This window comes from Abyssisolibacter fermentans (assembly GCF_001559865.1).
GTDB classification, from domain to species: domain Bacteria; phylum Bacillota; class Clostridia; order Tissierellales; family MCWD3; genus Abyssisolibacter; species Abyssisolibacter fermentans.
Genome location: NZ_LOHE01000078.1, coordinates 1 through 51,694 on the forward strand (window position 1 = coordinate 1; position 51,694 = coordinate 51,694).

Annotated in this window: 40 protein-coding genes, 5 tRNA genes and 3 other annotated features; of the genes, 5 read left to right on the forward strand and 40 right to left on the reverse strand. The window is 28.1% G+C overall.

Annotation, left to right across the window (positions count from 1 at the left end):
• Positions 1-389: 389 nt before the first annotated feature.
• The 15 genes from argS to infC form a co-directional block, all read right to left on the reverse strand.
• Positions 390-2,087, reverse strand: a complete 1,698-nt coding sequence (gene argS, locus AYC61_RS15145; RefSeq protein ID WP_338026063.1) for an arginine--tRNA ligase — start codon at positions 2,085-2,087, stop codon at positions 390-392.
• Positions 2,088-3,069: 982 nt separating this feature from the next.
• Positions 3,070-3,288: a binding site (T-box leader), on the reverse strand.
• 64 nt (positions 3,289-3,352) lie between these two features.
• A complete protein-coding gene (locus tag AYC61_RS15150) occupies positions 3,353-3,952 on the reverse strand; it encodes a GerMN domain-containing protein (RefSeq protein ID WP_066504236.1) in 600 nt (199 codons plus the stop codon).
• Positions 3,953-3,962: 10 nt separating this feature from the next.
• The gene (locus tag AYC61_RS15155; protein ID WP_066504238.1) at positions 3,963-4,406 is read right to left on the reverse strand and encodes a 2-thiouracil desulfurase family protein; all 444 of its coding nucleotides are present in this window, start codon (positions 4,404-4,406) and stop codon (positions 3,963-3,965) included.
• Between the two features lie 18 nt (positions 4,407-4,424).
• Positions 4,425-6,803: an endonuclease MutS2 gene (locus tag AYC61_RS15160; protein ID WP_066504240.1), complete on the reverse strand. Its 2,379-nt coding sequence runs from the start codon at positions 6,801-6,803 to the stop codon at positions 4,425-4,427.
• Positions 6,804-6,815: 12 nt separating this feature from the next.
• Positions 6,816-9,284 (reverse strand): U32 family peptidase, encoded by a 2,469-nt coding sequence (locus AYC61_RS15165; protein ID WP_066504241.1) that lies wholly within the window; start codon positions 9,282-9,284, stop codon positions 6,816-6,818.
• 18 nt (positions 9,285-9,302) lie between these two features.
• Positions 9,303-9,851 carry a cell division protein ZapA gene (locus AYC61_RS15170; protein ID WP_066504244.1) on the reverse strand — a complete coding sequence of 183 codons (549 nt, stop codon included), beginning with the start codon at positions 9,849-9,851 and terminating at the stop codon, positions 9,303-9,305.
• A 414-nt stretch (positions 9,852-10,265) separates the two neighbouring features.
• Positions 10,266-12,656, reverse strand: a complete 2,391-nt coding sequence (gene pheT / locus AYC61_RS15175; protein ID WP_066504246.1) for a phenylalanine--tRNA ligase subunit beta — start codon at positions 12,654-12,656, stop codon at positions 10,266-10,268.
• Positions 12,657-12,696: 40 nt separating this feature from the next.
• The gene (gene pheS, locus AYC61_RS15180) at positions 12,697-13,719 is read right to left on the reverse strand and encodes a phenylalanine--tRNA ligase subunit alpha (RefSeq protein WP_066504253.1); all 1,023 of its coding nucleotides are present in this window, start codon (positions 13,717-13,719) and stop codon (positions 12,697-12,699) included.
• A gap of 622 nt (positions 13,720-14,341) precedes the next feature.
• Positions 14,342-14,563: a binding site (T-box leader), on the reverse strand.
• A 62-nt stretch (positions 14,564-14,625) separates the two neighbouring features.
• Entirely contained in the window at positions 14,626-14,715 is a 90-nt protein-coding gene (locus AYC61_RS22305) for a YqzL family protein (RefSeq protein WP_156456481.1), read from the reverse strand.
• A gap of 75 nt (positions 14,716-14,790) precedes the next feature.
• Complete coding sequence (gene rlmB / locus AYC61_RS15185; RefSeq protein ID WP_066504256.1) at positions 14,791-15,615, reverse strand: 23S rRNA (guanosine(2251)-2'-O)-methyltransferase RlmB; 825 nt, start codon at positions 15,613-15,615, stop codon at positions 14,791-14,793.
• Between the two features lie 9 nt (positions 15,616-15,624).
• A complete protein-coding gene (locus AYC61_RS15190) occupies positions 15,625-16,275 on the reverse strand; it encodes a potassium channel family protein (protein ID WP_066504263.1) in 651 nt (216 codons plus the stop codon).
• A 12-nt stretch (positions 16,276-16,287) separates the two neighbouring features.
• Complete coding sequence (locus tag AYC61_RS15195) at positions 16,288-17,646, reverse strand: TrkH family potassium uptake protein (protein WP_066504266.1); 1,359 nt, start codon at positions 17,644-17,646, stop codon at positions 16,288-16,290.
• Positions 17,647-18,249: 603 nt separating this feature from the next.
• A complete protein-coding gene (gene rplT, locus AYC61_RS15200) occupies positions 18,250-18,603 on the reverse strand; it encodes a 50S ribosomal protein L20 (RefSeq protein ID WP_066504269.1) in 354 nt (117 codons plus the stop codon).
• A 30-nt stretch (positions 18,604-18,633) separates the two neighbouring features.
• Positions 18,634-18,828: a 50S ribosomal protein L35 gene (gene rpmI, locus AYC61_RS15205; RefSeq protein WP_066504272.1), complete on the reverse strand. Its 195-nt coding sequence runs from the start codon at positions 18,826-18,828 to the stop codon at positions 18,634-18,636.
• A 25-nt stretch (positions 18,829-18,853) separates the two neighbouring features.
• Positions 18,854-19,345, reverse strand: a complete 492-nt coding sequence (gene infC / locus AYC61_RS15210; protein WP_242866814.1) for a translation initiation factor IF-3 — start codon at positions 19,343-19,345, stop codon at positions 18,854-18,856.
• Positions 19,346-19,438: 93 nt separating this feature from the next.
• Positions 19,439-19,565 (reverse strand) — a sequence feature (ribosomal protein L20 leader region).
• Between the two features lie 559 nt (positions 19,566-20,124).
• Between infC and AYC61_RS15215 the strand changes: the two genes are divergently transcribed.
• Positions 20,125-21,684, forward strand: a complete 1,560-nt coding sequence (locus tag AYC61_RS15215; protein ID WP_066504276.1) for an ATP-dependent metallopeptidase FtsH/Yme1/Tma family protein — start codon at positions 20,125-20,127, stop codon at positions 21,682-21,684.
• A 153-nt stretch (positions 21,685-21,837) separates the two neighbouring features.
• On the opposite strand, the gene AYC61_RS15220 is transcribed toward AYC61_RS15215, so the two are convergent.
• The 12 genes from AYC61_RS15220 to AYC61_RS15275 form a co-directional block, all read right to left on the reverse strand.
• On the reverse strand, positions 21,838-23,517 hold the full coding sequence (locus AYC61_RS15220; protein ID WP_066504279.1) for a carbon starvation CstA family protein: 1,680 nt from the start codon (positions 23,515-23,517) through the stop codon (positions 21,838-21,840).
• A gap of 612 nt (positions 23,518-24,129) precedes the next feature.
• Complete coding sequence (locus tag AYC61_RS15225) at positions 24,130-24,735, reverse strand: DUF445 domain-containing protein (RefSeq protein ID WP_066504282.1); 606 nt, start codon at positions 24,733-24,735, stop codon at positions 24,130-24,132.
• 192 nt (positions 24,736-24,927) lie between these two features.
• Positions 24,928-25,833 carry a putative sporulation protein YtxC gene (gene ytxC, locus AYC61_RS15230; RefSeq protein WP_066504289.1) on the reverse strand — a complete coding sequence of 302 codons (906 nt, stop codon included), beginning with the start codon at positions 25,831-25,833 and terminating at the stop codon, positions 24,928-24,930.
• A 68-nt stretch (positions 25,834-25,901) separates the two neighbouring features.
• Positions 25,902-26,648, reverse strand: coding sequence for a DUF6873 family GME fold protein (locus AYC61_RS15235; protein ID WP_066504292.1), 747 nt, complete (start codon positions 26,646-26,648; stop codon positions 25,902-25,904).
• Between the two features lie 318 nt (positions 26,649-26,966).
• Positions 26,967-27,040 (reverse strand) — tRNA-Cys (locus AYC61_RS15240).
• Between the two features lie 15 nt (positions 27,041-27,055).
• Positions 27,056-27,130 (reverse strand) — tRNA-Gly (locus tag AYC61_RS15245).
• A 16-nt stretch (positions 27,131-27,146) separates the two neighbouring features.
• Positions 27,147-27,222, reverse strand: a tRNA-Phe gene (locus AYC61_RS15250).
• Between the two features lie 116 nt (positions 27,223-27,338).
• Positions 27,339-28,223: an Hsp33 family molecular chaperone HslO gene (gene hslO, locus AYC61_RS15255; RefSeq protein ID WP_066504295.1), complete on the reverse strand. Its 885-nt coding sequence runs from the start codon at positions 28,221-28,223 to the stop codon at positions 27,339-27,341.
• 180 nt (positions 28,224-28,403) lie between these two features.
• Entirely contained in the window at positions 28,404-28,604 is a 201-nt protein-coding gene (locus tag AYC61_RS15260; protein WP_066504297.1) for a cold-shock protein, read from the reverse strand.
• A gap of 130 nt (positions 28,605-28,734) precedes the next feature.
• Complete coding sequence (locus AYC61_RS15265) at positions 28,735-29,475, reverse strand: class I SAM-dependent DNA methyltransferase (protein WP_066504306.1); 741 nt, start codon at positions 29,473-29,475, stop codon at positions 28,735-28,737.
• A gap of 65 nt (positions 29,476-29,540) precedes the next feature.
• The gene (locus tag AYC61_RS15270) at positions 29,541-29,747 is read right to left on the reverse strand and encodes an alpha/beta-type small acid-soluble spore protein (protein ID WP_066504307.1); all 207 of its coding nucleotides are present in this window, start codon (positions 29,745-29,747) and stop codon (positions 29,541-29,543) included.
• Between the two features lie 336 nt (positions 29,748-30,083).
• Positions 30,084-31,022: a type II CAAX endopeptidase family protein gene (locus tag AYC61_RS15275; protein ID WP_066504312.1), complete on the reverse strand. Its 939-nt coding sequence runs from the start codon at positions 31,020-31,022 to the stop codon at positions 30,084-30,086.
• Positions 31,023-31,523: 501 nt separating this feature from the next.
• On the opposite strand from AYC61_RS15275, the gene dapA reads away from it, so the two are divergent.
• Both dapA and dapB read left to right on the forward strand, forming a co-directional pair.
• Entirely contained in the window at positions 31,524-32,411 is an 888-nt protein-coding gene (dapA, locus tag AYC61_RS15280) for a 4-hydroxy-tetrahydrodipicolinate synthase (RefSeq protein WP_066504314.1), read from the forward strand.
• Positions 32,412-32,416: 5 nt separating this feature from the next.
• Positions 32,417-33,181, forward strand: coding sequence for a 4-hydroxy-tetrahydrodipicolinate reductase (dapB, locus tag AYC61_RS15285; RefSeq protein ID WP_066504317.1), 765 nt, complete (start codon positions 32,417-32,419; stop codon positions 33,179-33,181).
• Positions 33,182-33,234: 53 nt separating this feature from the next.
• Here the strand turns inward: dapB and AYC61_RS15290 are convergent, their stop codons facing one another.
• A complete protein-coding gene (locus tag AYC61_RS15290) occupies positions 33,235-33,483 on the reverse strand; it encodes a CPF_0552 family protein (protein WP_066504319.1) in 249 nt (82 codons plus the stop codon).
• Positions 33,484-34,309: 826 nt separating this feature from the next.
• Between AYC61_RS15290 and AYC61_RS15295 the strand changes: the two genes are divergently transcribed.
• Positions 34,310-35,359 carry a BtrH N-terminal domain-containing protein gene (locus AYC61_RS15295; RefSeq protein ID WP_066504320.1) on the forward strand — a complete coding sequence of 350 codons (1,050 nt, stop codon included), beginning with the start codon at positions 34,310-34,312 and terminating at the stop codon, positions 35,357-35,359.
• A gap of 149 nt (positions 35,360-35,508) precedes the next feature.
• Here AYC61_RS15295 and AYC61_RS15300 read toward each other — a convergent pair.
• From AYC61_RS15300 to AYC61_RS15340, 9 genes are all read right to left on the reverse strand, one after another.
• Positions 35,509-35,594 (reverse strand) — tRNA-Leu (locus AYC61_RS15300).
• A 52-nt stretch (positions 35,595-35,646) separates the two neighbouring features.
• The gene (locus tag AYC61_RS15305) at positions 35,647-37,386 is read right to left on the reverse strand and encodes an ABC transporter substrate-binding protein (RefSeq protein WP_066504322.1); all 1,740 of its coding nucleotides are present in this window, start codon (positions 37,384-37,386) and stop codon (positions 35,647-35,649) included.
• Positions 37,387-37,621: 235 nt separating this feature from the next.
• Positions 37,622-38,176 carry a lytic transglycosylase domain-containing protein gene (locus AYC61_RS15310; RefSeq protein ID WP_082759993.1) on the reverse strand — a complete coding sequence of 185 codons (555 nt, stop codon included), beginning with the start codon at positions 38,174-38,176 and terminating at the stop codon, positions 37,622-37,624.
• 4 nt (positions 38,177-38,180) lie between these two features.
• Entirely contained in the window at positions 38,181-38,816 is a 636-nt protein-coding gene (coaE, locus tag AYC61_RS15315) for a dephospho-CoA kinase (RefSeq protein ID WP_066504324.1), read from the reverse strand.
• Complete coding sequence (gene polA, locus AYC61_RS15320; RefSeq protein ID WP_066504331.1) at positions 38,803-41,469, reverse strand: DNA polymerase I; 2,667 nt, start codon at positions 41,467-41,469, stop codon at positions 38,803-38,805. The genes coaE and polA overlap by 14 nt, the downstream gene beginning before the upstream one ends.
• A 267-nt stretch (positions 41,470-41,736) precedes the next feature.
• Positions 41,737-42,492, reverse strand: a complete 756-nt coding sequence (locus tag AYC61_RS15325; protein WP_066504334.1) for an SIMPL domain-containing protein — start codon at positions 42,490-42,492, stop codon at positions 41,737-41,739.
• Between the two features lie 414 nt (positions 42,493-42,906).
• Positions 42,907-44,100 (reverse strand): DUF4349 domain-containing protein, encoded by a 1,194-nt coding sequence (locus tag AYC61_RS15330; protein ID WP_066504340.1) that lies wholly within the window; start codon positions 44,098-44,100, stop codon positions 42,907-42,909.
• Between the two features lie 23 nt (positions 44,101-44,123).
• Positions 44,124-44,711, reverse strand: a complete 588-nt coding sequence (locus tag AYC61_RS15335) for an RNA polymerase sigma factor (RefSeq protein WP_066504342.1) — start codon at positions 44,709-44,711, stop codon at positions 44,124-44,126.
• 295 nt (positions 44,712-45,006) lie between these two features.
• The gene (locus tag AYC61_RS15340; RefSeq protein WP_066504344.1) at positions 45,007-46,455 is read right to left on the reverse strand and encodes a L,D-transpeptidase; all 1,449 of its coding nucleotides are present in this window, start codon (positions 46,453-46,455) and stop codon (positions 45,007-45,009) included.
• 459 nt (positions 46,456-46,914) lie between these two features.
• Between AYC61_RS15340 and AYC61_RS15345 the strand changes: the two genes are divergently transcribed.
• A tRNA-Leu gene (locus AYC61_RS15345) sits at positions 46,915-47,001 on the forward strand.
• A gap of 304 nt (positions 47,002-47,305) precedes the next feature.
• Here AYC61_RS15345 and AYC61_RS15350 read toward each other — a convergent pair.
• The 3 genes from AYC61_RS15350 to AYC61_RS15360 are packed head-to-tail and all read right to left on the reverse strand — an operon-like array spanning position 47,306 to position 50,614.
• Entirely contained in the window at positions 47,306-47,527 is a 222-nt protein-coding gene (locus tag AYC61_RS15350) for a KTSC domain-containing protein (protein ID WP_066504353.1), read from the reverse strand.
• Positions 47,520-49,328 (reverse strand): ATP-binding protein, encoded by a 1,809-nt coding sequence (locus AYC61_RS15355; protein ID WP_066504355.1) that lies wholly within the window; start codon positions 49,326-49,328, stop codon positions 47,520-47,522. The genes AYC61_RS15350 and AYC61_RS15355 overlap by 8 nt, the downstream gene beginning before the upstream one ends.
• The gene (locus AYC61_RS15360; protein ID WP_242866813.1) at positions 49,325-50,614 is read right to left on the reverse strand and encodes an SIR2 family protein; all 1,290 of its coding nucleotides are present in this window, start codon (positions 50,612-50,614) and stop codon (positions 49,325-49,327) included. The genes AYC61_RS15355 and AYC61_RS15360 overlap by 4 nt, the downstream gene beginning before the upstream one ends.
• Positions 50,615-51,694: the final 1,080 nt, after the last annotated feature.

The following is a 51,694-nucleotide window of genomic DNA, read 5'->3' on the forward strand; positions in this document are numbered from 1 at the left end:
CAATAATTATTTAATATTATAATGCCCAGATTATTAATAGAAAATTAAATACTCTACTGTATCCTTCTGATTATAACAAGGCGAAAGATGTCCATTAAATGGCAGGCATACTCGGTATGCCTGCGAATTCACTGAAATCTTCTAATTCAGAAACTTACAGCATATTATCGAGAGTTATACGAATAATCAGGGTAATAGTATATGAAATATGGACAAAAAAAAAGACATCATAGATGTCCAGAAAAAAATTAGGTAATTATCTAACGTTGTTAGCTTCGACAACAGTTTATTAAATTATACTATATAATGATACATTTGTAAATATTTTTTAATATATTTAAAAATCTTTATAAATTATAACATAAAAATGTCGTTTTATGTTTTTCATTCTACATTTTATCAGGTGCTTGTATTCCAAGAAGTCCTAATGCTGTTTTTATAACATTCTTAGTACAATATACTAATAATAATCTTGCTTTTTTAACTTCCTCATCCTCTACTAATATTGGACAATTATGATAAAATCTATTAAACGCTTGAGCTATATCTACTAAATGTCTTGTTATGAAAGATGGTTCATTTTTTTCCATTGCATCTAACACAACTTGTGCGAATGATTGTAACAACCTAACTAGATTTACTGCTTCTTCGTTAGTTAATAATGAAAAATCAACTTCACTGCTAACGTTTATTTTAGATTTTTCCAACACACTATTTGCCCTAGCATGTGTGTATTGAACATATGGACCTGTTTCTCCTTCAAATGTCAAAGTTCTATCCCAAGAAAACGTGTAATCTTTAATTCTGTTATTAGATAACTCTTGGAACATTATCGCTCCTATACCTACTTGTTTTGCTACGTTTTCTTTATTTTCTAAGTTTGGATTCTTGTTTGAAATAATATCTTTTGTTTTTTCAACTGCTTTTTTTAGTACATCTTCTAAGAAAACTACTCTTCCTTTTCTTGTTGACATAGTTCCTTCTTCTAAACTAACCATACCAAATGGAACATGTATACAATCTTTTGCCCAATCATATCCCATCAATTCTACTACCTTAATCCATTGTTTAAAATGTAATGCTTGTTGAGCTCCAACCACATATATATTTTTGTAAAAATCATAAGTATCTTTCCTATATTTAGCTGCTGCTATATCCCTTGTCATATATAATGTGGAACCATCACTTTTTGTTATTAATGCTGGCGGCATATTATATGACTCTAAATCAACTATCTTTGCTCCTTTTGAATCTTGTAATAATCCTTTTTCATTTAATATATTTATAATCTCAGGCATTTTGTCTGAATAGAAACTTTCTCCTGCATATGAATCATATTTAATATTTAGCATATCATATACTCTTTCAAATTCTTTTAAACTAACTTCTCTAAACCATTTCCATAAAGCATATGCTTCTTCATCTTTATCTTCTAATTTTTTAAACCAACCTCTAGCCTGATCATCAAGTTCTGGATCTTTCTCAGCTTCTTCGTGAAATTTAACATAAATTTTTAACAATTCAGGTATTGGATTTGCTTCAATTGCTTCTTTATTCCCCCATTTTTTATATGCAACTATAAGTTTACCAAATTGTGTTCCATAGTCTCCTAAGTGATTTATACTAATAGCATTAAAACCTAAAAATTTATAGATATGAAATAATGAATTACCTATTACAGTACTTCTTATATGACCTATATGGAATGGTTTCGCAATATTTACGGATGAAAATTCAACTATTACATTTTTTCCTTCTCCTACATTTGTTGATCCAAATTTTTCTTTTTTCTCAAATGCATCATTTAAAACTCCTTCGACTAAAAGCTTTTTGTTTACAAAGAAATTTACGTATCCACCTTTATTCTCTATTTTTTCAAAATACTCATTTGCTTCAAGTTTTTGAGTTAGTTCCTGAGCTATAATATTTGGTGATTTTCTAAAAACTTTAGCTAATTTAAAACAAGGAAATGCATAATCACCCATGTCATAATTTGGCGGTACCTCTACCAATTCTTCTAGCTGCTCAATACTCATTTCTTCTATTTCATCATTTAATGCTTGTGATAATTGTTTTTTAAAATCAATCATTTTTATTACCTCCTATATTAAATATAAATCCAGAATGGATTATACTCGCTCAAAATCAAAATTTTAATTTTTTGCTTTTTTAATCTTTTGCATTGTTTTTTACTATATTTTTGTATTTTTATATTTTTATATTTTTATATTTTTGTTTCTCTTTTTTAATCATTTAAGCAGAATTTCGCCATTTAAACTCTCATTTTATTTAAATGAATTAAAATGAGTGAAGTTCAAGGCATTATTATAATTTGTAACTCAGACTCATCCTTCCTCTGAGTAAGCGATTCACTCCAAATTTAAATTTGGGTTCTCTGCTTACATATATGAGCGTATTATGATGTAGCTCACTACTCGCTTCGCTCCTAGGAGTAAGTGATTCACAGGAAATCTTAGATTTCTGTTCTCTACTCATGATTAGTCGTGAAAAAACTTATGAAACTCCTACTCATTCTTCGTATGAGTAAGCGACTCACTCAAAATCAAAGATTTTGGTTCACTGCTTAACGAAGAAATTCGCCAATAAACTCTCATTTAATTTAAATGAATTAAAATGAGTGAAGTTCAAGGCATTATTATAATATGTAACTCAGACTCATACTTCCTCTGAGTAAGCGATTCACTCAAAATTAAAATTTGGGTTCACTGCTTTCTAACTCTTTATTTATATATTTTTTTTATCATACATAATTTTTTATCAAAGCTTAATGTCTGAATTACTGTAATCATCAGCTGTAACTCCTACTCACTTTGTTCCTAGGAGTAAGCGACTCACACCAAATCATAGATTTGGGTTCGCTGCTTAACGCAGAAATTCGCCATTTAACTCTCATTTAATTTAAATGAATTAAAATGAGTGAAGTTCAAGGCATTAAATTTATCACGGATATGAGCGTATTTTTATACGTAATTAGTCGTGATAAATTTAATAACGAAGAAATTCGCCATTTTAATTTATTTAAAAAACTCTCGTCTCCGCATTTATACATACAGAGACGAGAGTTCAATTTTCCCGCGTTACCACTCTTATTGATACATATATATATGTATCCACTCAACAATTTTAACGCAATTAACGGTATACTATACTTTATTTCCAGTATACTTCTCCAAGGCTCTATTCAAATACAAGTGTATATTGAGCTCACACCAACCTCAACTCGCTTAAAATTGACTTGTAATTTACTATTCTTTTCATAGAATTTATCGTGTTTTTTAAGAGTATATCATAAAATATTAACATATTCAAGAAATTTTAATCATTACCCTTTTTACTTATCTGTAAAAAAGTCCATATTATATTCAAATTCTTTTGTCATATCTATACCATTCAAATTTTTAATAGTTTCACCTTGAATTTTAAATGCTACCTTATCAATATCTTCAAAAACTGCAACTGTATTTATAACTCCTGCTAATGATAACATTGTATTGTATTCATCTTTTTTCATACCCTTAACAAATCCGTTTGATAAATCAACTATTGCTTTATTACCATCTATTTCTAAACCTAATAGTTTTGTTCCACTAGGAATTGGAGAAATCAATCCATTAAATTCACCAAAAGATATTAAATGTTCTACAGCTATTTCTTTTACTGTTTTTGTCTTTAATCTTTCATCATTGTTTTTAATAGTCATAGTTTGACTTGCAATATTAGGATATCCTTTTTCTTTTAAAAATAACACGTATTCAATATCTTCTACTTCACTAGTATCGTCTTCAACATTATTTTCTTCACCTTGATTATCTGTTTCTTCACCAATCTGGTTTTCATTATTAACTTCATCAACTGGATCATCACTTGAACATCCAACAACTAATGACATACAAAGTATTATTGCTACAATCAACACAAGTAACTTCTTCATATTTTTCCTCCTATTCATTATAAATTTCCATATAATTTTCTTCATTGTAAATTTTAATATTATTATCAGAAAGCAAATGAGCAGTTAAGCCATTTCCTGTCACTGTTGCACCATTAAAATTTCCATCATATACTAAGCCATAACCACATGATGGACTTCTCTGTTTTAATATAGCTATATCAGCTCCTATAGATTTTGCAAACTTCAAAGTCTCTTTTGCACCTATTTCGAATTGTTTAGTTACATCATTTCCTTTACAATCCTTTACTTTTATCTCGTTGTTTTCTTTTATAATTTCACTTGGATTTCGAGGTGTTGTTAATCCTCCCAATTGCTCTGGACAAACCGGTACAGCTTTGCCTTCTTTTATTAGATTTACAATATCCTCTATTACTACGCTTTCACCATTGTATCTACAATTAATTCCTGCTAAACATGCACTGACTAGTATCATTGTTGTCAACCTCCAATATTACTTTAACTCTACTACTGTAACACCTGTTCCTCCTTCACTAAATTCACCTTGTCTATAGCTTTTAACATGCTTATGTTTTTTTAATAATTGTCTTACTCCTTGTCTTAATACCCCTGTTCCTTTACCATGTATTATAGTGACTAAATTCAAATTAGATATATAAGCATCATCTAAGTACTTATCCACATCTAAAATAGCTTCTTCTACAGTTTTACCTCTTAAATCAATCTCAGTTTTAGCATAAGAAGTCTTTTTAGCAATAAATTTTCTTGTTGATTTTTGTATTTGCTCGTTTTCCTCATCCTGTGTTATTTGAAGATTTGATATATTGACATTTACTTTCATTATACCAACCTGAACTGTCAGATTTCCATTCTCATCTGGTAATGATATTACTGTACCTACCTGATTCAAGTTAACTATTCTTACAGTGTCTCCAACAGATAAATTCTTAGGTGGTTTATAGTTAGGTACATTCAATACTTCATCAGTTAATTCAGTATCTATTTTATCTATTTTAATTTTAAGTTTTTCTTTTGATTCCTGTAATCTCTTACTCTTCTCTTTTTCTATTTGTACTGATAAATCTTTTATACCTTTTATAATATTATCAGCATCTTCCTTTGCTTGAGATAATATTTTTCTAGCTTCTACTTTTGCTTTCCTTTGAGCATCTCTTTTTATTTTTTCTATTTTATCTTTTTTATCTAACAATTCTTCTCTAAGAATTTCCACTTCTTTTTTAAGAGCTTCTGATTCTTCTCTATTTTTCTCAGTAATAGTTCTATCTTTTTCAATGTCAGTTAGTATATCTTCAAATTGGATGCTTTCATTTGAGATATGTTTTTTGGCTTCCTTTATGATGAACTCTTGAAGTCCTAACTTTTTAGAGATTTCAAAAGCATTTGATTTCCCTGCAATTCCTATTAATAGTTTATATGTCGGACTTAACGTTTCAACATCAAATTCAACAGCTGCATTTTCGACATTATCATTGCTTAAAGCATATAGTTTTAACTCGCTATAATGTGTAGTCGCTACAGTTCTTATTTTATTTTTATTTAAGTATTCAAGTATTGATATAGCTAATGCTGCACCTTCTGTCGGATCAGTCCCTGCTCCCAATTCATCAAACAATACTAAACTATTGTCTCTTACTGAATTCAAAATATCTATAATATTTGTCATATGAGCTGAAAATGTACTCAAGCTTTGCTCTATACTTTGCTCATCTCCTATGTCTGCAAATACCTCTTTAAATATATTTATTATACTTCCTGAAGCAGATGGAATATGCAATCCTGCTTGAGCCATCAAGGTTAATAATCCCATAGTTTTTAAAGTTACTGTTTTACCTCCTGTGTTAGGACCTGTTATTACCAGAGAAGTGAATTCCTTCCCTACATAAATATCTATTGGTACAACAGCTTTTTTATCTATCAAAGGATGTCTTGCTTTTTTTATTGAAACATACCCTTCGTTATTTAATTTTGGTTTAATTGCATCCATATCCAATGCTAATTTGCCTTTTGCAAATATAAAATCAATTTTACCTAATAATTTTACATTTGTGCTTATTTCGTCAACTACTTCTGCTATCATTGCTGACAATTCGCTTAATATTCTCTTTATTTCTTCTTCTTCTTCTAATCTTAACTGATTTAATTCATTATTCATATTTACTATTGCCATTGGCTCTATAAAAAGCGTTGCTCCACTTGAAGATTGATCATGAATAAGACCCGGAAACTGTACTCTATATTCTTGTTTTACAGGAACAACAAATCTGTCATTTCTCATTGTGACTAAACTTTCTTGTAAATATTTTTTGTTTTGTGTTGAATTTATTATTGAAGACAATTTGCTTCTAACTGATTGTTTTTTTGTTTCTATTTTTCTTCTAATACTTCTTAATGTACTACTTGCATTATCAGATATTTCTTCTTCACTTATAATTGAATTAAATATACTATCTTCTATACTTTTGTATTCATTCAATTCTTCAATATAATTCTCAATGATGTAATAACTCGACTTTTTGTCAGCTTTATCATTTTTTATAAATGATTTTAATCTTCGTGAAACTCTTAATAAATCAGCTGTATTAAGTAGTCCTCTTGGTGATAAAACTGCTCCAATTTTAGCTCTTCTAAGTTCATTGCTTATATCTCTAATTCCACCTAATGGAGGATTACCTCTTTTAAGTAGAATATTCATAGCTTCATTAGTTTCTTCTTGCATTGACTGTACAATTTCAAACTCTGAAGAAGGTTCTAATTTGCTAACCATGTCTTTTCCTAAACTGGATTCTGCTTTTTGTTGTAATTTATCAATTATTTTATGATATTCTAATACTCTTAAAGCTCTTTTGTTCATAAAACTCTCTCCTTATAAAACACCTCTATAGTAATGTCCTTTAGTAATGTCTATACCTTTAGCTTTTAGTTTTTTTACAAATTCTTTGGCTTCATTTCTATTTATTAATCCATTGATATAATCATAATATATAGCTTGTATATCTTTAATCATATCGCCGTTTTCTATAGTAAAATCTAATCTATAATAATCAATCTTACCTTTTAATAATTCATCTAAATATTCCAACATCACTAATGGTTCACTATTATAGATAGTAGTGTAATTATATTTTCTAAATAACGGAAATACTTTGCCTTTTCTATCCTTTAATCCTAATTCACCATTATTTTTACACAAACTGCAATTATTGCTACCTTTACATTTTGTATATATTGCTATAGGGCAATATTTTGTAACCATCATTGGATAGTATCCATAAACAGTTGTTTCACAATTGTTTTCTGTTTTGGAAGCTATTTTATTTACCTGATCTAATTTTAACTCAGATGATAAAGTGAAACTATCTGCTCCATAATCTTTTAGAGCTTTTATAGAATAATTATTGAAAATATTAAATCCTGTATCACAATGAATACTATGTTTACTATTTTTTAATAATTTTAATGCTCCATAGTTTGATACACTTATCCCATTAATATTTTCTACTAAGTTTATATTTTGTTTTAGCTTTTGAAATTTATCATTAGTAATAATTCTATCAGTTTTTAGATAAACTTCTATATTTTTCTCTTTTAATTTGTTTATATATTTATCCAAACCATCAAAGTAGTTTATATATAATCTATCAACCTTTGATAAATCTAACTGTTTCAATTGGTATTCATTATTGATAGATATTGATAATCTCTTCAAACTGCTATCTATCCTAGATTTCAATTTAAACATATCTGATTTGTTAACTTCATTAATATCAATAAAATTTCGTTTGTTAAAATTAGAATATAAGACTTCCAGCTTTTCTATAGCACTTCTTCTCAAGTAATTCAATTTGCTAACAGGCATAGCTATATTATCATCCATTGTAATATCTATTGTATTTAATTTGAAAATACTATCACTTAATTTGCTAAGCTGTTTTATTACAATTTCCTTAGAAATTGGTTTATTAATAGCTTCTTCAACTAAATAATCACCTTCAATTGTAACATAATTATTGTCATCATCACAAGCTGTTAAGATTGGTTTTAAGCCTTTTTTTAATTCAATGAAGAAGCTTACAGTTTTCATTTTGTTAACTTTTTTATCTTTAAAAGTTTCTTCTGCTCTTTTATTTAATAAATAGTCTGATGTCTTCATTACTAAACAGCCATTATTTATACCTTGTATATATGGGATTTCTGCTACTTTACCTCTTGTTACAGAATCAACCTTTTTACCTTTTAAAAACAATCTATCAACTAATATACCTTTATTTTCTAACCCATTTATTATAAATTGTATCCCATCACCTTTGTGTAAATCTTGTTGCAATTTTATAGCTATATAGCTACCTTTTTTAACACTAACTATAGTACCTAAATAAACACCTTTATTATTAGATCTGTCTAATGAAATTATATCCTTAAATTCTTCATTAAAAAGAAATCCTTTTGTAAAACCTCTATTAAATATTTGTTCTATTTCTTTCATATCTTTTTTAGAAACTTGTCTATTTTTGTCTTCATATAATACCTTATCTAAAGCTTTTCTATATTTATTTACTACTATAGCAACATATTCTGGTTTTTTCATTCTACCTTCTATTTTAAGTGATGTAAGACCTGAATTCACTATATCTTCCATGTGCTCTATGGTTTGTAAATCCTTTAAGCTTAATAAATACTTATTAGATAAATTTGGATCAATAGTGTTTTTTGATTTTAAGTTAACTAATGTGTATGGCATTCTACATGGCTGTGCACATCTTCCTCTATTGCCACTCCTTTGTCCAATTAAACTACTCATAAGACATTGCCCTGAATAGCTAACACAAAGAGCTCCATGAATAAAACCTTCTAGCTCCAATTCAGTCTTACTTTTTATCTCTTTAATTTCATTCATAGATACTTCTCTTGCAAGTACTACTCTTTTAAAACCCCAATCTTCTAAAAACTGTACCCCTAGATAATTATTAATAGTCATTTGTGTACTAGCATGTAATTCTAAATTAGGTAAAACTTTTTTTATAAGACTTATTAAGCCCATGTCTTGCACAATAATAGCATCTACGTCGATATTATATAAATATACTATATAATCAATAGCATCTTTTAATTCATCATTATTAAGTAAGATATTAATAGTCACATATACTCTTACTCCATTTAAATGTGCGTAATTTACAGCTTGTTTAAGCTCTTCTTCATCAAAGTTTGATGCATATTGCCTAGCATTAAATAATTTTCCTCCTAAATATACTGCATTTGCTCCGTTTTTTATTGCTGCATATAATGATTCTATACTACCTACTGGTGCCAATATTTCAATGTCGTTCTTCATATCTTCCTCCCAAAAAATCTATTTCAAGCTGTTATCATATAGTTTTTTTAGTTCTTCTAACTCTTTTTTTGTCTGTAACATTTCTACATGATTTTCAAATAATTTATTTTGAAGTTGACTTATTATCTGATGACATTTTTCAAGTTCATCTTCTTTAAGCTTTAATGACTCCTCTTGATGCTTACATTTCTTTTCATATTTATTATTTTCATGTTTTAACAATTTATTACTCTCAGAATAATTTTTATTCTCCTCTGTTAGTCTAGTAAATTCTTTGCTATAATATTCTAGTTTCTGTTTTGTAGATTTTAGCTCATCTAGTGGTTCTTTTACTTCTACTTTTAAATTATTTAATTCTTCGTCTATTTTATGCAATTTGTCAGCAATAGTAAATGCAGTCAAAGTAGCTGCCATTGATTGACCTAACTTGGAATTTTGCGATATTATATCTCTCATAGTTTGATCTACGTATTCTGCAATCAACTGAATATATTCTTCTGGTTCATTTCCAATAACAGTATAATCTTGCCCATTTATTCTAACTATGACTTTATTTTTTTCAGTCATATAAAAACCTCTCTTTCAAATCTAGCAATAATTTCTTTATTCATATATATTTCTTGCAACATACATACTTTTCCTGCTACAAATCGTATTTATAGCTATTTTTATAACAATGGAAGCAATTACGTAGTAATTGCAACACACCGTTTCAACAAGGCAAAAGATATGCACACTACCTGTTAAATCTAATCGATACCCTCCACCTATAGAGGTGGGAGACATCTTATGCCTTGTTTTAATTATATAACATTTAGATTATTAATGTATAGTTATATAGGTCTATTATTTTTCAAAAAAGGATATTCCTACTCATTCTTTGTTAGAAGAAATATTCCACATAGTTTACTATTTATAATTAATATTTAATTCTATGCTAAAAAAAACTAGCTCATCAATTTATGAACTAGTTCTTTTTATTTATCTTAATTTTGCATCTAACTTATCTGCTAATGCATCTAATATTTTCTGATGAACACTTGTAATATCTTCATCTGTCAATGTTTTTTCATATGATCTATATTTTATTGAATAAGCAACACTTTTTTTATCCTCTTGTATTTGTGAACCTTTATATATATCGAATAATGTTACGCTTTCAACAAGCTTATTTCCGTTTTCAATAATAACTTTTTCAATTTCTTTAACCATTATATCGTCATTTACTACTAAAGCAATATCTCTAGTTATCGCTGGATATTTAGGTAACTCTTTATATTTTTTGTTCATATTACTTAATAAAGCAAGCATCTCAATATCAAGCTCAGCTATATATACTCTCTCTTTCATACCATAATTACTTAATACATTAGGATGTATTTCCCCAATTATACCTAGTACATGATTATTTTTTATAATATTACCTGTTCTTCCCGGATGGAATGATTTATGTTGTTTTTCTGGTTCATATTCATAACCTTCAATCCCAAGCCTACTTAATAATAAATCTACAACTGATTTAAGCTGATAAAAATCAACTTTTCCATACATACCTAATGTTACTGTAGATGCTTCATAAGGTAATGATACTACTTCTCCTTTAGGTATAAATAATTTACCAATTTCATAAATAGATGCTTTTTCTACTCCATATTTATAATTTCTTGATAAAACCTCCATAACATTAGGTATAAGAGTAGTTCTCATTACACTGTAGTCCTCACCTAAAGGATTAAGTAATTTGACACTGTTTCTTTTTATACTTCCTTCTGGTAAGCAAATTTTATCATAAGCTTTTGGACTAATAAATGAATATGTTGTAATTTCATTTAAGCCAACACCTGTTAAAAAGTCTTTTATAAGATCTTCAATTGTTCTAAGAGTAGGTTTTTCACCTTTTGTTAATGTACCAATTAAAGGTTTTGTCTCTATATTATGATATCCATATATCCTTCCAACCTCTTCTATTAAATCTGCTTCTATATTAATATCTTGTCTAAATGAAGGTACTATTGAATGAATAATCCCATCTTTTAGTTCTGATTTTAATTCTAAACTATTTAATATTTCAAGCATTTTGTCTGTTCTAATTTCTGAACCTAAAAGCTTATTAGCATTAGCTGGATTTAATACAACTATTTTTTCTTCAAATTTATCATCACATGCATCATAATGTCCTTTTACCACTTCACCAGCACCAAGCATTTCTATAAGCTGACATACTCTTAAACAAGCTATTTCAGATAAGCCTGCATCTAAATCTTTTTCGAATCTCGAAGAAGCTTCAGTTCTTAATCCTAATTCTTTAGCTGATAATCTAATGTTTCTACCATTAAAGTTTGCGGATTCAATAATGATTGCATTTGTATCATTAGTAATTTCACTGTTCTCTCCACCCATTATACCTGCTAAAGCTACAGCTTTTTGATTATCTGCTATTACTAACATAGAATTGTTTAATTTTCTCTTTGCACTATCTAATGTAGTAATTTCTTCATTTTCTTTTGCTCTTCTTACAATAATTTTCTTATCAGCTATCATTTTAGCATCGAAAGCATGTAAAGGTTGACCATATTCCAACATAACATAATTTGTTATATCAACTATATTATTTATAGGTCTCATTCCGCAGTCAATAAGTCTACTTTGCATCCAAGCAGGAGATGGTCCTATTTTAACATTTTTCACTACTTTAGCATAGTATCTTTTACATAAATCATTATCAATAATTTGAACACCTTCAAGATATTCTTTGATATCGCCTGCTTCTTTTTCAATATTTATTTCCCTAATATTCATTTTCTTGTTTAAAGTAGCCGCTGCCTCTCTAGCCATACCAACTATACTTAAACAATCAGGTCTATTTGGTGTTATTTCAAACTCTATAACGTGTCCTTTTAGATTTAAGACATCTTTTATATCAGTTCCTAGAGGATATTCTTTATTTAGTATATGTATACCATGCTTCTCGTCTTCAGGAATACACTGTTGATCTATACCAAGCTCACTCATGGAACACATCATACCTTCTGAAACTTCTCCTCTAAGCTTTCCCTTTTTAATTTTTATTCCACCTGGTAATCTTGCACCAACTAAAGCTACAGGTATATAATCTCCTTCTTTAATATTTTTAGCTCCAGTAACTATTTGAAGTTCTGTATCTCCTACATCTGTAGTAGTTATAACTAAATTATCAGCATTAGGATGCTTTATTATTTTTTTTATCTTTCCTACTACTACTTTTTTTATGCCCTTGTCCTTGTCTATTAAAGAATCAACATGCGAACCAGACATAGTCAATTTATTTGCAAGCTCCTTAGCATCTATATCAATATCAACATAATCTTTTAACCATGAAACAGGTACTAACATTACACACACTCCTTTTATTTGTTGTTATTATTAATTTTTATTAAAATTGATCTAAAAATCTCATGTCATTTTCAAATAACAGTCTAATATTATCAATCCCATATTTAACCATAGTAACTCTATCAATACCTAATCCAAATGCAAAACCACTGTACTCTTTTGAATCTATACCGCAATTTTCTAAAACATTTGGATGAACCATACCACATCCTAATAATTCCATACTCCATCCAGTGCCATGACAAGCTTCACAGCCCTCTCCCATACATTTATGACACGATACATCAACCTCAGCACTTGGCTCTGTAAATGGAAAATCATGTGGTCTAAATCTAGTTTTCATATTCTCTCCAAATAGCTCTTTAATAAAAAGATCTATCGTATGCTTTAAATTACCTAGAGTTACATTTTTATCGATTACTAAACATTCAAGTTGATGGAACATTGGTGAATGAGTGTCATCTACATCATCAAATCTAAATGTTCTACCAGCTGATACTATCTTAATTGGTGGCTTTAACTGTTTCATAGCTCTTATCTGCACAGGCGATGTTTGTGTCCTAAGAAGTATATTATCAGTTATATAGAATGTATCAGACATATCTCTTGATGGGTGATTTTCAGGAGCATTTAATGCATCAAAGTTATTAAAGACAGTTTCAACTTCAGGACCTTCAACTACACTGAAACCCATGTTTAAGAATATATTTTCTAATTCTTCTTTAACCTTCATAAGTGGATGTCTGTGGCCTAATTTAGCTTCTTTAGTTGGAAGTGTTATATCTATATTTTCCTTTTCAAGCTTCTTTGAAAGTTCTTTATCTTTTAATTTTTGCTTTAACTGAGTCATTTCAGTTTCTATAGTTTTTCTAACTTCATTTGCTAATTCACCTATTAATGGTCTTTCTTCTTTTGAAAGTTTACCCATACCTCTTAAAACTTGTGTTAATTCACCTTTTTTACCTAAATATTTAACTCTAATAGCATCTAAATCTGTTAATTCAGACACTTTTTCAATTTCTTGTAATGCGATACTCTTAATTTCATTAATTTTTTCTTTCATACAAACTTCTCCTTCCCTTACTCTATTAAATACTTCTGTTAATTGATTAATATTTAAACAGTTTATCTGACTGATTAAAATGTTTGAAGATTTTAGCTTTCTACTCATAACACAGAAATTCACTATTCAAAGTGATGAAATGGATTAAAATGTGTGAAGTTCAAGGCATTAAATTTTTTACGGATATGAGCGTATTATGATGTAGCTCACTACTCGCTTCGCTCCTAGGAGTAAGTGATTCACAAAAATCGAAGATTTTGTTCTCTACTCACGATTAGTCGTAAAAAACATATGAAACTCCTACTTCGTATGAGTAAGCGACAAAGTTGTAACTCCTACTCATTCTTCGTATGAGTAAGCGATTCACAAAAATCAAAGATTTTGTTCTCTGCTTAAAATCAAAGATTTTAGTTCCCTGCTCATAACGCCGAATTTCACCATTCAAAGTGATGAAATGAATGAAAATGTGTGAAATTCAAGGCATTATCATTTTCGCGGATATGAGCGTATTTCAATACGTGATTAGTCGTGAAAATGATAATAACGCCGAATTTCGCCATTTTGATTCATTTCAACCAATAAAAAACCTTCGTCCTTATATATACATATATATATACATATATATAAGGACGAAGGTTACTCCGCGGTACCACCCTAAATAACACATTACAAATAATGCATCTCTCAATAAAATAACGGCTTTTACCGACTAAGTCTACTACCATTTCAACCAAGCAGCTCAAGAGTGAACTTCAATATTATACATCTTAGAAATGCTTTCAGCCGATGACATTTCTTCTCTATAAGATTTTTAATACCTACTCTTCTCTTTCATAGCTTTTATATTTACTACTTATCCTAATATAACTTTGAACAATAGTATTTATTTTTATAAATAATCTGTATTTAACTTACTAATAATTCTTTGTAAAGTATATAGGCATTTACCGACCCTGTCAATTTAAATAAATTCCAAAACAAATTTGCATCAATCATAATGATAAACACCCCTTCAATACTATTTACATAAATTATAGCACGAGGTTATAAAAATTACAAGTAATATGTAAACTAAATTTTCAAATTTTTCAAAATATTTCGCCTTTGTCTTGAAGCTTCATACATTAGAATACCTGAAGCTATTGCTGCATTTAGTGATTCTGCCTTGCCTTGCATTGGTATATTAATTTTATAATCTGATATAGAAAATAATTCCTTAGAAACTCCTGAAGCTTCGTTTCCAATAACTATAGCAAAATCCTCTTTAAAATCAACATCATAACAACTAAGATCAGTATCCAAAGCAGTTGACATAATCTTTATGTTATTTTCTTTAAGTTTATTAAATAAATTTTGATTGTTTTCAAAATATGCTATATCTATATGAAATATTGAACCCATTGTAGACCTTATAGTTTTAGGATTAAAAATATCTACACAACCTTTAGTCAAGATAACTGTATTTGCTCCAAATGCATCAGCAGTTCTGATAATTGAGCCCATATTGCCTGGATCTTGTAATCTGTCTAAAATAACTATAAAATTATTCTTATTAGTTAAATTTACATCATTTATTATTATGTTAAAATCTACTACTGCAATAATGCCTTGTGGATTTTCAGTATCTGTTATATATTTCATAAGTTTATTTTCAATTTCATATATTTTATATTTTTTATTCTTACATAAATCTAATAATTCTATTCCATCTATTTTATCTATTAGTTGTTCTGAGTATAATATGTAATTTATTTGAGCTTCACCAGTAACAGCTTCACGAACAGATCGTAGACCTTCAACAATAAATTTTTGTTCTTTCCATCGTTCTTTTCTTTTTTTTAGTAAATTTATCTGTTTTATAAATTTGTTTGTAGGACTACTTATTATATTGCTCATTTGCAACACCTAACTATTCTTTTCCAAATTTTTTAAATCTTTATCACTACCTATTACAATTAATATATCGTCTTTTTCAATAACATCCTTTGCATATGGTCTAATATTAATGTCTTTACCATGTTTAATAGCAATTACATTTATACCATATTTCAAAGGTAGTTGAAGTTCTATTAATGTTTTGCCTTCCCAGTCTGCTATAGCACTAATTTCTACTATACTATAATCTGGAGCAAATTCAATATAATCAAGTATATTAGATGATACTAGATTTCTAGCAACTCTCATTCCCATATCTCTTTCAGGGAATACAACTCTATCAGCACCTGCTTTTTCAAGTACTCTTCCATGAAGTTCATTTTGTGCTTTAGCTATTACATTATTAACTCCTAATTCTTTAGCTATCAACGTTGCCATTATTGAAGCTTGTATATTTGAACCAATAGTTACAACTGCAACGTCAAAATTCCTAATTCCAAGTGTTCTTAATGTATTCTCATCTATTGCATCAGCTTGAACTGCATGTGTTACCTTAGCTGATATTTCTTGCACTCTTTCTTCACTCTTATCTATAGCTAAAACATCGTAACCTAAACTATATAAAGTCTCAGCTACACTTGTGCCAAATCTTCCACATCCTATAACAACAAATTGTCTCACAAAATCACACTCCTAACCAACTATTATTCTCTCTTCAGCATATCTATAAACGCCTTTATTATTATTTCTCTTCTTAGCGAATGCAAATGCCATTGTCAATGGTCCTAATCTTCCAATAAACATTGTTATAGTTATAACTAATCTTCCTATTATTGTTAGACTAGGTGTTATTCCTCTACTTAATCCAACCGTAGCAAATGCGGATACTGTCTCAAATACTATATCTAAAAAAGAAGCTCCTGATTCAGTTATCGTCAATATCATAGTTACTATTGAAACTATACAAAATGCAATTCCTGTAACTGCTAATGCTCTAAAGACTAATTCTATAGATATTCTTCTTTTTAATATTTCAACATCATTTTTACCTCTTACAACAGAAATTATAGCAAGAACTATAGCACCTATTGAAGTAGTTTTTATGCCGCCAGCTGTTGATCCAGGTGAACCACCAATAAACATTAATATTATAATTATAAAAGCACTTGTACTAGTCACTGCTCCCATATTTATACTATTAAACCCTGCTGTTCTAGGAACTATTGATTGAAATAAAGCCGCCATTAATTTTCCACCAAAAGATAAGCTGCCTAATGTATCAGGATTGTTATATTCAAGAAAAAATATTGCAAAAAAACCAATTACTAATAATATCGCTGTAACTATTAGCACTAACTTTGTATGTAAAGAATATCTTTTGTAATTCTTTTGAGTCGTTATATCTATATACACTGTATAACCAAGTCCACCTATAATAACTAGTAACCCTATTGTTATATTAACAATTGGACTATCTACAAATGGTTCCATACTGCTTCCTATTAAATCAAATCCTGCATTACAAAATGCAGATATAGCATGGAAAATTCCAAACCATATACCAGTAGAAGGACCATATATAGGGATAAATTTTAAAGATAGAAAAAAAGCACCTAGTGATTCTAACATAATAGTTGATACTATTACATATTTTGTGAGCTTTACCAATCCTGATAATGTGAACTGGTTTAGTTCTTCCTGTATTATAAGTCTATCTTTTAAAGTTATTTTTCTTCCTAAGATAAGTGCAACTAAAGTTGCCATTGTCATAAACCCTAAACCGCCAACTTGTATTAATATTAAAATTACGATTTTACCAAACATAGACCAATGTGCAGCGGTGTTTACTACAACTAAGCCAGTAACACATACAGCTGAAGCCGAAGTGAATAATGCATCTATAAAGCCTATGCTTTTCCCATTTACTGATGCAACAGGTAAATTTAAAAAAGTTGCTCCAATAAGTATTAATGCTCCAAAGCCTAAAACAAGCACCTGTGCTGGATTTAATTTTAATTGCTCTATTGTTGTATTGTTATCTATAGTAATCATCCCCTATTCTCACTATCAAAACCCTTATAGCATAATAATTATAATGTTCACATTATTTATCCCATCTAATCATGAAATTTTTGTGTTTAGTTTTAATTATTACATTATTATACCACTTAATTGCATTGTTTAAAAGTAATAACAAATAAATAATAGATAATATAGAGTAAAGAACGATTTTTATTCAATTTATCTATGTATAATGCAATTTATAACTGTAATAATTTTCTGTTTTGCTTTAAAAAGACTTTGGAAACAATATATTAAGCCCGATTATTCATAGAAAATTATGAGCAGTGAACCCAAATCACGATTTTTAGTAGGGAACTAAAATCTGTGATTTTATGTAAGTCACTTACTCCTTTGAAGGAACTAAATAGGAGATTCATTTTTTTAAACCTTCTGATTATAAAATGTCCATGAAATAACGTACATTCCAACTAAGTATACTTTAGAACTCACTGTAATCTTCTTATTCAGAATTATACAGCACATCATTAAAAGTTATATGAATAATCAAGATTTATGGAAATGAATTTTATCTCCAAAATTTAAAATTCCTTATAGATTAGAAAAAAGCCCCGATAGCGGAACTTTTTTTATTTATATATTTGCTTTTGCTAATTCAACTAACTCTTTAAATCCTTCAGCGTCAAATATCGCCATTTCTGATAACATTTTTCTGTTAATTTGTACATTTGCTTTCTTTAAACCATTTATAAATCTACTATAAGACATTCCATTAATTCTTGCAGAAGCATTTATTCTTGCTATCCAAAGTTTTCTGAAATCTCTCTTTTTTAATTTTCTTCCTGTATATGCATAGCTAAGTGACTTCATAACAGCTTGATTAGCTGGTCTATATAATTTGCTCTTAGCACCATAATATCCCTTTGCTAATTTTAAAATCTTCTTATGTTTCTTTTTAGCATTCATTGCTTTTTTTACTCTAGCCATTCAAATCTACCTCCTTCTCTTTGTTCTGCTCTAATAAGGCATTAAACTTTTAATTCTTTTAAAATCACTAGTACTAACAAGTTTAGCCTTTCTAAGATTTCTCTTTCTCTTAGATGATTTTTTTCCTAATATATGACTTTTGTAGTTGCTTCCTCTTTTTAGTTTCCCACTGCCTGTCTTTTTAAATCTCTTAGCAGCTCCTCTATGTGTTTTCATTTTTGGCATTAATTTTTCCTCCTCTCAAATATAACTAATTCTTTGATACTAGAAACATCGTCATATTTCTTCCTTCAAGCTTAGGCTTTTTCTCAATAATACCTGCTTCTGAAGTCATTTCAGCAAATTTCTCAAGTACTTCTTTACCTATTCCTGTATGTCCCATTTCTCTTCCTTTAAATCTAACAGTTACTTTTACTTTATTTCCACTTTGTAAGAATTTAATAGCTTTATTGGTTTTAACTACAATATCATGCTCGTCAATCCTTGGAGTTAATCTTATTTCTTTTATGTTAATAACTTTTTGATTTTTCTTGGATTCCTTTTCTTTCTTAGCTTGCTCATACTTATACTTCCCGTAATCCATTATCCTACAAACCGGTGGTTTTGCATTTGGAGCTACTTTTACTAAATCAAGCTTTTTCTCATCAGCCATTTCTTGAGCTCTCATAACTGGTACTATACCTAACTGATTACCTTCTGAGTCGATTAACCTAACTTCTTTTTCTCTGATCTGCTCATTAATTTGAAGATCTTTAATATTTAGACACCTCCTTGATATATTCACATAACAATCTAAACATATTACAAACTTTTGATAAAAATACATCAAACCCTTTATAAAACAAAAAAACGGATAATAAACATCATCCGCATTATAAACACATTAAGTACTATAATATAAATTATTATTACCTTATTAGCCTCGCTATAAGGTGAGAAGCGGATAACCTCTGCTTTATTTTCAATACTAGTTCATTATATTCTACAAATGCAAATATGTCAACATTTTTTTATTAATATTAGTTAAAAAGTTTATATTAACCCTGATTATTTATATAACTCCCGATAATATGCTATATAGTTTTGAATTACCCGGGTTTATTATCTATTATACACGAGTTTATAAATTATACAAATTTGAATATGCAAAATCACAGAATCCTATATTTATTTTACCCTTCACATAAAAATATATTATTTATCAACAATATTTATTTGAACATAATTTCCATTTTTTTAAATATTAATAATTTTAAATTGTATTTATTCTATTACTTATATTACTAAGTGATTTGGTTAAACTATTATTACAAAAAAGTATATAATCCATATTATCCATAAAATAAAAGTAGTTTAAATATAAAACTAAATATAAATAGTAAAACACATGTACACGATGAATAACTAACCTCAATTTTTGATTATTGTAATTGCTAAGCTATGATTATTCATAAAGCTTTGGATAATGTGGGTTTATTAAATAAAATATACTTTATATTCGACAAATAAGGTGGGAAGTAAATGAAAAAAAAAGTAATTCTAATTTTATTCATAGTCAGCTTGGTTATATCATCTTTCGTAGCATATGAAAATTTATTTATTAGCAACTTCAATTCACATTTTGATTCATTATTTAGAATTTCCGTATGGGCGTTAACTATTTTTTTGCTAGTTTATTATTTAAAACTAGATGGAAATCCTCAATTAGCACCATCATCTATATCTACAGAAAAAAATTTAGAAGAAAACACGAAGGATAAAAACAATTCTAACGTTTCTTTTGATGATGTAGCTGGACTTGATGAAATAAAGGAAGAACTCCATGAAATAATCGATTTCATCAACAATTCTGAGAAATACAAAAAAATGGGAGCAAAAATACCAAAAGGCATTCTATTTTACGGTCCTCCTGGAACCGGGAAGACATTATTAGCAAAAGCTGTAGCTGGTGAAACAAATTCATTTTTCTTATATTCTTGTGGTTCTGAATTTGTCGAAAAATATGTTGGTGTTGGAGCTAAAAGAATAAGAACCTTATATGAAAAGGCCAAAAAAAACGCTCCCAGTATAATATTCATTGATGAACTAGATGCTATAGGCTGTAAAAGAAATCTTGATAGTAATAATGAAAAAGATCAAACTTTAAATCAATTATTAGTAGAAATGGACGGATTCAATGATAACAATAATATTGTAGTTATTGGTGCAACAAATAGGTTAGATCTTTTAGATGAAGCTTTACTTAGACCCGGGAGATTTGATAGGCATATATTCGTTGGTAACCCTAATTTAAAGGCTAGAGAAGAAATTTTCAAGGTTCATATTAGAAATAAACCAATAGATTCAAGTGTTAAAATAAAAGAATTATCTAAGAAAACACATGGTTTTTCAGGCGCTCAACTAGCAAACATAGCTAATGAAGCTGCAATATTAGCAGTTAGAAACAATAAAGACAAAATAGATATCTTAGATTTCAATTCGGCTATAGAAAGAGTAGTTGCAGGTTTAGAAATAAAACATCCTTCTGTATTAGAGAAAGAAAAAAAAGTTGTTGCAATCCACGAATCTGGTCATGCAATTGTTGGAAAAATACTAAGTGTTGATATGATACAAAAAATATCAATTATTCCTAGAGGTCAGGCTTTAGGATATGTTTTAAAATTTCCTGACGAAGAAAGATATTTACACACTAGAAATGAGTTGGTTAATAAAATCAAAGTACTACTTGGTGGTAGAGCTGCTGAACAAGTAATATTTAATGAAATAACAACTGGTGCAAAAGATGACCTTGTTAAAGCTACAGAAATAGCAGATAAAATGGTATGTGATTACGGCATGAGTTTGCTTGGTAATATAGCAATAAAAGACAAATATAAGTATTATAATATAGGTAAAATTGAAAAAGAAATAAAAAAAATCATTGATTCTTCTTATGAAGAAACTGTTAACATAATAAAAGAAAATATAAAACTACTTCATGAGATTTCTTCATATTTATTAGAACATGAGACTATGGATTCAGAAGAATTAGAGAATATCTGCTTCAACATTAAAGAAAATATTTTCACAACAGTCACTTAAATAATTTTTTTTAAATGAAACATAGAAACTTCTCTCATTCTATAATGAAAAGAATGAATAAATAATTATAAGACTATTAATGTGTTAATAATCAACTTTGTTAGCACACAAAAAAGCTGTGACAAAACTATCACAGCTTTTTTACTCAATTATTTATGCTTTTACTTTCTTTTCTTTTTTAGATTTTTTAACTACATTTATTGCTTCTATAATCATCCAAATTTCCAAAACTATAATAACTATGCCAATAACAAATAGTAACCATTCAGATTTTCCAAAAAATCCTATAATGTTATCAATCATTCCCCATCCAGTCATGAACATCATAAATATCATAGGTATAATTGTAAAAATAACCGGTTTTCCTTTCTTTGCAAGGTAAACAGTAATTATCATAAGAGCAAGACCAGCTAATAATTGGTTGGTAGCTCCAAATAATGGCCATAAAATCATAGCACCTGCTCCACCTGGTTTAGCCATTGCCAACAATATAGCTGTAATTACAGCAAATAAAGTAGCTCCATGTTTAGTAGTTAAAGGTTTGATATTCATTGACTCAGCTATTTCTGCAACAACATACCTTTGAATTCTTGTAGCTGTATCAAGTGTAGTAGCTGCAAAACTAACTACAAATACTGCTAAGATTGTTTTAGCAAATGCAGCACTTAACCCTAACCCTTGAACAAAGGATGCTCCACCATCAATAAAAGCACCTAATTTAGCACCTAGTGAACTTGCACTAGACCAATCTACATATCTAGCTGTCCAAGTAGCTGAATCTCCCAAACCTGCTGTACAAGCTAATATAACCAATATTGCTAATGCACCTTCTAGTAACATTCCACCATAACCTATTGGCATTGCATCTTGTTCATTGTCAAGCTGTTTAGAAGAAGTTCCCGATGACACCAGACTATGAAAACCAGAAATAGCTCCACAAGCTATAGTAATAAATAAGAAAGGCATCATAGATGGTGCACCTTCTACATTCGTCCTAACTGCTGGTGCAACAATAGTAGGATGTACGATTACTAAACCTAAAAGCAATAATCCCATTGCCACTAATAATTCATGTGAATTTATATAATCTCTAGGTTGAAGTAATGTTTGAACAGGAAGTGCTGATGCTATATATGCATAAATCATTAATATAACAACCCAAACTATAATTGGAGAAAATCCTAAAATGCTAGGCATAGTAAAATCATTAAGATATTTAGCACCAATCCATATTGTAATATACATTAAAATAATAGCAGCTATTGATAACCATGTAACATTTTTACCTTTCTTGTATACTAAATATCCTAAAACTAAAGCAATCGGAATCTCCATCCATACAGGAAATACAGAAGCTGGATACATGATGAATAATTTTCCTATGATCATTGCAAATACTGCAATTACAATTAATAATAAGAAAAATATTACAGTTAAAAATAATTTTCTGGAAGTTGGACTTACTATATCTGCTGTTATATCTCCCAAAGATTTTCCTTTATTTCTGGATGATATAATTAAAGCGCCAAAGTCATGTACAGCTCCCATAAAAATAGAACCTACAACTACCCATATTACTGCTGGAACCCATCCCCATATAACTCCAATAGCAGGTCCAACTATTGGTCCTGTACCAGCAATTGATGTGAAATGGTGACCAAATAATATTTTCTTTTTGGTCGGAACATAGTCAAAACCATCTTCCATTTTATGAGCGGGAGTAACATTTTGTCCTGTAATCTCGAAAAGCTTTTTGCCAACAAATTTACCGTAAGTATTATATGCTATAATAAATCCAGCATATGTTAGAATAGCTAAAATCAAAGCGTTCATAAATTACCCTCCTTTTTTAAATTATTTATATACATATAGAAGCAAAATTTCTATAATGTATTCAATAATTAAAACAATTGCATAATTTATAATACTTGTTTATATTTCTATTATATTACTTTGTTTTAAATTTTCAACTATTTTTCATTGATTTATTACGAAACTATTACATTTTTATTAAAATTCTTTAAAGATATTGACTTACTATAAATAATTTTGTATATAATATTTACATATACCAAATAAGAATTGTTTTCTCTACTTAATAAAAATTGCTAAAAACAATATATTTTGCTTTTAGCAATTTAGGTTTATGAACATTTGTAAAACTATATAAAATTTTAAAGATTTTCTGCATAAACCATTTCCCCTTACAGTTTTATTTCCTTAATATTCATTTCATTTACATATTCTCTTCCTACTATTAATATTAGTAATTCTATTTATCCCCATTTTATTGTTATGGTATATTTCCCTTAATTTTTATTAATGATTTCTGATTATTATACATATAAAAAATGCTCCTTTCTGGTTTTAAACTTCTCTTAATTTTCGCCAGAAAAGAGCTGTTATTTCATTTGCATACATATATTGTAAATTATTTTTTGTCATCTATTTTATAAGTAATACAATAATACCTTGAAATAAACCTATAATAAATCCTAATACTCCACCTAATACTTCTATATGCTTTAATTCTTTTTTAGCTAATGATATTATTATTTCTTCTATTTTCGCAATATCAAATGAATTAATTTTCTCCTCGACTAACTGTGATATACATATTTTATCAATGGCTTTATCCATAGCTTCCTGTATAAATTCTTCTATCATTTTATGTCCTTCTTTGTCAACAAGATCAGATACATAAGTCTTTATACTACTCTTAAACATACTTGGTATAATACTTGGCATTTTTTCATCAAGTATTTTAAGTATTTTAATTTTTATAGATTTTTGTATGCTTCTAATTTCTTTTTCATCTATTATTGTTTCAAAAATCTCTTTGATATCAAGTAACTCTTCTTCTACAACATCACCAATGCTTTTTGCTATATCTATCCTTCTTTTTGGGATAAGTCCTTGTAATTCAAAATTAATAACTGGAATCTTTATAGCCTTATATGGTCTAAATATAAGTTTTATAGCTATTATATTTGTTATCCATCCAATGATAGCGCCAATAATAGACATACTTAGAACTAGAACGATATTCATGTCTTCACCTCTTTTGTATAAAATATAAACTATATTATTATAACATAAACAGATATATTATATAAGACCTTTTATAAAGATTCTTAAGTTTGTACTTAAAATAATAGAAATTTTTAGTATTTTAATTATAATTGTTTATAATTATTTTTACATTTCAATTCTCTGCTAAAAAAAATAAGCACATATTCGTGCCTATTTTTCCTTTATTAATATTCCTTTTAACTTATTTATTATTGATGAACAAAAATTGAATTCTCTACATATTTCAACTTTATCTTCAAATACATTATTTATTATTTTAATTATTCCATCTAAATCTCTATGTTCATCAATATGCATGATAACTTTCTTTGGTGCTATAGTTATTAATGAACTAATTAATAAATCATCATAATTTATATCATTCTCAGATAATTCTTCTACTATTTCCTCTAAATAATCATTATTAATAACTTGATCTTTGTCATCATATAATATATACTTGCCATCTCTTTCTAGCACTACATTTATAACATCCATCTTTGACTCTTGTATCTCAACAAAATATCTAAGAATTTTGACAAATTCATTATATTCTTTTTCTACAAAATACTCTTCTACCGCTTTTTCGAAAATATTGTCTAAAAATTCCAGGAAAAATTTTAAGCGAAAATTTATAAAACCTTCTATAATCATATAATCACTATTTTCAAAATATGACTTTATCTCATCCATTACTTTTATTCTATTTTGTATTAAATCATAATCTTCATTTATTTTATCTTTTTTTATTATTTCATCAATTTTGTGAATTATTATGCTTCTTTCATCCTCATCAAAATAGTGACAATATGAATTAATCTTATCATTTAATATCTTATTTTTATAAACTTCAAAAATGACATCTACTAACCCACATGAAAAACCATCAAAAAAAGTTGAGTTTAAATTATTATCATAATTTTTATTATTTGTGTAATAATTATAGATGTAAGTACCTCCAACTTGATCAATTTTTTTATAAATTTGATTTGATTCTTCGAGACTACTAAGATTTTTTTTAAAAATACTATCTACCAGATTTACATTTACTTTAAAAGCAATTGAAAGAAATTCCATTTTGCATCTCCTTTCTGTAGTAGTAGTTTATGCTTTTACAAGTGCTATATTCATAAGAAAGCATAGTATTAATTGTACCTTAAAGTAATAATTGACCCTATATCAATTATTTTTTTGTCACTTAAAATTTTTGATGATTTTCTATTTTTTTTTATAAAATTATTAATTTTTAATTTATCAGAATGACTTGTATAATCTCCAGAAAAAAGAATAACATCATTGCCTCCTATACAAGAGGTAGCTCCTCCAATAAATCCATAATCAAACCCTAATAAGTCTATGTAACCTTCTTGTATATGCAACACATCTATACCTTGTTTTATAAGTGCTTTATATATTGAATTATCTGATGTAATTACTGCTTTATCCGCAATTATAGCTGTTGAACATTTAGAATAACCTTGATTAACATCTATAAATTCTAATCCTTCCTTCAATAGATAGAATTTAAGCTTTGGATCCATGTTTTTCACTTTGTGGACAGCATATTTCCAAACTCTTGCTACATTATATGCAATATCTTCAGGATAGTTTCTATTTAATAATTTTTCACCTTTAATAATATTTATTGGTTTTTTAAATAAAACCTCTTTATAATAATCATAAACATTAGGGGCTACAACAATTGTATTATGGTTAACTGGATGGATTACCATATCTGGATGATATGCTACAGGCTCTAAAATATCTTTACATTCAATAGTTTTTATTATTTCTACATTATATTTTTTTAGATTACTAATAATTGATTCATCTACTCTTGCATCAACTATTAGTAAATCTGCTTTTTTATTCATTAAAAAGGGATTTTCCATTTTAAAACTCCTTTATTGTTTACCCTTACATCTTTACAACTTGGTAATATAAAATCGTAAGGCTAAGTTTATCTTTTAATTTTATTATAATCTTTTTATACATAAAATTACATAAAAAATCAACCTTTATATATAAAAAGGTTGATTTTTATGATAAATTCCTACTCACTTCGTTTCTAGGAGTAAGCGAAAGCTGTACCTCATATTCATTTCATTCATATGAATAAGCGACTCACATAAAATCACAGATTTTAGTTCTCAGCTTAAAATCCATATTTGGTTTCTCTACTAAAAAAACTCCCTTTCAGGAGTTCTTCATGGAGGCGGCACCCAGATTCGAACTGAGGATAAAGGATTTGCAGTCCTCTGCCTTACCACTTGGCCATGCCGCCATATTAAATTTATTATGGAGCGGAAGACGAGATTCGAACTCGCGACCCTCGCCTTGGCAAGGCGATGCTCTACCACTGAGCCACTTCCGCATTCTCGTTTCAAATATGGTGCCCAGAGGCGGAATCGAACCACCGACACGGGGATTTTCAGTCCCCTGCTCTACCGACTGAGCTATCTGGGCTAAACATTTTCCTTAGCAACAAAACTAAGTATACAGCATTTATTATATAAAGTCAATAGTTTTTCAGATATTTTATTTTAAAATTGCATATTTATACTATATTTTATTTGGAAAATTTATTTTATTGCTTTTTCTAATATTTTCTGTAAATCTGATTTATCAAAAACATATTTTTTATTGCAAAAATGACACGTTAACTCTGCCATACCATCTGTTTCTATAATATCTTTAATTTCATCTTTGCCTATACTAATTAAAGCTTTAGTCATTTTTTCTTTACTACAGTCACATACAAACTCAATCTCTTTACGCTCAAGTACTTCCATTGAAAAATCTCCAAATATATAATCTAACATTTCTTCAGGCGTCATACCCTTATTAATTAATGACGAAACAGATTCCATATTGTTTAGACAATTTTCTAATTTATTTAGTTCATTTTCTTCTATGTTAGGCAAAATCTGCAATATAAATCCACCAGCTGATTTTACTATCTCATCTTTACCTACCAATACTCCTAAAGCAACAGCTGACGGTTGCTGCTCTGAAACAACATAATAGTTTGCCAAATCCTCTGCAATTTCACCAGTTACAAGTGGCACTTGACCAACATAAGGTTTTTTTAATCCATAATCTTTAATAACTATTACATTTCCATTTTTGCCTACTACCCCTCCAACATCAAATTTACCATCTTCTCTAGGGGGCAAATCAACATTAGGTGTACCTACTAACGCCTTAACATTACCATTATAGTCAGATACAGCTACCATAGTACCAATAGGTCCATCTCCTCTAATTTGTAATGTAAGCCTATCTTGCTTACTCTTTAACATTACTCCCATAATAGATGCTGCTGTTATTAATCTACCCATTGCAGCTGTAGCAGTAGGATAAGTATTATGTATTTGTCTTGCTTTATTTACCATATTAGTTGTTGTGCTTATAAATATTCTTATATTCTTATTTTTATCAATAGCTCTTATGACATAATCCTTCAATGTTGTTCACCTCTTTACAGTTATTCAATGTTTATTATTACCTATTTGAAATAAAATACAATCGATTTTTCTCAAAAAGAAAATATAGAGTCTCATATATGAGACCCTATAAATGTTAAAAACTATATATATTTATAACAAAGATTAAGCTTTGTACTATTCAATCTATAGTTTGTAACATTAGCACTTTGTAACGTTAGCAGCTTGAGGTCCTTTTTCGCCATCAACGATTTCGAATTCTACCTCTTGACCTTCTTCTAAAGTTTTGAATCCTTCTGAAACTATAGCTGAATAATGTACAAATACATCTTCACCATTATCTCTTGTTAAAAATCCAAAACCTTTTGTTGCGTTAAACCATTTAACCTTGCCTCTTTCCATTAAAAACATACCTCCTGTGCTTCACCTTGAAGCAGAATTATTTTGCAAATGCATACATCTATAAGTAAACATCCACCCTTACTCAGACTATCACATTTCTTGCACGCTGTCAATTATATTTAAAATTATGTCATATCTTATGTGCAATAAAATTTAACCTGTGACTATTAGTATTTGGTTCATCAAAAGTAAAAGCTTCGAATACTTCAATTTTTTTAAATCCAGCTTTGTATAATGCAGCTAGGATTTCGTCTGTACTATATACTCTTTGAGTGTGCACTTCATCAAATCTGTTGTATAAATTCCCTTCTTTAACAAAGAATGTTAAATAGAAATTTATAATGCTATTTTGATTTTCATATTCACTTTCCCATGTATAAAATACATCTTCATAATCATTAACAAAAATATTTTTTGCTATAATATTTTCAAGCTTATATTTTGAATTAATGTCAAAAATAAATATTCCATTATCATTTAAGTGACTATATACCCTATCAAATGTATTAATTAAATCTTGTTCCTTTGTTATGTAATTTATACTATCACAAATACTTAGAACCATATCAAAACTTTCATTAATTTTAAAATTTATCATATTTTGTTTTAAGATAGTAACGTTGTTAAATTTTCTTAATTTTTCATATGCTACAACTAACATCTCATCAGACAAATCAAAACACGTAACATTATAGTCATTATTACATAAAATTTCAGTAAAATTACCTGTCCCACATGCCATCTCCAAAATATTTCTAGGCTTTAAATCTTTTTTTTTAAATATTTGCTCTATATACTCATACCATTTATGATAATCAACATCATTCATTAACTCATCATACAATTGCGCCATACTACTGTATGAATTCATAATACCACCTCATGAAATATTATAAACTTATTATAACATAGTAATACAGCTTTTTATACAAAAACTTATTCATTATTGATTTTTTTTGCTTTTTCTAGTTTCATTTTTTTCTTTCTAACTGTAATTATACCACCTATTCTTCCAGTTTCTTTAGCAGTTAATCCACCCCAGCCTAATGTATTTACTTTATCCATTAGTCCTAATTCATCAGCTATTTCATATTTTAATCTATCTTCTAGTGTCTCTTCTTTCTTTTTTTTATTTTTTACCATTACGCATCTCTCCTTTTACATTAGTATGTCATTTTTGTTAAATATTTATACTTACAATAGAAAAATCTCGTTTTGAAATGAAATAAGTATTGATTTATTCTCAATAAAGTGTTAAACTATCTTTTGTTGTAATTCACTACTTTCCCATCCCCCTTTATACAACTTACACAACTTTGGACCTTTCCCCCAAATTGGTCCATATGCAGGATTAAATTGCGAGTTTGTATCAAAGATCGGATTGTAGTAAAAAAACAGTATCCTTCGATACTGTTTTTTTATTATTCATTAAATGTAAATTAATAATTGTTAGCTTTCCATTACTTGTGAAGAGTGTTTTTACAACATATATGAAATCACTACACTCATTCTATAAAAATATATTATAAACATTGGAACTAATACGATTTTTTCTTTAAAATTCATTTTTAAATCATAATGTAAATCTTTCTCTAAACTCATTTGATCAAGTTCATTATTTGAAAGTTTTTTCATTAACTTTATTGCGAGTGGAACCGTCAGTAAAACAACAACACCAATAAGTAGTATGAAAAATGCTAAAATTGTTTTATCAGATACAGCCACCGGCAGATTTTGATTTTGAGATTGATCACTAAACTTTTCTATCAAATATGATAAGAAAACTACAAAAGCATTATTTGTAATATGAGCTATTATTGAAGCAAAAATCGAATTGGTTTTATATACCATATATCCAAAAATGATACCTAAAAAAATAGGACCAACTAGATTTTGTATATTAAAGTGAAAAAATCCAAATAATACAGCTGATATAATTATGGATTTTTTTACTCCCACTCTTTTATAAGCACTCATTATAAATCCTCTAAACATAATTTCTTCACATATACCTGCTGATACAGCAACAATGATAAACCCTATTAATAGTTCTTTAACATTTTGAGGTGCTGGTAATTTCATTGGATTTACTTTTCCAAAAAAACTTAAAAGAAATAATAATATCGAGTTGAAAAATACTGCTAAAGGATAAAATAATATCGTTATTAAAGGTATTAATAAAACCTGTTTAAAACTTAATTTATTCAATCGTAATGTGCTTCTTATATCATATCCTCTAATTTTTAAATATATAAATACTGGTAAACATATAATTATTAATTCTGTAATTAACAAGCCACTATTTAGGTTCCTCTTTTGAACATACGCGCCTAATGTTAGAAACATAAAGCCTATAATTGTATAATATAAATTTGCCTCAAATATGTCAGGTTTCTTTCTTTCAATTTTATTTTCCATATTTACCCCTCTAATTTGTTTTTCGACTTTGATCACAGATTATTTAAAGTTATATGAATAATCAGAGATAATTATATTCTAACTGTATCCAGAAAATATTTCAAATATTATTTTCAGGTTCTCACAACGGAAGCCTATATTTAATATTATAATATAAAACCCAGATTATTCATGAAAAATTAAATACTATGCTGCATCCTTCTGTTTATAACAAGACGAAATTTGTCTCTCACCTCTATAGGTAGCGTATATCGATTATATTTAACAGAAGGTGCACAATCTTGCGTCTTGTTGAAACGGTGTGTTGCAATTACTACGTAATTGCTTTCGTTGTTATAAGATATCATTAAATTCTTGACATACCAACTCGGTATGCCTTCGAATTCACTGAAATCTTCTAATTCAGAAACTTACAGCATATTATCGGGAGTTATATGAATAATCAGGGTTAAACATTTAAATATTCACCTTATTCATCTAATTGTAGGGAGATGGTATTTTATGAGTTTATTTACAGGTTCTGGCGTAGCTATAGTAACTCCATTCAAAAATTCTAAAATCAACTATAACAAACTTGGAGAACTTATTGATATGCATATCAATAAAAAAACTGATGCTATAATAATATGTGGAACTACCGGTGAAGCTTCAACAATGACTAATGAAGAACAAATGAATGCTATAAAATTTGCTGTAGAAAAAACAAATAAAAGAATTCCTGTCATAGCTGGTACAGGAAGTAATAATACAAAGCATGCTATAGAAATGAGCCGTTATGCTGAATCTGTAGGCGTAGATGGTTTACTAGTAGTAACTCCTTACTATAACAAAACAACACAAAAAGGTCTCATAGCTCATTACACTGCTATTGCTGATGCTGTAAACATTCCTATCATTATATACAATGTTCCTGGAAGAACTGGTTTAAATATATTGCCGCAAACTATATTAGAATTATCTAAACATCCAAATATCAAAGGTGTAAAAGAAGCTAGTGGAAATATTGAACAAGTAGCTGAAATAGCTAGGTTATGTCCAAAAGATTTTTATATCTATTCCGGTAATGATGATATGATACTTCCATTATTAGCATTGGGTGGTAAAGGAGTAATATCTGTTATCGCAAATATATTGCCAAAAGAGACGCATAACATGGTAGAACTCTTTATGAATGGAAACATCAATGAAGCCATTGAAATACAACTTAATATGAAAGCTCTTATTAATGCATTGTTTATTGAAACTAATCCTATTCCTATAAAAACTGCTATGAATTTATTAAACATGGATGCCGGAAATCTAAGACTACCTTTAGTAGACATGACAGCTTCAAATCTGCATTTATTACAACAAGAGCTTATTAATTACGGTCTTCTTCCAAGGAGGTAATCTAAGTGATAAAAGTTGTTCTTAATGGCTATATGGGCAAAATGTGTCAAGTGCTGATTGATGAGATTAATAATACTGATGATATGATTATAACGGCAGGAATAGATACAAAAGTTTCAAATAAAGATGAGATTCGTGAGAATAGTATTCCTTTATACAGTAATCCTTATGATATTAAAGAAAAAGCTGACGTTATTATAGATTTTTCACATCCTAGTTGCGTTAAAGAGCTTGTAGCTTATGCTTTATACAAAAATATACCTCTTGTTATTGCAACAACTGGTTTAAGTATATCCTCAAAAAATATTATAGAAGAAGCATCTAAATCAATACCAATATTTATATCTGCAAATATGTCCATTGGTGTAAACTTATTATTGAAGCTTGTTAATGAATCTGCCAAATTACTAAATGAATCTTTTGATATTGAAATAATCGAAAAGCATCATAATAAAAAAGTAGACGCTCCAAGTGGAACAGCATATATGATTGCAGATAATATTAATAGAACATTAAACAATACTAAAAATTTAGTCTTTTTAAGGCATGGTAATCAAAGTAAACGCTCATCATGTGAAATAGGAATTCACTCAATTCGTTGTGGAACTATTGTAGGTGAACATAGTGTAATTTTTGCTGGAAATGATGAAATATTAGAGATTAGTCATAAAGCTCTTTCTAAAAAAATATTCGCTAATGGAGCTTTAAATGCTGCAAGATTTATAATCGGTAAAGCACCAAAAGTCTATAATATGAATAATATGATTTAATTCAATATGGGGATATCTCAAATTGAAATTCCTTTTGCCATATCCCCCAATCTTTAAAACACCATCTTTTTAACTACAACACCTTCTATTGAATTAAGCTTAGCCTCAAATCTATCGACCTCTTGATTCTTTTCTTCTATTACTTCTAACAATATCAAACCTTGCGGGCTACATAGATTATGTGCTTCATGTAAGCCTAACCTAGTGTTAATTATACATCCATACTCTGTGAATAAATTTTGAACTTTAGGTACATTTTCATTTCTATTGTCAATTTTTATACCCATTATAGTTTGAGTCATTTGTATCTCCTCCTGTACTATTCTATTGATTCATACTATTAATAGAATGTGAGAAATTGTATTTTTTTATTCAAATAAAGAGTATAAAAAACATTCCTTCAGTCAAATACAAACATGTCTTAAAACTAAAGCTATCTAAATTTATTTTTTAAGTAACACAATAATTATTTTCTCATATAATATAATAAAACCATTCTAAGGAGGTATTGGTATGGCTAAAGGATTACTTGACTTACTCTGTGATGATGATGGCAGTAGCTTACTGTTTTTCTTCCTATTATTGGTAGTGTTCTTCGGCAGATATTGTAATGACTACTAGAATTTAATACACTGATTTTAAAATTTACTTATTAGAATCTACTAATTAATAACTAAATGCTTTACATTATCATCATAATAAAGATTCTTGAATTTATCACTAAAACCCAGATTATTTATTGAATATCAAACCCGTTTATACTATTCAAAGCTATATTGATAATCAGGGTTAATTAAATCACAATACTTTTTCATCTTAAAAAACATAATAACTTTTACTGTAAACATAACGATTCAAAATTTCAACTTATTTGCTAAAAGGAGCTTTAAGCTCCTTGATTCTTTTATTACTAATTAAGTAATGTTAAATAAGAAAATTTTTTATATACTAACTGTACATATGAATTTATGTTTAGATAAACAACCCAAGTTTTTTTGTAAAAATGCTCTGTTATATAATAATTTGGATATATATATATGTTTATAATTAGTAAGATATTAATTTTTAATAAGACATACTATAGTCATGTTTATGATGTTAAAATAATATAGTAAAGGAGGTTTTGAGATGGAGAAAATAGTTAACGGTTTCAAGCCAAGTGGGGGCAAACATTGTATAACAACTGCGTTAAAACAAGTATTTGAATATTACAACTATCCACTTACAGAAGAGATGATTTTTGGAATTGGTTCAGGATTATCATTTGTATATGTTAATCTAAAAAAATCACCAATGGTATCAGGAAGAACCAAACCTTTTGAATTTGAAAAAAAACTTGGTGAAAGGCTTGATATTGAAATAAAGTGTAAATCAAGTAGTAAATATAAAACTGCTTTTGATAAAACACTAAAACTATTAGATGATAATAACCCAGTTTTAATATATGTAGATATGCCTTATCTTGATTATTTGAATTTGGGTGAAGATAATCATTTTGGTGGACACGCAGTAGTTATTTTTGGTTATGATAATGAGGCAGAAAAGTTTTATATAAGTGATAGAGATAACTCTGACAATACTATTAGAACACCCAATGGTTATATATCTAAAGACTATCATTTAGTTGATTATAAGAAAGTAGAAAAGGCTCGAAGTAGTAATCATAGACCTTTCCCTTCAAACAACAAATATCTTTCAATAAAATTTAATGGCTATGAAAAAATAACATCACCTATTATTTTTTCAGCAATAAAAGAAACTTGTGATAATATGTTAAATGCTCCAGCAAAATTATTAGGTCTAAATGGTATTGATAAATTTTCTAAGGAGATTCTAAAATGGAGCAAATTTGATAAAGAAAAATTGAAAACAGCAGGAATTACAAACTATTTTCAAATTAATGCTGATGGTGGTACAGGTGGTGGTATTTTCAGAAAGATGTATGGTAATTTTCTAATACAGGCAAGTGAAATAATTGGTAATGAAAAAATAAAGCAATTAGGTTCTTCATATATTGAAATTTCAAAACGCTGGGATGCGGTTGGAGATTTGATGTGGAAATTATCAGAAACAGGAGCAAATCAATTACTACAAGAAATGTCTGATATAATAAAAGAAATACATATTAAAGAAACTACTGTATTAACTAAATTACAAGAAATAATTAACTTGAAATAATATTATTAGGTAGATAATAAAATATATTGCACACAAAATAGGTAGTACTTTTAATTGGACCACCTATTTTGTATGCAAATCAACAATTAATTTAACAGAGCCAAAAAAAAGTAGATACAATTAGTATCTACCTTGTTTTATATCTATTATGGTGCGAGAGATGGGACTCGAACCCACACGCCAATTAGACACATGTCCCTCAAACATGCCTGTCTGCCAGTTCCAGCACCCTCGCAAATGAAGCTACCAATTAAGTATAGCCTCTATCTTTATTATTGTCAATAGCATTATTTTATATCTTGATATTTTTTTGGAATAAACCACTTATCAATATTATAATACAAATTGAACGTCTCTGGCTTGATATCTCCCATAATTTTATTATTTACAAGAATAGCCTTGTTCTTAAACAACAAACTAACATAAGGTAAATCTTCTGAAATTAGTTTTTGAATATTAATATAAGATTCTCTTTTAGTTTCCCTATCTTGAGCTAAGAAAGCCTGCATTAACAAATTATCCATTTCAATATGATTGTAACTAATAAAATTGGTTCCATTATCGATTTGGCTAGAATGTAACATAAATGACAAATCAGGTACTAGTGATAAATCCCATCCTAATAATACCATATCGAATTCACGCTTTGAAAGTTTATTATTTAACCTTTCCCATTGTGTCGCTATTTCTTGCTCTGATAAATTGTTCGAGCTATTATAATCTTTTATTACTTCAATCCCAATTTCTTTTAAATCATTTACAATTATATCTGCCATCTCAGTTCTTAATTGATTATAAGAATTCGTTAACAGTCTAATTTGAAGCTTTTTACCATTTGTATCTTCTAGTATACCATCATCATTTGTATCTTTAAAACCTGCTTTTTGCAAAATATCTCTTGCTTCATTAATATTATACTTCAACAAATTAGTATCTTTATCATATAGCCAAGAGTTTGGATTTATAGGTGTATCTGCAATTTTTGCATGCCTTAGAAAAACATTATCCACAATTACTTGTTTGTTTATAGCATAATCAATTGCTTTTCTAAGACTTTGACCTTTAACTCCTTGAAAAATTTCTTTATTAAAATTAAAACCAATAAATTCATATTTATTTGTAGTATATTCATATATATTAACTTTTTTATTTTCTAGGTATTTATCCCAATCAATACCTACTGCAAAAGCTAAATCAACTAAACCTGTCTCAAATGAACTTAGTGCTGTCTCCTCGCTATCAACTATTATTCCACTTATATTTTGAATGTATGGCTTACCTTTATACCATTTATCATTTGCTGAAAGTCCTACATATTTTAGTTTCTCATATTTATCAAACTTATAAGGACCTGTTCCAATAGGAGTTTTTATATAATTTTCGTTAAAAGCTTTGTCATAATCACTTCTATCTGCACTTTGCTTATTAGTAAATTGATGCATTGGTAATATTGGGAACATCAAAGCCTCTAAGGAATTAGAATAATTTCGATTTAATTTTATTTCTATAACATAATCATTGATAATATTTGCACTCATTATTTGCTTTATATCTGATGGCTTAGAGGGCTTAAACACATCTGTAAGTATTTCATTATATAAACCTTCTCTAGAACTATATCTCATAGCATCTAACGTAAATTTAACATCTTTTGCTGTAAACTTAACACCATCATGCCAATAAACATCATCTCTTAATGTTAATCTAATCAATCTACCCTCATTTTCAATTTGATAAGTCTTACATAATTGACCTTTTATATTGAAATCTTCATCAAATTCAAATAGTGCTTCATATATTAACTTATAAAAATGATATAAGCTTTTTTCTCTATTAATTAGTGGGTTAAATGTTTTTACATTTGATATTGGTACATTCATATTTCCACCGTATTCAGGTTCATAAGAAACTTCTACAGAACCTTGTTTATCTTCATTATTTTCTAAATCTACACCTTTTTCACACCCAAATAGAGCTAAACCTAATATCATTATTAAGATGGTTGCTAGTGTTTTTTTATATTTCATATTTTCCTCCTTCATGAGCAATCGAATTTATCATTTTGTTACTTATCATAAATAGTTTTATATCTCTTATTTTCTATATTCCAATATATATAACATCAAAATTGTAACAAAACTATTAATGAAAAATCTGTTTTTTAATTCTTTACATATTTAGAAGTTACTAATGTAGTATATCATTATTTTGCAATAATAGTCCACAACTAAAAATTTTTTTAAAAATATATGTTACTTATAATTAGTTATATAAAAATTTATATATTTTCAAATATATACTGATCCTTTTTACATAATTCTTAGTTTCTACAAAAGGTATATTCTCTATATTATCAATACTTATTTTTCCATCATTAATCCATTTATTAACGTTGCCGCTTCCCGCGTTATAAGCTGCTAATACCAAATCCATGTTGCCATCAAATTCAACACTAAGCTTATTAACAAACCAGCAACCTATAATAATATTGATATCTTCATCATACAATTTTTCATCACTATAATTTTTGATACCAATTTCTTTTGCAGCCCATCTTCCGGTCTTGGGCATAATTTGCATTAACCCAATAGCCCCCTTATGAGATTTTGCTCTCAGTAAGAAACTACTTTCAGCTCTAATAATAGAAGCAATTAACAACGGATCTACTTTATAAGTATTTGAATATGTATATATCTGTTTTTGATATTTCATAGGAAAAACTACTCTGCCTATTCTTTTAATGTTAACTAAACCAAAGACAATTAATATACATAATAGTATAGAAATAAATTTCAAATGCCTATAAGCCTTAGCCAAGAATCTACCTCCTTATACTTAATATTTCTCTAAGCTTATCATCAATTTGATGTTCTAATTCTTTTAAATCTCCTTTATTCTCAATTATAACATCAGCTTCTTTTCTTTTGTCTTCAATTGACATTTGCGAATTAATCCTTGAGATTGCTTCATCCTTACCTAAATTATCTCTTTTCAATATTCTATTAAGTTGAGTTTCTCTATCTGCATATACTAACCATATATGATCCATTATTATACCATTTGAATATAGTTTATCTTTTTCCTCTATTAATAAAGGAATATCTAAGAAAATTATATTATTTTGTTTTGAATTTAATTCTATTAAATGTTTAATTTCATTATACACATGAGGGTGTACAATATCATTTAATTTTTTTATCAGATCATTATTATTAAAAACAATTTCTCCCAATTTTCTTCTATCTATACTCTTATCATATGTTATTATATCAGCGCCAAAATAATCGATAACATCATCATATCCTGGTTTTCCAACTTCTAACGCTTCTCTAGCTATTATATCTGCATCTATAATAACATAACCTTTGTTTCTCAATATATTGCTCACTGTACTTTTACCAGTGCCTATACCACCCGTTATTCCTATTAAAGTTATCTCATTATTATTTTGTTTCATACCAACTTTCACCAACCTGCATATCTACTTTCAATGGCACACTTAAGTCTATTGCATTTTCCATGAGATTTTTTAACAATTCTTTTACTTCTTCTATTTCATTTTCATCAGCTTCTATAATTAATTCATCATGTACTTGTAGTATTAATCTTGATTTCAGTTTTCTTTTCTTTAATTCAAAATACACGTTTACCATAGCAATTTTTATAATATCAGCTGCACTTCCTTGAATAGGTGTATTCATTGCTAACCTTTCTCCAGAAGACCTAACAATAAAATTCTTTGCCTGCAATTCTGGTAGGTACCTTCTTCGATTTAAAATTGTTGTAACAAATCCATCTTCTTTACCTATATATATAATATCCTTCATATATTTAGCTACCAATTTGTAATTTTCAAGGTAATTATCTATATAAACCTTAGCTTCCTTTTTAGCAATATTTAAATCTCTTGAAAGACCAAAGTCACTTATACCGTATATAATACCAAAATTAACAGCTTTTGCTCTACTTCTCATTAATGAAGTAACTTCTTCTTTTGGAACATTAAATACCTCAGATGCTGTTTTTGTATGAATATCCTCATCATTATCAAAAGCTTCTATAAGTTTTTCATCTCCAGAAATATGTGCTAATACTCTAAGTTCAATCTGTGAATAATCTGCATCTACAAGCTTTTCATTTTCATCACAAACAAAAACCTTTCTAATCTTTCTACCTTCAGCTGTTCTTATCGGTATATTTTGAAGGTTTGGTTCTGTACTGCTAATTCTACCAGTTGTTGTGATTGTCTGTTTAAAGCTTGAATGTATCCTATGTGTTTTAGGATCTATTAAAGGTATAAAACCATCTACATAAGTATTTTTAAGCTTTACAAGCTTTCTATATTCCAATATTTTTTCAATAATTTCATTTTCACCTTTTAATTTATCTAAAACCTCAGCATTAGTTGAATACCCTGTTTTAGTTTTCTTTATTACAGGAAGCTCTAATTTTTCAAATAATACTACACCTAATTGTTTTGGTGAATTGATATTAAATTTCTCACCTGAAATATCATATATTTCTTCAGTTAATTGATTTATTCTAGATTGAAATTCATCTCCTAGCTCTTTCAAAGCATCTATATCTACTTTAAATCCAACATGCTCCATATTTGCTAAAACTTCTATTAATGGCATTTCAATATTTTCAAACAAATCAATCATATTGAGTTCCTTTAATTTTTCTCTTAAAACTTTTTCTAGTTTATTAATAATAGAAATTTTGTTACTAAAATATGAGCACAATTCATCTTTAGACAAATCTAAATAGTTTTTCTTATTTTTACCCTTTCCCAAAAGTTCTTCATCATCTTTTATATCCACTTCTAAATATTCATCTGCTAATGTTTTAAGTGAATAGGATTTTTGAGATGGGTCAATTAAATACTGAGCTATGATAGTGTCAAATTCTAATCCTTTAATATCTATATCGTATCTAAATAACACTAATAAGTCATTTTTTAAATTATGTCCTATCTTACTTATAGTTTTATCTTCAAAAACAGGTTTTAGCTTAGCAATAACCTCGTCAAAGTCTATATCATCAAAAGGTATATAATAAGATGATTTATTATCTAAACCTATAGTGATAGCTATTATTTTACCATTTAAATAGTTACTGTCATTAACAACAAATTTAAATAAAAAGCTCTTTGTATCCTTTATTTCATCAATAATATTGTCTACAATATCTATTGACTCAACTAGTTTAAATTCAGTCTTGAATGTCCTATTTTCTAAGTCAACATTAGGTATTCTTTTCAACAAGGATTTAAACTTTAGTTTTTTATATAAATCATATAAACAATCTGTATCTGGTTGTTCAATTTTAAGATTTTCAATATCTGTTTCAATAGGTACATTGGTTATAATTTGTGCTAGTCTTCTACTCATGAAAGCTTGCAGTTTATTTTCCTTTAGGTTTTGTTTTAATTTTTTAGCTTTAATATTATCAATATTCTCATATATTTCTTCTATGGTATTATACTCTTTCAAAAGCTTTATGCCTGTTTTCTCTCCAACACCTGGAACACCAGGTATATTGTCAGATTGATCACCCATTAGACCTTTTAGATCTATAAACTGCACAGGTGTTAAGCCATATCTATCAAGCATGGCATTTGTATCATAAATTTCAACAGTACTTACACCTTTTTTGGTAAGAAGAACCTTAATGTTATCAGTTGCTAACTGTAGTAAATCTTTATCTCCAGATACAACCAGTACTTCAAAGCCTTGCTCATCATAACGCCTTGATAATGTACCAATAATATCATCAGCTTCAAAACCATCCATCTCAACAAAAGTAATGCCTAAGCAATCAAGCACTTCTCTTATAAGAGAAAATTGCTGTCCTAATTCATCAGGAGTTTTTTTTCTACCAGCTTTATAATCTGCATATTCTTTATGTCTAAAAGTAGGTGCTTTTCTATCAAATGCAACACACATGTAAGTAGGATCGTAATCATCTATTATTTTATAATACATGGTCAAAAAGCCATAAACACCATTTGTATATATTCCATCTTTCGTAGATAAAAGTGGTAACGCATAGTAAGCTCTATGTAATAAACTATTTCCGTCTATTAAAACCATTTTTTTATTTGGCATTATTATCAACTCCTCAGATACTTACTTATTTAAACCCAGATTATTCATAAAAAAAACACATAATTCAAAGTTATATGAATGATAGGGTTAAATATGTTTTATAACATCATATATCTAGTATATATCAACATTACATAAATTAAAATAGTTATGTTTAAGTTGTAATATAAAATTGCTGAAAAGTTTAAATTTCTTTTATTTATCTAGTCTATCTTTCCTAATTTATTTTTATATTTTTACAAACTAAAAAACGGCTATTGCCGTTTTTTAATATTTATATTCAATGTTTACGTTAGCCCTTATTTCTAATTCTCCAGATGATATTGATGTTTCAATACTTTCAAATTTCTTCATAGAATTGGCTCTATAAGAATCATTCGCATCTATCATAGTATAGCCGCCATATGAATTTTCTGATATTTTAGATGGCTTTTTAAGCACTACTCCAATAGATTCAGCTAATACATTAGCTTTACCCTTAGCATTGTCCATAGCTATTTTTAATGCCTGTAAGTAATATTCATCTTGTTTAGTTGTACCAAATCTGATATTTCTAATTAAATTAGCTCCATTTTCTGATACAGCATCTATTACTTTACCAACGTTGTTTATATTGTTTATTGTAACTTGAACAACATTTTCAACTCTATAGCCTGTTGTTTCACTTTTATGAGTTTTTTCATTATAATATCTTAATGTCCTAATATCATAACTTATAGTTTTTATATCATTTTCTTTTATTCCTTGTTCCTTAAGAGACTTTACAACTTCAGCCATTTTTTTTGCATTTTCTTCTTGAGCTTTTTGACTAACTTTATTTTCGCATTCAACACCTAAATTAATATATGCAACATCAGGCTTGATTTTTACAATACCTTCTCCATTTACGTACAAAGTACCCATATCATCAGTATTTACATCAGCCTCTGCTAAAGATGTATTGTTCAATGCCCCTGTTGTACCTAAAGTAAATCCACATAATAACGTAAAACACAATACTGCAACAATAATCGAACGTTTCATATTTGTCCTCCTTTTTTATATAATTTAGTTAATTGCAAAACTCTACACTATGTATAAATTCAATGTTTACATGCTATGAAGTAACTCAGTTTCCCCCATAAAGTAATTGTAAAAAATACCAATATAGTTACTAGGGAACCATCTCATGTTTCTTTGAAAGCGTGACTTCAAGAGTTCGTTTCTTCATCGCTCCTAAGTAGAGAACCAAAATCCACGATTTTGAGTGAATCACTTACTGCTAGGAACGCAGTAAGTAGTGAGTTTCTTATTTACTTCAAAACGGGCTCTTGCCCAGCCGTCAAAGATTATGAGATGGGTCCCCTCGCCCAAAACTTATGAGCTAAAATTAATGTTATTTACACATTATATTTAAATTTTAGTTTTGCAACTACCTAATATAATTCAACCAAAAATTTATTTTCTAAACTTCTTATAAATTAAATATATAATTAATATTAATATCATAATCACAATAATAGTTGGCAAGTTACTAATAACTACTATTATAATATTCTGTAAAGCAACTATTATCTTATTAATATTTTGAACAAAACCTCTCTTAGCCTTTGACCACATATTGTCATTTTCAGGCTTTATATATTCATCACTATATTGTCTCTGTTCAATATTAATATATATAGTTGATAAATCAACCAAATCATCCCAATTTTTAAGCCTTCCTATTTTTTGATTTATCTCTGTACGAATCCTTTTTAATTCATCCTCTATCTTAAGAATATCTTCAACTTTTTCAGCCTTTTTCAAAACTTCTCTTAATCTTTCTTCTTGAATCTTTAAATTCTTTACTTCACTATCTACATCCATATAACTACCCGTTATATCATTTGTAGCAGACTCACTACCATTAATTTGACCTAATGTCTTAATATATGTTAAAGTATGACGAAATTGATCGCTTGGTATTCTTATAACCATATCACCATATTTCGTCTTTCCTCTGCTAGTAGTTCTGATTTGTTCATTACTACTTTCTATAAATCCACCGCTTTTTTCAACATATATTACTATATCACTAGTAGTTTTATCAAAATTATCAACCTCTAAAGATAAATTTGCATTTTCTATTACTTTTCTTCTTTTTTCTAGCCCATATTTTTCTTGTATGCTATCATTTGTAGCAACACTATTTGGACTGATTTCAAACTTTTTAGTATTAGGAGCTATGCTCTTTGGAGCCTCGTCAGCAGCTTGATTCGCATTACTATCCATTGTACCATATTCATAACTGCTCTTATTTTCCGCTTCATCATATTGTTTCATATCAGACGATGATAACAAAGAAACTGATGTAACAATAACTAATAGACCTGCTGCAATCGCTGAATATTTTTTCCAATTTATTCTTTTCTTCTTTACATTATTCCTTTGACATTCTTCTAATTTTTCTCTTAAAGTAGCCTTATAATTTGATGGTAATTCTTCTTGCTCACAATCTCTAGCAAACTCAAGAATTTGTACCATTTGCTTATAATCATTCTTACATTTATCACAACTATTTAGATGTTGCTCAAATTCCTTTTTTTGCATATCATTTAGTTGGTTATCTATATAAAGAGATATTTTCTCATTAAATTCATTACAATTCATCTTTCATCCCTCCTTTCAAATAATTAGACGAATCTTTCAATATTTTGTTCCGTATCATTTATAATTATTTTTTTCAAAGCACTTCTTGCTCTACTTATTCTGGATTTGACGGTACCTTGTGAACATCCTATTATTTGTGAAATCTCTTCATAACTAAAACCTTGTATATCTCTTAATACTATAACAACTTTATGCGTTTCACTTAATTCATTTATACTCCTATGAACTAATTCTTTAGTTAATTTTTTCTCCATCAGTTGTTCTGGGTTATTTGTTGTATCAGGAATTTCTGTATGTATTTCTCCATTTTGTGTCTCAACCGTGCTATCTATAGAATATACCTTCTTTTTCTTTTTTAAATGATCTATACATGTATTTACTACAATTCTATACAACCATGTTGAAAAAGAAGATTTGAAATTAAATTTATCAATTGACTTAAATACTTTAATAAAAGCTTCTTGCGATATATCCATTGCATCTTCTCTATTTTTAAGCATTTTTAAAGCTATGTTGTAAGCAATTTTTTCATAACTACTAATTAATGTTTCAAAAGCATCTATATCTCCCTTTTGACATTTCTTTATTAGTTTTTCTTCATTATTTACCATCTATTTTCACCCCTTTCATTTAAATACAAACTATATCCTTTTTAATTAGACTTGAATTTGAATTAAAAAGTTCCAAGTTTTAAAAATTAATTTTAGTTTTTCCCATATTAATTATTATAAATTCGTAGTTTGGAAATTTTCGATATGATTTTTTCGATAAGCGATTTGAAAATCATTTTTTTTATGAATCGATTACTCAGTTCTTTCCATGATTAACCGATTCACATCAAATCTAAATTTGAGTTCTCAGCTAAAAAAAAAGCTCCCTTTAAAGAAGCTATTCCATCAATAATATTTATTTCCTTCTTTTTAAAAACAATTTCATCTTATAGTCATTCCATTCAATATCAAAGAAACACTTAACATGACTCAACGCTATATATTCAACATCATTTTCTTTATATAAGTATTTATCCTTATCCTTTACTAAAAGCGATAAGTAATAAATATAGTTGTTATCACTAGTATTTTCTAGAAATAAATGCAGAGGAATATAAAATTCATTATTAATTATACGTCCTTCATATGACATGTCATCAAATATTATTTCAGGGTAAATATTTATATTTACAGTCTTATTGTATGTAGATACATCAACAGTACAATTTGTAATTTCAGATAACTCTGTTAAATCTACATAAGGTTGATTATCATATAAAATATAACTTATATCCTCATCTTTATCAAACAGATTAACTGTATCATCTTTAAAATTATAGTTAAGGTCAAATATCTTATTTAATCTATATAATGGAGCTTTAGGCTCAGTTGTAAGATTAATGACATTCGAAAACAGCTTCTTATTTATCTTTAACAAATTGCTGTCTAAACATATATTTTTTTCAGTATCATTTATAACTAGAGACCCCTTTAATACACTATGTAAATCTTTAATTTTAATATATTTAATATCATTTGTTATTATCTGTCCAACTTTGCTACCCAACAATTTTGCATAATCTGTTTTTTCCAAGCTATATATATCAATATTAAAGAATTTTTCAATATCTGCTTTCTTCACATAATATTCTTGATCCTTTTCGATTATATCTTTTGAAATATACTTTTTATTAATAAACAAACACCAACTGTCACTAAATACTGTCTCATGTTTTTTTAACTTATCTAATAGTTGCTCTAACCTTTCTTTTTCAATTTTCGAATAAATTTTGAGATTTTTAAGCTTCTCAATAATCAATTCATCATAATTTTTAATATTTTTATAATAATCCCTCTGTGCTTTTATTATAGGATTATCACCATTTATGTCATAGCTGATATCAATTGGATCATAAAATACTTTCACAGGAGTACCAACAGATGAAGCACTATATATCTCCTGCACATCTCTTTCATGCATTCTTATACACCCACCAGATGCATATGTTCCAATAGAATCTGGATCGTTATTACCATGAATACCATAATGATACTTAAAACTAATCCATCTACTACCTAGAGGATTTTCTTCACTTCCTCCTTTAATATCTAATTTTTTATAATATGGATTTACAGCTTTATTTATAACATTATATTCACCTAAAGGAGTAGGTGTAGCAGATTTGCCAACAGCAATAGGATATTCTTTCAAATTATCACCCTCCTTCAAAATTAAAATCCTTTGTGCAATATTAACGATTATTTCCCTGGCAAAATTATTATCAAAGCCATATGTAGGCTTTATTGTATCGAAAATAAGAACTAAACAAAAAAATATAATAACAAAATACTTTTTACGACCCATCATACACCTCCAAAATACTATACCTACTAATTTTATTTTTATAAACTACATTTTATGATTGTTTTTTAATTATTTTGGATTTGTTGTTAATAGATGTATGACAAATAATGAATATCCGTCTATTTCATGGAAAGAAGAAATAATGAAAATGAAATTTTAGGAATTGTGACTCACTGTAAAGTGGTTGTTAGATATGCAAGGATAATCTGTATGTCTGTTAGTAATTGTATTAGTTAGAATTTTACGGGTCTGATTGATAAACAAGAAAAGTAATAAAGCTAAAATACTTATTGTTATATTATATTTAAAACTACAGCTTGTTAGAACACGTATAATCAAATGAAATAACTTAACATATCAGATATACATTAATCGTAATTTGAAATTTTTTATTTTTTTAATATAAACCACTTGACTAATAGCTCATCTATGTGCTATTATATTACTTGTCACTGATGAGCCGAAGTGGTGGAATTGGCAGACGCGCTGGACTCAAAATCCAGTGTAGGCGACTACGTGTGGGTTCGAGTCCCACCTTCGGCACCAAATTAAAAACTTGTAATTATTAAACCATTGATTAATGGTTTTATGATTACAAGTTTTTTTATTATGATGTAACTATAATATGAGCTACTAAAATTAACGCACTACTATATATTGGTTTTATAGAGTGTTTATATAGCTAGTATGCTTATATTTGTAAAAGACTAGTTACTAGTTTTTCTATGTAGATAGGGAAGCTGAAATAAATATTTCCCAATAATATAGTTCACCGTAAAACAACATCATTTGACATATGTTAGGTGTAGAGCGGTAATCCTATCAAATGAGGAGAGACAATCGAGCGTGTTTACTCAATTCTCTCATATGGATATACATTTTTAAAATTTCTATGTAAATATGAACCAACAGAAGGGGCATTTAATAGACCTTCGTACTCAAATTGTGGAACTCCTTTATAAATATATAGTGTTCCATTTAAAAACCTAACATATGCTATTTGATTTGTTTCGTCATAACCTACACTGTCTACATTAGAAGAACTAACTGGTATCATTTCTACATTATTCATTGCTTATTTCCTCCTTTAATTTTTGATTTCTCCAAAGAAATAATAGTTTATTATAATCATCAATCTTAGCATTTTTCTCTTGCATCCATTTTTCAGAAACTTTTGGATCTGAACTTTTAGGGGCATTTGAAAGTTTATAAAACTGAACTCTTGAAGGAATTTTTACACCTTCGCCTGATATAATTCCTTCTCCAGTTCTTAGACTTGGTAATAAATCTATCATTGTTTGAAGCTCATCTTGAATTGCTGCACGAATATGTCCTCTGTCTTTTGAATTATTCATTCTTAATGCTATTATTGTACCACATTGACTTAATACTGTTTCATCTAATTCTGATGGTCTTTGTGTTACTAAAGCTAGTCCTACTCCATATTTTCTACCTTCTTTAGCAATAGATTGTACTGCTCTTGATGATATAGATTTATCTCCATCTCGTAAATAATTGTGGGCTTCTTCTAAAACGATTAATAAAGGTTGTTCTTTCCCACCTATTGAAAGGTTTTGACCCCAAAATAATGTGTCATAAATAATTTTCAATAGTGTTCCTGATATAGAAGTCATTATTTCACTTGGGATACCAGATAAATCAAGGATTGTAATGGATTTATCACTACCTAACCATTCAAATAATAAATTGCTTAAATCTTTTTTTACTTTACCATCTAAATCTGGTAAAAACTCGCCTGGCTTAAATAAAAAATTATATGTTGAATCTTTGAGTTTTAATCTAATACTATCAAGAAAATTAAGTAATCCCTTTGCTTTATTATTTAAATATGGTTTGCCTCCTCCAGCACTTGCAGGTTCATATTCATTAGATATTAACTTTTCTGGATCTCCTTGGACTATTTTTTTAGTTATAGTTTGGGGCTTTCCTCTTTCATTATAAGTCTGTCTTTCAAAATCTTCTAAATCAAACCATAATTTCTTTAAACTAAAAGGAAGTGGTGTATCTGCTGTAACTAGTTCTTTTTCAATCTTAATATTACTATTTTTTTCAATAGCTTTTAACTTTGCTTCAACAATTTTTCTTCTAAAATACTCTTGATTTTGGTCAGACAAATTACCTGAGAAAATACTCATCAATTCATTAAATGGCAATGCCCAAAATGGAATATACAATTCTTTTTCATTATTTGAAGTATTTGCTCTAATTCTGTATACATTACTTTTATCTTTTAATACACTATTATATTCACCATGAGGATCAATAACAAGAATTCTTGAACTTTTAAAATCTTTATTTGCAATTGCATTTAAAATAACACCCACCGAATTTGATTTACCACTACCTGTTGAACCAAGAATTGCACAGTGTCTTGAAACCAATTTATTAAGATCAATTTTTGCATTTAAGCTCTCTGATATGCTCATATTGCCTACTTCTATTGAATTATTATCATCATATCCACCATAAATAGCTTCTAAATCTTTTATTGTTACTAAATGAACTTTATCTCCAGTTGTAGGAAATTGTGAGACCCCTCGCTCAAATTTTTTACCTATTTGTTCACCTACAAACACCATATTTATCCACTGTCTATTATTTGCTTTTGAAAAATCTTGAGCAATTATTTCCTTAATATTTTCTGGTATAGCTGCTGCACCAACTTGTGTTACAACTCCATAAAGATTTACATATCCAAGTGATACTTTTAAAAATGATCCTATTTGTCCAATACGATACACTATCCCATCTATAACAGGCATATTTGATTTTATATTATCAGATAATTGAACTGTAATCATGTTACCGCTTACACTAACAATTTCGCCTATTTCAGTCTGTATATTTTTCATTTGTCTTGACCTCCAACTCGATGATTTTGCATAATCATTGATTGAAGGAATTTTACAAATTTTAAAAAGTCAGGTAATGTTAATTCTCCTTCCCCAGTCCAAATCTCTTCTCCATTTCTCTCTTCATTTTTAGGATCATCTAAATTAGTCGGTCCATCTTCATCAAAGTACAAATTAACATTTATTGTATCTTTTTCATCTGGTTCTCTTTTTAATTTCCATTTACCATATTTACATCCAATTACAGCATTTCGGCAACCTAAAACTGAAATTTTACTATTTGTTTTAGCCAATTTTGCTAAATGTAAATCTTCTACTAACCCATAATCCTTTTTATCTCCATTCCAAATAATATCATAAAATAAGACATACACATGAGCTGATGTATTTGATTTTAATGCAGTTAAAATTCGTTCATTAATATGTAAATCTCCAAAAGAATATCCACAAACTATAAGAATTGTATCTGGTTGTTTAAGAAAGTTTGTTAGCCTGTCCATCAATGCTATATAAGGCTGTTTTTTTGAATCCGCATACTTTAGGGTAGATGGATAAATTAAAATATCATCACAACTTGAATCTTTTCGAAATACTCTTTCTAAATTTTTTTCTTCATCAAACTTCAAATGCCAACCTAAAGACCCATGTATTTTCCATAACTTTGTTTGCTTTGGTATATAACATAAATCATCGACTGACTCAGGATAAAAGAAAGGTTCATAACTTCCTGAAAATCCATCATAATATGGAATACTTTTTTCTTCCATACCCAATTCAAACAAGTAGTCATAATTAGTAGTAAAAATCTCAACACCATATTTTCTATCTGCTTTACCAATCCATTCAGCAAAATCAAGGTGTATCAATTGCTCAAGTTTTTTTTCTTTTATTATCCTTTTATGAACACATACTATTTTTTTTATTTCATCTTTAATTATCTTTATTAAAGATTCAAATTCACTTTTTTTAAGTCCATTTAAAGTACCATTACCAATAATATGATATTTTTCTTGAACATTAGACAAAAGAGTTTCAACATTATATTTATCTTTTCCTATTTCTTCTTTTATTTCCTTAATAGCAGAACTATATTTTTCATCTTTACAAATCTCATTTTCTATCATTTCTGTCATTTTTCCTATAGCTGGAATATTTAAAGAATCTTTATTCTTCTTTGCTAAAGAAGTCCCAGCACCAAACAAAAACGCAATTTTCTTTTTGTCTGATACTAATAATTGCTGTAAACCTCTTATATACTCCGATGGATCATGTGTAAATTTATTCATTATTATAATCTCCTCAATAAATTTTAATTTTCAATAATCAATAACCTAATTATAAACATAAATAGTATCTTATATTTATATGCCGCTACATTAATTATACATCTTAATTAACAGACATCATTTTTTATCTTATCTAATTGGTTAATAAATTCTTTGGTAGTATGCTCATACATTTTTTGTTCCCCTTGGCAAGATGTGTCGTATACCGAAACATACCTAAAAAATTATTTTTATTTATCCTAATATTATCTTTTAACATTCCAAACTTTTTTTTAAGACCCCACCTACTTTTTGTATCATTTAACTTTGCATTATTGACATTAGATACATACATCAACCTACATCTACATCATTATATTTCTATATTTATCTTTCAAATCCTTTTATTTTATATACTACTTTATACTAATCATTCAAAAAAACAGGCTCTTCTTCACTATTTGTTAATAATAAATACGCATTTTATCTTCTTCATTTTGAGTTCATGTAACCTTTTACTATTTTAACTTTAATAATATGATAGATTTCTCTATAGCATATAAAGGTTTGCAAAGCATTATTAATCAGCAAAGTTACTCCCAATCATGACCTCAAACAACAGCTATCAAAAATATACCAACCAACAGATTTACTAGGGCTCAATCTGAGGTTTCTTTGTAGGTGACTTTTAAGAAGTAATTTTTTCAACGCTTTTATTCAATGAAAAAAATTGCTTCTTTACAGGAACAGCAAAGATTCTCAGATTCGTGCCCCTCACCATTTGGTAATGAATAATCATCATGTAATAACTTCATACTCACAAAGGCTTACCCTAAAGAACTTAAACCATTAATTCCTTTAGAAGCTACATGACATTTTTTGACCACGACATTGATGCCCATATTTTTTCATCTTTATACAATCAGAAAAATATAGGCATCTCCGAGTTAAAAAAATGTCTTGTATGCTTCAACACAAAAACATTGAGTCACACTTCCATCAAAGATTTACCGTAGCTATTTTAACTCTTTTCTAACTCTTGTTGTAAAATAAAATTTTCATATACTAGGAGACATTGAGAGTATTTTTCAAAGGAACATT

Bases quoted from the DNA above. Each gene is read 5' to 3' on its own strand.
- AYC61_RS15150 (WP_066504236.1), bottom strand. From the start codon at position 3,952: ATGAAGAAGTTACTTGTGTTGATTGTAGCAATAATACTTTGTATGTCA.
- AYC61_RS15155 (WP_066504238.1), bottom strand. From the start codon at position 4,406: ATGATACTAGTCAGTGCATGTTTAGCAGGAATTAATTGTAGATACAAT.
- AYC61_RS15160 (WP_066504240.1), bottom strand. From the start codon at position 6,803: ATGAACAAAAGAGCTTTAAGAGTATTAGAATATCATAAAATAATTGAT.
- AYC61_RS15165 (WP_066504241.1), bottom strand. From the start codon at position 9,284: ATGAAGAACGACATTGAAATATTGGCACCAGTAGGTAGTATAGAATCA.
- AYC61_RS15170 (WP_066504244.1), bottom strand. From the start codon at position 9,851: ATGACTGAAAAAAATAAAGTCATAGTTAGAATAAATGGGCAAGATTAT.
- pheT (WP_066504246.1), bottom strand. From the start codon at position 12,656: ATGTTAGTACCTGTTTCATGGTTAAAAGATTATGTTGATATTGATATA.
- pheS (WP_066504253.1), bottom strand. From the start codon at position 13,719: ATGAAAGAAAAAATTAATGAAATTAAGAGTATCGCATTACAAGAAATT.
- AYC61_RS22305 (WP_156456481.1), bottom strand. From the start codon at position 14,715: ATGATTGATGCAAATTTGTTTTGGAATTTATTTAAATTGACAGGGTCG.
- rlmB (WP_066504256.1), bottom strand. From the start codon at position 15,615: ATGAGCAATATAATAAGTAGTCCTACAAACAAATTTATAAAACAGATA.
- AYC61_RS15195 (WP_066504266.1), bottom strand. From the start codon at position 17,646: ATGATTACTATAGATAACAATACAACAATAGAGCAATTAAAATTAAAT.
- rplT (WP_066504269.1), bottom strand. From the start codon at position 18,603: ATGGCTAGAGTAAAAAAAGCAATGAATGCTAAAAAGAAACATAAGAAG.
- rpmI (WP_066504272.1), bottom strand. From the start codon at position 18,828: ATGCCAAAAATGAAAACACATAGAGGAGCTGCTAAGAGATTTAAAAAG.
- AYC61_RS15215 (WP_066504276.1), top strand. From the start codon at position 20,125: ATGAAAAAAAAAGTAATTCTAATTTTATTCATAGTCAGCTTGGTTATA.
- AYC61_RS15220 (WP_066504279.1), bottom strand. From the start codon at position 23,517: ATGAACGCTTTGATTTTAGCTATTCTAACATATGCTGGATTTATTATA.
- AYC61_RS15225 (WP_066504282.1), bottom strand. From the start codon at position 24,735: ATGAATATCGTTCTAGTTCTAAGTATGTCTATTATTGGCGCTATCATT.
- ytxC (WP_066504289.1), bottom strand. From the start codon at position 25,833: ATGGAATTTCTTTCAATTGCTTTTAAAGTAAATGTAAATCTGGTAGAT.
- AYC61_RS15235 (WP_066504292.1), bottom strand. From the start codon at position 26,648: ATGGAAAATCCCTTTTTAATGAATAAAAAAGCAGATTTACTAATAGTT.
- AYC61_RS15260 (WP_066504297.1), bottom strand. From the start codon at position 28,604: ATGGAAAGAGGCAAGGTTAAATGGTTTAACGCAACAAAAGGTTTTGGA.
- AYC61_RS15265 (WP_066504306.1), bottom strand. From the start codon at position 29,475: ATGAATTCATACAGTAGTATGGCGCAATTGTATGATGAGTTAATGAAT.
- AYC61_RS15270 (WP_066504307.1), bottom strand. From the start codon at position 29,747: ATGGTAAAAAATAAAAAAAAGAAAGAAGAGACACTAGAAGATAGATTA.
- AYC61_RS15275 (WP_066504312.1), bottom strand. From the start codon at position 31,022: ATGGAAAATAAAATTGAAAGAAAGAAACCTGACATATTTGAGGCAAAT.
- dapA (WP_066504314.1), top strand. From the start codon at position 31,524: ATGAGTTTATTTACAGGTTCTGGCGTAGCTATAGTAACTCCATTCAAA.
- AYC61_RS15290 (WP_066504319.1), bottom strand. From the start codon at position 33,483: ATGACTCAAACTATAATGGGTATAAAAATTGACAATAGAAATGAAAAT.
- AYC61_RS15295 (WP_066504320.1), top strand. From the start codon at position 34,310: ATGGAGAAAATAGTTAACGGTTTCAAGCCAAGTGGGGGCAAACATTGT.
- AYC61_RS15305 (WP_066504322.1), bottom strand. From the start codon at position 37,386: ATGAAATATAAAAAAACACTAGCAACCATCTTAATAATGATATTAGGT.
- coaE (WP_066504324.1), bottom strand. From the start codon at position 38,816: ATGAAACAAAATAATAATGAGATAACTTTAATAGGAATAACGGGTGGT.
- polA (WP_066504331.1), bottom strand. From the start codon at position 41,469: ATGCCAAATAAAAAAATGGTTTTAATAGACGGAAATAGTTTATTACAT.
- AYC61_RS15325 (WP_066504334.1), bottom strand. From the start codon at position 42,492: ATGAAACGTTCGATTATTGTTGCAGTATTGTGTTTTACGTTATTATGT.
- AYC61_RS15330 (WP_066504340.1), bottom strand. From the start codon at position 44,100: ATGAATTGTAATGAATTTAATGAGAAAATATCTCTTTATATAGATAAC.
- AYC61_RS15335 (WP_066504342.1), bottom strand. From the start codon at position 44,711: ATGGTAAATAATGAAGAAAAACTAATAAAGAAATGTCAAAAGGGAGAT.
- AYC61_RS15340 (WP_066504344.1), bottom strand. From the start codon at position 46,455: ATGGGTCGTAAAAAGTATTTTGTTATTATATTTTTTTGTTTAGTTCTT.
- AYC61_RS15350 (WP_066504353.1), bottom strand. From the start codon at position 47,527: ATGAATAATGTAGAAATGATACCAGTTAGTTCTTCTAATGTAGACAGT.
- AYC61_RS15355 (WP_066504355.1), bottom strand. From the start codon at position 49,328: ATGAAAAATATACAGACTGAAATAGGCGAAATTGTTAGTGTAAGCGGT.
- AYC61_RS15360 (WP_242866813.1), bottom strand. From the start codon at position 50,614: ATGAATAAATTTACACATGATCCATCGGAGTATATAAGAGGTTTACAG.